The sequence below is a fragment of the Rhizobiaceae bacterium genome, assembly GCA_023953845.1.
GTDB lineage: Bacteria > Pseudomonadota > Alphaproteobacteria > Rhizobiales > Rhizobiaceae > Arvimicrobium.
Genome location: JAMLJC010000001.1, coordinates 1013988 through 1069531 on the forward strand (window position 1 = coordinate 1013988; position 55544 = coordinate 1069531).

Genomic DNA, 55544 nt, shown 5'->3' on the forward strand with positions numbered 1-55544 from the left:
AGCTCCGGGTCGCAGATGGCCCGGCGCGGAATGAGATGTGGGCTGACGAAGCCGAGCTTGCGGCCGTCGTCCAGCGTCAGTAGCGCGGCGCGGCCGACCTCCGCACCGGTCCCCGCCGTCGTCGGGATGGCGATCACCGGAGCGACGGCCGGGCCGATCCGTTCGACGCCGCCATAGATCGCCGCATATTGTTCCAGCGAGCCGCCATGTGCGGCCAGAAGCGCCACACCCTTGGCAAGGTCGATCGGCGATCCGCCGCCGAGCGCCACGATCCCGTCGCAGCCTTTTGCCTGATAGAGATCCAGCGCGGCATGCACCGCGCTTTCCGTCGGATTGGGCGGCGTCTCGAGAAAGACCGGCACATCGGTGGGGAGCGGCGCGGCCACTCTCGAAACAAGGCCCGAAGCTGCAAGTCCCGCATCGGAAATCAGCAGGGGACGGGCGATACCGAGATCGGTGAGCGCAGCCGGAAGCGACGCCAGTTCTCCCGGCCCGAAGTCGATGGTCGTCAGATAGGTTATACGCGGCATGCGCTGTCCGAGCCTGTTGAGTCGTTCTGCTGTACCCGATTGCATGACATCCGACGCCGCTCGCATCAACCGGATTCGCTTATCGCGGGGTAACCGAACGGAGCGATTTGAAATCAGATGAATACAGGCAGATTCCTGTCCGTTTGACCGCGAAAACCGTGTCGCTCATCGCCCGGTTGCGCTACTGACGCATCCTGGAGGGACCGACGCTAATGTCCGAAATCTGGATCGGCACGAGCTGGAAGATGAACAAGACGCTGGCGGAAGCCCGCGCCTTCGCCAAAGGCTTGAGATCGGCGGATTCTTCCTGCGATTCGCGCATTCAGCGCTTCGTCATCCCGCCTTTCACCGCAGTACGCGAGGTGAAGGCGATGCTGAGGGATACGCCGGTCAAGGTCGGCGCACAGAACATGCATTGGGCGGAAGACGGCGCCTGGACCGGCGAGATTTCCCCGGTGATGCTGACCGATTGCGGCCTCGACCTGGTGGAACTCGGACACTCCGAGCGGCGCACGCATTTCGGCGAGACGGATGAGACGGTGGCGCTGAAAACCGAAGCGGCGGTGCGGCACGGACTCATGCCGCTGATCTGCATCGGCGAGACGCTGGCCGAGCGCGAGGCGGGCCGGGCATCGGACGTTCTGGCGATGCAGGTGCGAACGGCCCTCTCACGCCTTGACGAGAGACAGAAGCCGGCGCCGATCCTCCTCGCCTACGAGCCCGTCTGGGCAATCGGCGCCAACGGCATTCCGGCAACCTCCGACTATGCCGATGCCCGTCAGGCCGAGATCATCGACGTCGCGCTGGATGTGCTTGGCCGCCGAATTCCCTGCCTCTATGGCGGCTCGGTCAATCCGGGCAATTGCGCTGAACTCATCGCCTGCCCACATGTGGACGGGCTGTTCATCGGGCGTGCCGCATGGACTGTCGAGGGTTATCTCGACATCCTCGCCAGATGCGCCGCAACACTCTGAAGGAGATGCCGAATGAAGATCGCGGTTGCAGGCGACAGCGCCGGCGAAGGTCTTGCGAAGATACTGGCCGACCATTTGAAGAACACGCACGAGGTCGACGAGGTCTCGCGCACCGAGGCCGGCGCCGACCCGTTCTATGCGAACCTTTCCGAGCGCGTCGCCAATGAGGTGCTGGCCGGCAAATACGACCGCGCCATTCTTGTCTGCGGCACCGGCATCGGTGTCAGCATCGCCGCCAACAAGGTGCCGGGCATCCGCGCGGCGCTGACACACGACACCTATTCAGCGGAGCGCGCGACGCTCTCCAACAATGCCCAGATCATCACCATGGGCGCGCGCGTGATCGGACCGGAGCTGGCGAAGTCGATCGCCGACGCGTTCCTCAAGGGAACGTTCGATCCGAACGGACGTTCGGCCGGAAATGTCGCGGCAATCGACGCTGTGGACGCGAAATACAACGCCCGCTGAGCGGCATCGGCCGATCGGTGATCGGGGAAACGAAAGGGTGCAGATGAAGAAGATCGGTTTCCTGTCGTTCGGCCATTGGAACCCCTCGCCGCAGTCGCAGACCCGTTCGGCGGCCGATGCGCTGCTGCAATCGATCGACCTTGCCGTAGCGGCGGAAGAGCTGGGCGCGGACGGCGCCTATTTTCGCGTGCATCATTTCGCACGTCAGCTCGGCTCGCCCTTTCCGCTTCTGGCGGCAGTAGGCGCCAGAACCAGTCGCATCGAGATCGGTACGGCGGTGATCGACATGCGCTACGAGAATCCGCTCTACATGGCAGAAGATGCGGGCGCAGCCGATCTGATCGCCGGCGGCCGGCTGCAGCTCGGCGTCAGCCGCGGCTCGCCCGAGCAGGTGATCGACGGCTGGCGCTATTTCGGCTATGAGCCGCAGGAAGGTCAGACGGACGCCGACATGGCGCGCAAGCATGCCGAGGTGTTCCTGGAAGTGCTGCGCGGCAAGGGATTCGCCCAGCCGAACCCGCGCCCGATGTTCCCGAATCCGCCCGGCCTCCTGCGTGTCGAACCCTATTCCGAAGGATTGCGCGAGCGCATCTGGTGGGGCGCGGCCACCAATGCGACGGCGGAGTGGGCGGCAAAACTCGGCATGAACCTGCAAAGCTCGACGCTGAAGTTCGACGAGGGCGGGGAGCCTTTCCATGTCCAGCAGGCGGCGCAGATCCGCGCCTTCCGCAACGTATGGAAAGAAGCCGGCCACGAACGCGAGCCGCGCGTCTCGGTCAGCCGTTCGATCTTCGCGCTGGTGGACGAACGGGACCACGCCTATTTCGGACACGACGATAGCCGGGACCATTTCGGCTATATCGAGGCCAATACGCTGGCCGTCTTCGGCCGCAGCTACGCGGCGGAGCCGGATGTGCTGGTGGAGCAGTTGAAGGAGGATGAGGCGATCGCCGAAGCCGACACGCTGCTGCTGACGGTGCCGAACCAGCTTGGCGTGGATTATAACGTCCATGTCATCGAGGCGATCCTGAAGCATGTCGCGCCGGCGCTGGGCTGGCGCTGACGAACGCTTCAACGCAACGAAGTCGCGATCGTCCCGCCATCGACAGTCAGCACGGCGGCATTGACCTTGTCCATCAATGCAAGATGCAGGAACGTCTCGGCGACGTCGACCGAGGTGACCTCAACACCGAGCAAATTGCCGGACATGTATTCCTTCTGCGTGATGCCGCGCGCGGCGGCGCGGTCGGCGATCATCTGGTCCGTCATCAGGCCCGTGCGGATGCGGCCGGCGTTGACGCCGTTGACCCGGATTCCTTCATGGCTGTGGTCGAGCGCATACTGCTTCATCAGCGCCATGACGGCCGCCTTCGGGATGCCGTAGGGTCCGAAATTCTTCCCCGGGTTCACCGACTGGTTGGAAATGTTGAACAGTATGGTGCCGCCACGCCCCTGACGGCGGAAGATTCTGAGCGCGGTCTGGCAGACGAGCTGATGGCCGAAGAAGTTGAGATCGAAGCTGCGCCGGAAATCGGCGATCGATATGTCGCCTATGGCGCCCTGCGGCGCCGAGCCGGCGTTTGAGATCAGGATGTCGAGGCCTCCCAGCGCCTTTTCGAGACTGGCGAAGGCAGCTTCGACGGAGGCCGCATCGGTGACGTCGCAGATGGCGATGTGGCATCCGACTTCGTCCCGCAGCGCGTGAAGCGCCGCCGCATCGATATCCAGCGCCGCCAGCGTTGCACCGGCACGGATGAAAGTCCGCGCGATGTCACGCCCGATGCCACTGCCCGCGCCGGTCACGGCGACGAGGCGGCCTTCGAGCGGCCTGACAAGCTGGATGTCGGGAGCGGCGGCGGCATCCATGGCGTCAGGCCGCCTTCCGGACTTCGAGATCCCTGAACAGGGCGTAGGCCTGATCGGGCTTTTCGCCTTCGTGCACCACCTTTGCGAGCGCCTTCAGCATGGCCACGGGATTGGAAGACTGGAACACGTTGCGGCCCATGTCGACGCCCGCCGCGCCCTGGTCGACGGCGCGATAGGCCATCTCCAGCGCGTCGCGCTCCGGCAGCTTCTTGCCGCCCGCAATGACGATCGGCACCGGGCAGCCGAGCACGATGCGCTCGAAACCCTCGTCCACGTAATAGGACTTGACGAACTGCGCGCCGAGTTCGGCGGCGATGCGCGTGGCGAGGCCGAAATAGCGGGCGTCGCGCACCATGTCCTTGCCGACGCCGGTCACCGCCATGGTCGGGATGCCGTAGCGCGTGCCGGTGTCGATGAGCTTCACGACGTTGGCGATGGATTTGTGCTCGTACTCCGCGCCGATATAGACCTGCGCGGCCATGGCGACGGCGCCGATACGGATCGCATCGTCTATGTCCACGGCGACGAGCTCGTTCGACAGCTCCGTCAGGATGGAATTGCCGCCGGAGCAGCGCAACACCACCGGCTTGTTCACTTCCGGCTGGATCGTGGCGCGCAGCGAGCCGCGCGTGCACATCAGCACATCGGCATGTTCGGCGAGCGGCGCGATGCTGAGATCGATGCGCTCCAGACCGGTCGTCGGCCCCTGGAAATAGCCGTGATCGAAGGCGAGCATGACGGTCCGGCCGCTCTTCGGGTTGAAGACGCGCGCCATGCGGGCCTTCATGCCCCAGTCATGGTGGGCAGCGCCCTTGATGTAGAAGCGGCTGGTGTCGGCCGGCTGGTCCTGGCCCCAGTCCTTGCCGTCCTTGATGTCATCGAGATCAGCCATCGGAATTCCTTTCCCGGCGGGTTCCGCCGTCAGTTTCGTGCGATGAAGTCGCGCATGGCGACGAGGATGATGGAGACCGATATGGCGCCCGGATCGGGATGGCCGATGCTGCGTTCGCCGAGCGAACGCGCCTTGCCGGTGGTCGCGATCATGCCCTTCGTCGCCTCGACGCCGTCCAGCGCTCCTCGCGCCGCGGCGGCTGACACATCGGCGAGCGAGCCGCCCGCGGCACGCGCTGCTCGTGCGGCCGGCGCCAGCGCGTCGATGATGGTCTTCTGGCCCTCGGTGACGCCCCCGCGCTTCAGCACGGCTTCGAGGCCGCTTTCCAGAAAGGCCGCGAAGGCGTCGCCGTCGGCCGCATCCTTGCCGGCGAAAGCCTTGCCGCCGGAGCGGAACAGCGTGCCGAAGATCGCGCCGGCCGCGCCGCCCGTCTGCGACAGGACCGCCATGCCGACGGCCTTGAACGCGTCTTCGACCGACGCCGGTGGGTTGGCGTTGAGAGCCTCCTGCGCGGCCTCGAAGCCACGCCGCATGCCCGTGCCGTGATCGCCGTCGCCGATGGCGAGGTCGGCGTCGGTCAGCACGTCCGTCTGGTCGATGATCGCCTGCGCGACCGCCTTCAACATGGCGATCGTGCCTGCCGTATCGAGCGATGCCACCATGTCCAGCCTCACATGCGGGAATAGCCGACCGATTCCGCCGGCAGGTCGAGATAGTGTTTCAGTTCGTCGTCGAGCCGCATCAGCGTGATCGAGAAGCCGGCCATTTCCTGCGTCGTCACCCATGTGCCGACGTCGGTGCGGTAGACGGAGATGCCCTCGCGCTCGCAGATCTGGCGGATGCGACGATTGACGATCAGCATTTCCATCATCGTCGTCGCGCCGAGATTGTTGATCATCAGGGCAACCTGGTCGCCGCGTTTGAACGGCAGATCGGCAAGGATCTTCTCCATCATCTGGTCGGCGACGGAATCTGCCGTCGTCAGCTTCTGCCGGTAGACGCCCGCCTCGCCATGCGCGCCCATGCCGATCTCGATCTCGTCGTCGGCCAATTCGAAAGTGAGCTTGCCGGTTTCGGGGATGGAGCCGGCGGCGACCGCCACAGCCATCGAACGGATGTTGGCGACGGCCTTGCGCGCGACGCGCTCGACCTCGTCCAGGCTGTCGAGTTCGGCGGCGGCGCCACCCGTCACCTTGATGGCGTAGACGTCGCCGGCGATGCCCCGGCGGTCATGTACGCGATCCGGCGGCGCGGCGGCAACGTCGTCGGTGATGCGCACGGTGCGCACCTCGATGCCCTCGTCCTCCACCAGCATCTCGGAGGCCATATCGAAGTTCATGTTGTCGCCGGCATAATTGCCATAGAGGAACAGTACGCCCTTGCCGCGATGAACCGCCTTTGCGGCTGCGACGATGATGTCCGGCGAGGGTGCGGCGAAGACCTGGCCGCAGGCCGCGCCGTCGCCCATGTTCTTGCCCACGAAGCCGTGGAACAATGGCTCGTGACCGCTGCCGCCGCCGATCAGGAGGCCGACCTTGGTCTCCGGCAGATCGGTGCGGACGATGGCGTTGTGACCGGGCAGCTTGGCGACGCGGCCGTCATTGGCCAGCACAAGACCCTCGATCATCTCGGCCACGACCTTCTTGGGGTCATTGAGTATCTTTTTAGCCGGTCGCGCCATGTTCAGTCCTCCTCCTTGATCCTGCCGTCCGGTACGTGGTCCAGCACCATGAACAAGACGACGCCCGCGAGCAGCACGGGGAATCCAAGCACGAACAGGTCATGGGTGAAGGGCTGGCAGAGCATCGCGAAGCCGATCAGGATCAGCCCGCTCGCGATGCGGTAGGCCCAGTTCTTGGTGTTCGCGTTCATGCGGTCCTCCCGTCCTGATGGGAGATGCGTCGCCCGCTTCCGGCGGCGAAAAGAAAGCCGGCTCCGGCAGGAATACGGAAGGAGCAGGCGTCGCCCTGTTCGAGCGACATGGAAAGGGGTACCACCTTGCGGAAGAAGCCGGCCGTAGTCTCGACCTGCACTGCGCGCTCGAAACCGCGATTGTCGACCGCATAGATGCTGCCCCGGCTACCCCCCAAGGCGTCGGCTGCCTCCACCTCGATATCCTCCGGCCACACGCCGAACAGGATCGGGCCGTCGGCGCGCGCAATAGTGCCGAAGCCGGCGAGCGGCAGGCGCTGCGCCGCGCCTTTGATGACGACGTGGCCATCCTCGATCGTGGCCTCGAGGAAAGCCATGGCCGGACTGCCGACCAGCTTTCCGACCGTAACATTCGCCGGCAGATCATAAATCTGGTCGATGGTGCCGGACTGCTGGATCTGGCCGCCGTCGATGATGCCTATCCGATCGGCGATGGCGATCGCGCCGTGATAGTCGTGCGTCGCATAGAGCATGGTCGACCGGTGCTGCCGATGGATCTGGCGCAGTTCGGCGCGGAGGCCTTCCCGCAGCTTCAGGTCGAGCGCCGAAAGCGGCTCGTCGAGCAGGAATATCTGAGGACGACGCACGAGGGCGCGGGCGATCGCCACACGCTGCCTCTCGCCGCCGGAGAGCGTGCCGACATCGCGGTCGAGCAGATGCGCGATGCGCAGAAGCTCGGCGGTGTGGCCGACGCGGCGGGCGATCTCGTCCTCCGCCTCGCGATAGGCCGGCGAGCGGAGCGCGAAGGCGATGTTGTCCCTGACGTTGAGTACCGGCAGCAGGTTGAAACCCTCGAAGACGATGGCGACATCGCGACTGGCCGGGTCGGCATCCGTCACCTCGCGGCCCGCAAGACGCACCTTGCCGGCGTCGAGCTCGATCAGGCCGGCCGAGGCGAGCAGGGTGGAGCTCTTGCCCGCGCCGGTCGGCCCGAGCAGCGCGAAGATCTCGTTGTCGTTGACCGTCAGGTCAAGGCCACGCAGGGCGCGCTTGCCGCGATATGACTTCTTCAATCCCTGTAGTTCGAGCATCGGAACCGCACTCATGCCGCGATCTCCCCGCTCACGCGGCGGCCGGTCGCCGCGTCGAAGAAGAGAAGGCCGCCGGGGTCGAAATGCACGCGACCTTCGGTGCCGGCGCGCGCCGTCCGCTTGTCCACGCCCTGATGGATGTTGTCGCCGATGCGGAACGAGAAGAAGCGTTCACGGCCGACGGAGAAGACATCGTCGATCGGCATGGAGACGCCGGCATCCTTGCCGTCGACCAGATGGACGTTGAGGGGTCGCACCCCGAGCTTCAAAGGCTTTCGCGATGCGAGCGCCCAGTCCGGCAGGTGGTGATGCGCGGCGGTCAGCGTCACGCCGCTGTCGCCGAGGCGCAGCCCGCCATCGACCGGCACGAGGTCGATCAGGTTCATGGACGGCGAGCCGATGAACTGGCCGGCAAAGACGTCGACGGGGTCGAAGAAGATGCGGTCGGGCTCGGAAATCTGCACGATGCGGCTGTTGTTCATGAGCACGATGCGGTCGGCGAGCGACATCGCCTCGCGCTGGTCGTGCGTGACGTAGATGGTGGTGACGCCGAGCTGGCGCTGCAGGTGGCCGAGTTCCCAGCGCATTTCCTCGCGGAACTGCTCGTCGATGGCCGAGAGCGGTTCGTCGAGGAGCAGCACGGCCGGGTCGCGGATGACGGCGCGGGCGAGCGCCACTTTCTGGCGCGCGCCGGGCGGCAGCGCAGCCGGGTAGCGGTCTAGATCATCGGATAGCTTGAACACGTCGGTGACCCATTCAAGCTTGCGGGCGATCTCGGCCCTGGCGACGCCGCGCGCCTTGAGCGGGAAGACGATGTTCTCGCGGATCTTCAGATGCGGGTAGAGCGACACGAACTGGAACACCATGGCGATGTTGCGCTCGCTGGCGGAAAGCTCGTTGACGCGTTTTCCGTCGAACAGCACGTCGCCGCCGGTAGCGCCCACGAGGCCGGCGATGCAGCGCAGCGTCGTCGTCTTGCCGCAGCCGGAAGGCCCGAGATAGACGACGAACTCGCCGTCCTTTACCGTCAGGCTGACGTCGTCGACGGCCTTGAAGCCAGCGAAGTCGACGGTCAGGTTCTTGAGCGAGATCTCGGCCATCAGTACTTCTCGCCCATCTTCTGCAAATGGCGGACCAGGATCATCGACAGGCCGATGATGATGACGAGCAGGATGACCGCCAGCGCCGATGCCTCGCCCGTGTAGAAATAGCTGAAGGCGGTCTTGGCGACGGCATATGACACGGTTTCAGTACTGGAGCCCGGCCCGCCGCCCGTCAGTGCGACGAAGAGGTCGTACTGCTTGAAACTGTCGATCAGGCGCAGGATCAGCGCAATGAAGAGCACGGGAGCGGACATCGGCAGGGTGATGCGGAAAAAGCGGTAGGCAGGGCTGGCGCCATCGACCTCGGCCGCTTCGTAGATGGTTTCCGGAATGCCGCGGAAGGCAGCCGTCGCGAGCAGGATGATGAAGGGCGTCCACATCCAGGTGTCGGCGGCGGCGGCCGCCCACAACGCCGCATTGGTCTGGCCCAGCCAGTCTACCTTCGGCAGGCCGATCGAGGAGAGCAGGAAATTCACGATACCCCACTCCGAATTCAGCATGTAGCGCCAGAGGAAGCCGACGACGACGGGCGACAGCATCATCGGCATCATCAGGAGCGTGAAGACGAGGTCGCGTCCGCGAAAGTTCTTCTGGAGCTGATAGCCTACGAAGATGCCGATCAGCATCTGCAGCGTCACGCAGATGAAGACGAATTTGCCGGTGAAGACGAAGCGCTCCCACAGTTCCGGATCGGTGAGCAGGAACTCGTAATTGCGCAGGCCTATCGGCTTCATCGTCGTCTGGCGCAGCGCCGAGAAGTTGAAGAACGAATAGTAGATCAGCGAGAAGATCGGATACGCCACCATGAAGAGCAGGATGGCGAGCGTCGGCGACAGGAAGCCGAAGATCATCAGCCTGCCGGAGGAGCGGCGCCTGAGTTCGGCCTGGCGGGCGGCGTGGGTTTCGGCGGTCATGGCGATCACCTGCGCCCCAGCACGCCGAAGGTCATGCCCATCAGCAGGTGCTTTCTGATCAGATAGAAGAAGATGAGGACGGGCACGATCAGTACCACGCCGGCGGCGCAGATCTGCGTCCACTCGATGCCGGTGGCGCCCGACGCGGCGGAGATCTTCACCGGCAGCGTCTTGGCCTGCGTGGTGGTGAGGATGGAGGCGAAGGCGAATTCGTTCCAGGCGAAGATGAAGCAGAAGCCGGCGGTGGCGGCGATGCCGCCTTTCACCATCGGCAGGACAAGCTTGAGGAACGCGTACATGCGCGTGTAGCCGTTGACGATGGCGATCTGCTCGACCTCCTTCGGCACGCCGTCGAAGAAGCCTTTCATGATCCAGGTGGCGAGGCCGACATTGGCGAAGATGGAGACGAGGATCAGGCCAAAGCGCGTGTCGGCGAGACCGAGCCGCGCGAACATCAAATGGTAGAAGACGAGGACGGCGACCGGCGGCAGCATGCGCGTCGACAGGACGAAGAACATGAAGTCGCCCTTGCCGATGAAATTGAAGCGCGAGCAGACATAGCCGGCGAGCGTGCCGAAGAAGACGGCGAGCGCGGTGCCGCTGAACGAGACGATGATCGAGTTGACGAGCGAATCGAACACGCCGACCGACGAGGCGCTGTCCTTCGCCGCGCCGACGCCGAAAACGCTCTGATAGCCGCTCAGGTCGGGCGTGAAGAAGAGTTTCGGCGGCATGGAGAACAGGTCCATGCGGCTTTTCAGCGAAGACAGGACCAGCCAGAAGATTGGGCCGATATTATAGATGGTGTAGACGACGAGCAGGCCGAGGATCAGCCAGCGCGTAGCCATGTCGACCGGCGATGTGCGAGACGTGTTCATTGGATGGCTGTCCCCGGTCGGACGCCATGATGGCGATCCGGCTTCGGTCCTATCGGGCATTGAACGGATGCACGGCGTCAAGCCGCGCATCCGCTTGTCGGCATATTATTGGACGGGAACGACGCTGTCCTGGCCGACCGGCGAGATTTCCTGATCCGGCACTTCCGGGGTCTTCTCGCCGCGCTTGATCTCGTAGCCGGCGCGCTCGAGCGTACGCTCGTTCTTCTCGGCGGCGTCGGAGAGAGCCTGCTGCACCGTCTTGGTGCCGGCGGCTGCAGCCGAGACTTCCTGCTGAAGCTCATCCAGCAGCACCGGATATTCTGGCAGGTGCCAGTAGTCGTTCAGGTAGGCGAGAGCCTGCGAGAACTGCTTGTTGTAGGAGTTCAGGTTCTGCCAGTCCGGGCTTTCCAGCACGGACTTAAGTCCGGTCTGGCAGACGGCGGCGTAGCGCTTCTGCTGTTCCGGCTGGAAGTACCACTCCATGAACGCGGTGAGTTCCGGCAGCTTCTTGGAGTATTTGTTGATGCCCATGCCCTGGCCGCCGACCGAGAACTGGCGGCGGAACTTGCCGTCACGGCCGACCGCGCCCGGCAGCACGGCGAAGCCGACCTTGTCGGCGAATTTGGAGACCTTCGGGTCGGCGTTGGAGCCATTGAAGTAGAACCACTGCATGGCCATGGCGACCTGACCCTGCTGGATCGCGGTGTTCACCTCGTCGAAGCCCCAGTTGGTCGAGCCGGGAGGGCCGAACTTGAACATGTCGACATAGAATTGCACGCCGTCCACCGAAGCGGGCGAGTCGAGATAGCCCTTCACCTCGAAGGTCTCGGGATTGTAGAGTTCGCCGCCGAAGGACCAAAGGAAGGAGTTCGACGCCGTCGTGGCGAAGTCGTAGTCGCGGCCGCCCATCTGCGCCCAGCCGTAAAGGCCCTGGTCGGGACGGGTGAAGAATTCGGCGACGTCCCTGGCTTCCTGATAGGTCTGCGGCACCGCGAGGTCGCGGCCGTATTTGGCCTTGAAGGCTTCCTGTTCCTTCGGGTCCTCGAAGAGGTCCTTGCGGTAGGTCAGGCCATAGGCGTCCTGATTGGCCGGCAGGCCGTAGAACTCGCCCGATCCGTCCGGATATTCGCCGTAACGCGACAGCGAAGCCGGCGGGAAAATGTCCGCCTTCAGGTAGCTCGACTTGTCGAAGATGTCGTTGATCTTCACGGCATGCGAGGCGAACTCGGCCGTGGACTGGCTGTCCCACATGGCGAAGTCGAAGGCATCGCCCTGGATGGCGAATTCGGACGCGATCTTGTCATGCCACTGCGGGCCGTAGGGGACCAGCGCCGGCACGATCTTCACAGACTTGTCCGGATAGTCCTTGGCGATGTCGACCAGCGCATCGGCGCAGGTGCCGGCATGCCAGACGAACGTAAGATTGGTTTCAGCCGAAGCGGCGGTGGCTGTCAGTGCCGATCCGAGCGCAAGCGAAGACGCCATGAGACGCAGGCGCGTTCTCGTGTTCATGAGTTCCTCCAAAAGGGTTCAAGGGCGGCGCCCGCCGTACCTCCCGGCCTTCCGCTACCCATGAAGACCATATTTTCCGTTGTTATTTTTATCAAGAAAAAAGTGAATCGTACCAAAAAATTGTTAGATACTCCACCGACATGCGGGGAATGGTGCAGTCCGATGCTATTTCTGATCGCCATATCCCATTGAAATATATGCAATTCCCGCCGGAACTTCAGGGCGGCTCCGACAGTCCGAGCGGCGATATGCGGCAGGCTTGCGCCGATAAACGATTGTCGTGATTACTTTTAACATTCTTATGGTCAATGGCGATAAAAATGTTAAGAAGAGGAATGGAGCTGATGACTGTTCAGAATTCGAAGGCCGAGCGGCGGCGCGCCGAGATCATGCGCGTTCTCATGGATGGCGGTTCGGTGCAGATAAAGGATCTCGCGGAGCGGCTCGACGTCAGCCTGATGACGATCCATCGCGATCTCAACGACCTGCAGGAGCAGGGTCTCGTTCGCCGCGTGCGTGGCTCCGTCTCGGCCGAGAAGACGATGCTGTTCGAAAGCAGCTACGTCTATCGCGCGCGACAGAAGGTGGTTGAGAAACAGGCCTTGGCCAAAGCCGCCGTGGCGCATATCGAACCGGGCAACGCGATCGTCTGGGACGACAGTTCGACGACCTATCATATGTGCGATTATATCGACGCCGTGACGCCGGTGACGGTCATCACCAACGCACTGCCGGTGATGGAACGTCTGCACAACATGGCCGAGGTCGACCTGATTGCGCTCGGGGGACGCTACCATCGCGGCTATAACGGCTTTTTCGGCATGGCCTGCGAGAAAGCCATCCGGTCGTATCATGTCGATGTCGCGGTCATGTCGACGACGACGATCCGCGGCCTCTCGCTATACACGCAGGACGAGCACGTCGTGCGCACCAAGCAGGCCATGATGGAGATCGCGCGCCGCAAGATCCTGCTCGTCGACGACAGCAAGTTTCATTTTACCGCCTTGATCCATGTCGCGGATCTCACGGACTTCGATCTGGTCCTGATGACACGCTCTGTCGACGAGGCAACCCAACAGCGCCTGCGCGAGGGCGGCGTCCGCTTCGAACTCGTCTAGCGAAGAGGTCATTTGGGTCGAACAAGCTGGCCCAAGCCGCTCGAAGCGAACCATTCGGGGACAAGGCGACACACAGGCCACCTTGTCTCTGAGATCGAACAGGCAAATGCGCCAACTACGTCGCAAATGCAGGATATGCTTTGCCAGAGCGTGAAAGGCTCGGCGTCAGTTCCGTTCAGGCAGCCTCGTCCTGCTCGGCTTCCTCGTTGTCTGCCTTCGCGCCGCGCTTCGGACCCTTGTTGAGGTTGGTCTCGATCAGGCGAACCGCTTCGGTCTCGGACATACGGTTTACCGCCGCGATCTCACGCGCCATGCGGTCGAGCGCCGCCTCATAGAGCTGGCGTTCCGAATAGGACTGCTCCGGCTGGTTGTCTGCGCGATAGAGGTCGCGCACGACTTCCGAGATCTGGATCAGGTCGCCGGAGTTGATCTTCGCATCGTACTCCTGGGCGCGGCGCGACCACATGGTGCGCTTGATCCGCGCGCGACCCTGGACGACCTTGAGCGCGCGCTCGACATAGTCGGTCTCGGAAAGCTTGCGCATGCCGATGGAAGTCGCCTTCGCCACCGGCACCTTGAGGCGCATCTTGTCCTTCTGGAAGTCGATCACGAAGAGTTCGAGCTTGTGTCCGGCCACTTCCTGCTCGTCGATTGCGACGATCTGCCCCACGCCATGGGCCGGGTATACGATGAATTCACCTGTCTTGAAGCCATTGCGGCCTGCCGACTTCTTCTGCTGGGGGTTAGTTGCCATTACGCCCATTACTCCTTCGTGTGTCGCCGGCCAGACGGCCGGACGTCTGAGACGGCCCTTGGGACCGCATGCGCGCCGGTAGGGTATCCGCAATTCGGTGCCGACGAGAGCAGACATGCGGGACGACCGCGTTGCCGGCTCAAGCTGACCTGATCCGATGAGTGAAGGACACCTTTCAGAGATGAAGCAAAGCCGCCCTAGGTTGACGCTGTGCCACCGGCATGTGGAGGAAGTCGTACCACAAAAATGCGACAGAATCAACAATTTGCTGCGAACGCGAACAAACCGCGCACTGTCAACCCACTTGACAGGCTAAAATTCCGGCAATGACGGCGGCGGCCCCTGGCGCCGCTTCAATCGCCTTCGCCGGGCTCCGGCGAGAAGAACTTATCATATTTGCCCTCGACGCCGTCGAACTCCTTGGCGTCGGCAGGCGGCTCCTTCTTAGTGGTTATGTTCGGCCATTTGTCGGCGAAGTCGGCATTGATCTTCAGCCATGCGTCGAGACCTGACTCCGTGTCCGGCTTGATCGCCTCCGCCGGGCATTCCGGTTCGCACACGCCGCAGTCGATGCATTCATCCGGATGGATGACCAGCATGTTCTCGCCTTCGTAGAAACAGTCCACCGGACAGACCTCGACGCAGTCCATGTACTTGCACTTGATGCAGTTGTCGGTGACGACGTAGGTCATGAGGTACCTGTGAACTTTCGGAGCTTGGCTGCCGCCTGGCTAAAGGTGAGGTAGCCGCTTTGACCAAGGCTTGCAAGGGCGGCAAATTCGCCCGGATTGGGCCAGAACGGAATGAGATTCCACGGTTGCGGTCTTTCTCAATCGTCCTTGCCAGACAGCCGGTCGGTGGCGCGACGCTCCTTCTTGGTGGGCCGTCCGCTGCCCGCCTCCCGCAGCGGGCTCACCGCATCCGGCAGCAGCCGGTCGACCGGCGCCGGCTCGGGCGAAAGATCATCGTAGAGCAGTCGCGCTTCCTCGTACGGGCCCCGGCGCTCGCCGCAGGCAACGACGCGCAACACGCTGATGCGACGGTCAAGACCGAGCGTCAGCACGTCACCGGGTTTGACGACGCTCGACGCCTGATCGGTCTTCCCGCCGTTGATGCGGACACGGCCCGCCTGCACCAGCTTGGCCGCGAGCGAACGCGACTTGAGGATGCGCGCGAAGAACAGCCACTTGTCGATGCGCTGCCGTCCTTCGCCCGCCATCACTTCTTGAGTTGGTCGCGCAGCGCGGCCAGTTTTGCGAAGGGCGAGTCGGGGTCAAAGCGCACCGGCCTCTCCTCGCGCGGCTTCTGCTTGAAATGCGGCTTGCCGCCCTTGTTATGCCGGTCGTCGGCGCGGCGATCGTCGGAGCGCTTCTCGGCGCGGTCGCCACGCTGGTCGGGCCGGCCGCCGCTCTCGAAGCGCTTTTCCTGATCCGGACGTCCGCCGGGTTTTCCATGACGTTGCTGGCGATCGCCCCGGTCTTCGCCGCTCTGCCCGCCCTGCCGCTGCCGGTCACGATTGAAATGCGGCTTGCCCTGGCGGGGTCCGCGATTGTCCGCGGCCTCCCCCGCGTTCGCCTGACCGGGACGACCACGCTGGCCTTGCCGGTTGCGGTCGCCGTGGCGATGGCGCGGACGGCCTTCCGCGCGCTGTGGACGCCAGAGGAGGATCGGTTTGGCCTCTTCGGCGGGGCTTTCGACAGCCGTCTCCGCTGTTTCCGGCGTCGCGGCCGGCGCTTCCGTCTCGATTTCGGCCGAAGGCAAGGACTCAACCACGGTAGCGGCGACACTCTGCCCTACCGGTCCCTGCTCCTCGCCGGACGCGTCCTGTTCGGTCGAAGCGCCCTGAGCCTCGGATTCCGCAAACGCCGCATCTGGAGCCTCAACGACTTCCGCGTCAGCTTCCGTCTCCTCAGGCGCATCGGTATGGGAATCAGCGTCGAAAGCGGCGTCCGCCAATCCTTCCGCAGGCTCAGCAAGAGCGCCTTTCTCGACGGGAGCGGAGGCATCCGCGCCACCATCAGCATCGGGCGCAGCGACAGATGTCGCCTCTCCGGCTTCCGCGGAAACAACAGGGCCGTCCGCCTTCGCGGCAGCCTCGGCTTCCCTTTTCGCCGCGGCATCGGCGGCGGCCTTGCGGGCCGCCTCGTCCATCGCTTCCACCTTCGCCTTGACGTCGGCTGCAGGCTTCGCCTCGCCGCGATAGCCGAGGCCCTTGAGTATCTCCTCCATGTCGTCGGCATTGGCGCCGAGGATCGACATCATGGCGGGCGTCACCATGAAGGCGGCGCCATCATAGGCGCCTTCGGGACGTGGGCCGGTTCCGGCACGCCAAGACAGAGCCGGCCGGATGAGATCGGCCAGCCGTTCGAGAATGTCGACGCGCACCGCCCTTCTGCCGAGGATGCGGAAGCCCGCCAGCTTGTAGAAAACCGGCTCGAAAGACTGGTTGACCACGACGGAGGTGCGGCCGGAAGCCAGCAGATGCACGATGTCGCCGAAACCGGGCTTGTCCTTGCCGTCGTTCTGCAGCGCCCAGAGAAGCGTGACGAGGCTGGCCGGCGCGGGCTTCAGCAGAGCCGGCACGAAGATATGGTAGGCGCCGAACCGGACGCCGAGCCGGCGCAACGCGCCGCGCCCTTCCTGATCCAGCGACTTCACGTCGTCGGCGATGGCGCGGCGCTCGATCAGGCCGAAATTTTCGACCAGACGGAAAGCTATGCCACGGGCGATGCCGGAGAGCTGCTCGGCCGATTTGAGGTCGGCCAGCGGCTTCAGGAACGTCTCGATCTGGAAACCGACGAAACGTTCCGCGCGCGCCACGACCTTGTCGCGGGCCGCACCCGTCAACTGCTCGTCGGCGAGCAGGATGACGCGTGGCTTGAGCGGGTCCTCGCCGGAAGTCAGCGTGCCGATCGGCGCGCCGATCCAGCGCAGGACGCCGTCGGACCCAAGCGCGATGTCGTGATTGGGCGAAATGGAAAAACGCTCGGATCGCGCCTCGAACTCGGCGGCGAGCGCCTTCTGTGCAGCCGCCTTCACCGCCTTGGCTTCCTCGCCGCCGGCACTCTGGTCGGCGGTGAAGCGGAACCCTTGCAATTCGCCGACGTGATGACCTTCCACGGTCACCGTACCGGCTGGGCTGATCTCGGCTTCAAGCATGCTATTCTCTCTCAGGCGCCTCATGAGCACGGATGTCCTGCGATCAACGAAGCGTTTCGTCAACCTGTCATGCAACGCATCCGACAGCCTGTCCTCGATCTCGCGCGTTTTTTCCTGCCAGTGTGCCGGATCAGCCAGCCAACCGGGCCGGTTCGACACGAAGGTCCAGGTACGGATCTGGGCGATACGGTGCGACAGTGTGTCGATGTCGCCGTCGGTGGAGTCTGCCCGGCGGACCTGCTCGGCCATGTAGTTCTCGTCGACATGACCGCGCCTGGCGAGGTCAAAATAGATCGACGCGATGATGTCGGCGTGCTGCGCCGGCGCGATCTTGCGATAGTCCGGCAGCGCACAGGCTTCCCAGAGCAGCGCCACGCGGTTCGGCGTGACGGCAAGCCGGCGCACCTCGTCATCCTTCGAGAGGAATTCCAGCGCCTGCGCGTCGACAGCAGGAAGGGCGCGCGTCAGTCCTTCGGCCGGCGACGGCGTTTCGATCGACCGCCGCAACGCGTCGAGGCTGTAGAAATCGAATCGCGCGGTACGCCATTGCAGCACCTTCACAGCATCGAAATCGTGCGCCTCGATCCGCTCCACAAGTTCGTCGGCGAAGGGATCGACCTGACCGGTGACGCCAAAAGTGCCGTCACGCATATGGCGTCCTGCGCGGCCGGCGATCTGGCCGAGCTCGGCCGGGTTGAGATCGCGGAACTGGTAGCCGTCGAATTTCCGGTTCTGGGCGAAGGCGACGTGATCGACATCCAGATTGAGGCCCATGCCAATGGCGTCGGTGGCGATCAGGTAGTCGACGTCGCCCGACTGGTAGAGCGCCACCTGCGCGTTGCGGGTGCGGGGCGAGAGCGCACCGAGCACGACCGCCGCCCCGCCACGCTGGCGGCGGATCAACTCGGCGATCGCATAGACCTCGTCTGCGGAAAAGGCGACGATCGCCGAGCGGTGCGGCAGACGCGTGAGCTTCTTTGAACCCGCGTATGCAAGATGCGAAAGGCGCGGTCGGGTGACGACGGAAATCCCCTTCAGCAGCTTCTGCAGAATGCCCTGCATGGTCGCCGCGCCGAGCAGCAGCGTCTCCTGCCGGCCCCTCAAATGCAGGATGCGATCGGTGAAGATATGGCCGCGCTCCAGATCGCCGGCGATCTGCACCTCGTCGATAGCGACGAAGGCGGCGTCCGTCTGGCGCGGCATTGCCTCCACCGTGCAGACGGAATAGCGCGCGCCGGACGGCACGATCTTCTCCTCGCCGGTAATCAGCGCGACTTTGTGTGCACCGACCTTCTCGCAAACGCGTGCATAGACCTCACGGGCGAGCAGCCTCAGCGGCAGGCCGATCAGCCCGCTTTCATGCGCGACCATGCGCTCGATGGCGAGATGCGTCTTGCCGGTGTTGGTGGGGCCGAGCACCGCCGTCACGTCGCGGCCCGAAAGGATCAGGGGCTCGTCCGGCTTCGTCTGGATGTTCATCGCGGGAGGGACTGCCTTATGCGGCTCGACGGAAACAGCGAAAGACGGCTTTCCGGCAGGGCGGGCCGGATGCGTCTTCCGAGAGATAGGGACAGGCGCGCAAAAACGGAAGCAAAATATCGAAAGCGAATCCGGAACGAGTCCCGAACGAATCGGCGACGAATCGCTGACTCACGCTGATTCACGATCCGTTCACGGCTACATATAGCTGGCGAAACAGGATCGAACGCAAATCCTAGATGCACAAAATCGCCGACTATGCGCGAATACCCGTTGCTGCCGCCTGCTCACCGCAGGCGTCCGCCCCTCGCGTGGAGGCGGCGCCGTTCCGGCGTCTCCTGGTCAGGCGAAGTACTGGCCGCCATTGGCCGAAATGGTCGAGCCGGTGATGAAACCGGCCTCGTCGGAAGCCAGGAACACCACACAACGCGCGATTTCGGCAGGTTCGCCCAGCCGGCCGACCGGAATCTGGGCAACGATGGATTCACGCACTTTCTCCGGGACAGCCATCACCATGTCGGTGCCGATATAGCCGGGGCAGATGACATTGACCGTGATGCCGGCGCGCGCGCCCTCCTGCGCCAGCGCCTTGGTGAAACCGATATCGCCGGCTTTCGATGCGGAGTAATTCGCCTGCCCCATCTGGCCCTTCTGGCCGTTGATCGAGGAGATGGTGATGACGCGGCCGAACTTGCGATCCCGCATGCCGGTCCAGAGCGGATGCGTCATGTTGAAGACGCCGTTGAGGTTGGTGCCGATCACCTCGTTCCACTGCTCGCGCGTCATCTTGTGGAACATGGAGTCACGGGTGATGCCGGCATTGTTGACCAGCACGTCCACCGGGCCGAGATCGGCCTCAACCTTGGCGATGCCGGCGGCGCAGGCGTCGTAGTCGGCCACCGACCACTTGTAGGTCGTGATGCCGGTGTCCGCGGTGAATTTCTGCGCCGCCTCGTCATTGCCGGCATAGTTCGCCGCGACCTTGTAGCCGGCATCCTTCAGCGCGATGGAGATCGCCGCGCCGATGCCACGCGAACCGCCAGTAACCAGTGCAACACGTGCCATGCTATTCCCTCCCGATAGTGAAGGTGAGCAGTGAACGGCATTTGCCCGGCTGGCACGCAGTTCACTGTTCACGGATAACCGCTCACCCTAGTTCATCGATTCCACGCACATGGCGACGCCCATGCCGCCGCCGATGCAGAGAGTCGCGAGGCCCTTCTTCGCGCCGCTGCGCTTCATCTCGTAGACCAGCGTGTTGAAGATGCGCGCTCCCGAAGCGCCGACCGGATGGCCGATGGCGATCGCGCCGCCATTGACGTTGACGATGTCCGGGTTCCAGCCCATGTCCTTGTTGACCGCGCAGGCCTGCGCCGCAAAAGCCTCGTTGGCCTCGACCAGATCGAGGTCCTCGACCTTCCAGCCCGCCTTCTGCAACGCCTTGCGCGAAGCAGGGATCGGACCGGTGCCCATGATCTGCGGATCGACGCCGGCGGTCGCCCAGGAGACGACGCGGACCAGCGGCGCTAGGCCGCGCTTGGCGGCTTCCGCCTCGGTCATCAGCACGACGGCGGCGGCTCCGTCATTGATGCCGGAAGCGTTGGCTGCGGTCACGGTGCCTTCCTTGTCGAAGGCCGGGCGAAGCTTCGCCATCGCCTCGATGGTGGCGCCATGGCGGATATACTCGTCCTGATCGACGATGGTGTCGCCCTTGCGGGTGGAGATCGTCACCGGCACGATCTCGTCCTTGAACTTGCCGGCCTTCTGCGCGGCTTCCGCCTTGTTCTGCGACCGCACCGCGAACTGATCCTGCTCGTCGCGCGTGAGCTGCCACTGGCGCGCGACGTTCTCGGCCGTGTTGCCCATATGATAGCCGTAAAAGGCGTCGGTCAGGCCGTCCTTGATCATGGTGTCGATCAGCTTGAGGTCGCCCATCTTGGTGCCGGCGCGCAGGTGTTGCGCATGCGGCGCCATGGACATCGATTCCTGGCCGCCGGCCACGATGATCGTGGCGTCGCCGGTCAGGATTTGCTGCATCCCGACTGCGATTGTGCGCAGGCCCGAGCCGCAGAGCTGGTTGAGACCCCATGCCGTCTTCTCGTCCGGAATACCGGCGGCGCGTGCCGCCTGCCGCGCCGGATTCTGGCCCTGACCGGCCGTGAGGATCTGGCCGAGGATCACTTCGTCCACCTCCTTGGCGTCCACACCGGCCCGCTTGAGCGCTTCCTTGATGGCAATCGCGCCGAGTTCATGCGCCGGCGTATTGGCGAAGGCGCCGTTGAAGGAACCGACCGGCGTGCGGGCGGCGCTGACTACCACGATTGAGTTGGAAGCGGACATGATCATCTCCAGAATTCGGCGCGGCCGGCGGGTTGCCGCGGCTGACAGCCTTGTTTCTTGGCCATTTCCAAAACCTAAGTCAAACCGGAAATGGTAGCAGTATGCGCCTGCGGGGGACGACTTGCCGGCCACGTGATATATGACGAGCGCTTCGACGCTTCCGCACTGCACAAAGCGCTTGGAATCAAAACTGTTTTGCGCATATCCTGTCGGATGCGTCCCTCGCCGAGCATTTGCGGCGGGCCACCAGGGAGGAAGCCGATGGCCGTCAAGGATGAACCGGTGGTGATAAAGAAATACGCCAATCGCCGGCTCTACAATACTGGTACCAGCACCTATGTGACGCTCGAAGACCTGGCCGACATGGTCAAGAAGGGCGAGGACTTCACCGTCCAGGACGCCAAGACTGGCGACGACATCACCCATCCGGTGCTTACGCAGATCATCTTCGAGCTGGAGAACAAGGAAGGCCAGAATATGCTGCCGATCCCGTTCCTGCGGCAGCTCATCGCCTTCTACGGCGACCAGATGCAGATGATCGTGCCGAGCTTCCTCGAACAGTCGATGATCGCCTTCTCCAAGGAACAGGAGCGTTTTCGCGAGCAGATGAAACAGGCCATGGGCAAGTCGCCCATGGAGATGATGAACATGGCCTCGCCGATGAAGGCGCTGGAAGAGCAGACGCGGCGCAACATCGAGATGTTCCAGAACGCCATGCGCATGTTCACGCCGTTTCCGCCGTCGGGAGGCGCGCGGGAGACGCCGGCCGATGCGCAGCCGCAGCACGAGGGCGCAGACAAGTCCGACGACCTGCGGCAACTCAAGGACCAGATCGCCGCGATGCAGCGCAAGATCGATTCCATGGGGTGAGGAGCGTTCGGCGCAGCCGAAAAATCGATCCAGTGGATCGATTTTAGCGACGAACGCCCGGAGCCATAGCAAGGGCTGGAGCGTCGAAGACCGCGCGGACTTTAATCCCGCCGCCGAATCCCGCCTACCCCTGCCGTCTCGCCATGAAGGCCAGCCTTTCGAACAGGTGCACGTCCTGCTCGTTCTTGAGCAGGGCTCCGTGCAATTTCGGCAGCATGTTCCGGGGATCGGCGCGCAAATCCTCCGGCGCGATGTCGTCAGCCACGAGCAGCCGTATCCAGTCCAGCGCCTCGGAGGTTGACGGCTTCTTCTTGAGACCCGGCACGTCGCGGATCTCGTAGAACTGCGTCAAGGCGGCCCGCACCAGATTCTGCTTGATGCCGGGATAGTGGACGTCGACGATCTTCTGCAAAGTGTCCGCGTCCGGGAACCGTATATAATGAAAGAAGCAGCGGCGCAGGAAGGCGTCCGGCAGTTCCTTCTCGTTGTTGGAGGTGATGATGACGATCGGGCGCTGCGCGGCGCGGATCGTCTCGCCGGTCTCGTAGACGAAGAATTCCATCCGATCGAGTTCCTGCAACAGGTCGTTCGGGAACTCGATGTCGGCCTTGTCGATCTCGTCGATCAGGAGCACGACCTTGCGGTCCGCGGCAAAGGCGTCCCAGAGCTTGCCGCGCTTGATGTAGTTCCGGATGTCGTTGAAGCGCTCATCGCCGAGTTGGCTGTCGCGCAGGCGGCTGACGGCATCGTATTCGTAGAGACCCTGCTGGGCCTTCGTCGTTGATTTCACGTGCCATTCTATGAGGTCGAGCCCCAGCGCCGCGGCCACCTGCCGCGCCAGTTCGGTCTTGCCGGTGCCGGGTTCGCCCTTGACCAGAAGCGGTCGCTCCAGCGCGATCGCCGCATTGACGGCGACCATCAAATCCTTGTCGGCGACATAGGCCGCCGTTCCTTCGAAGCGCATATCGTCTTTCCCGTTGCAGAAGCTGATTACGGAGCGCTCGCGGCTGGCGCAAGCCATAGCATCCGGAAAATGGAAGCGGACGGACATGCAAAATGTCCGCTGGCGAAGCGCTCCTCCAAGGATTATATTGGGTGTCGACGGTCTGGGCTTCCCGGCAGGCGTAACTTATCCCCGGGGCCTTATCGATCTCTAAGGGAGCTGTCCCTGTCCGGACCCGTGGGTTCGGGCATATGGCGCCCACCTACTTTGTAGGTTCCCGGGATCGATCTCTCCACCGGTTGTCTGGATCGTCACCTTTGCGGATCACAAGGCCCGTTCTGCGGTCACTCCCTCACGCCTTCACCAGCTTCAGCGCCTTGTCGAATACTTCCAGAACGCGCGAAAGCTCGTGACCGCGCTTCAGTACGGTGCCGCCGGCGGAGATGACCGAATACGCGCCCTGCTTGCGGGCGAGCGAGGGATTCTTGACGATCTGGAAGAGCGGCGTTTCGCTGGTGCGCCGGAACACGGAAAACACCGCGCGGTCCCGAAGCTGGTCGATGGCGTAGTCCCGCCATTCGTTCGCGGCCACCATTCGGCCGTAGAGTCTGAGGATCTGATCCAGTTCCCGTCGGTCGAACGACACCGGAAGCTCGAGCCTCTCTCGGCGGGTCTCGGGGAACGGGATCAATATTGCGGATTCGTCCCTATCCTCCGTACCCCCGCCACGATCTATCATCGGCAAAAAGTCCTTGTGACAACCCTGTGACAGGGTGAAGTGATCCGCTGGCAATTGCAAGCGCCAAGGCGTGACGTGAGTCGCGATCACGTCCAGTAACATTTGGAAACATTTCGTAGGAATTGGTGAACCGCCGCCACATTGCTGCCGCGATTTATCCTACCTCAAGCCGCAATGTCCGACGAACTTACCCTCGTTGCCTGAGACGGTTCGGTCCGGCACCGGCTCGTAAACCCCAAGCCCCCCGCCCACGGGTCTGCGTCGGATCGAACCAACCTCGGTCTCGAAAAGGGACCGGGAGCGACGATCCCAAAGTCTTGGCCGGTGTCAGCATGGCTGACGCCGGCTTTTTCGTTCGCGGGTCAGTTCTGCATCTCGCGCACGATCGCAGCGCCGAGTATGGCCCCCGGCGAACCGTCGGCATTCACCGATTGCAGCAGCACCGCGCATCCGCCGGCGCCCTTCCTGGCGATCTCGCGCATCGGCAACTCGAAACTGGTCGACTTGCCATGCCACATGCCGGCAATCTGTATGCCAGTCACGGCGTTCCAGTAGGTTACGGTCTTGCCGGTGTTTTCGCCGCGATCGATCTGGATCGGCGTCGGGGGATCGAAATAGACGATCACCACCTCGGCCTCGTTCGGCCGCTCGCTCGCCGCGTCGGCCTCGATCATCAGGCTGGAGCCCCGGCGGCTCGCCTTTACCTCGACGCTCAGCCCTTCCGGCGTGCCTTTCAGTTCGTCAAGCACCTTGTCGATGTCGATGCGGCTGGCTCCGTTGACGTGCCTGCGCCCGTTGATGACGGCCTGCGGCGTGTAGACGGACTGCGCCTTGAAGGCTTTCATATATTCGTACTGCCGGGCGGTGTTCTCGGCCGTCGCAAAAGTGTCCTTCCAGCCGAGATAGTCCCAGTAGTCGACGTGATAGGCGAGCGCCACGACATCGCCCTGCTCGACCATGTCGGAAAGCACGCGGTCGGCCGGCGGGCAAGAACTGCAGCCCTGGCTGGTGAAAAGCTCGATGACGCCGCGCGGCGCGCCCGGTTTTTCTTCCGCGCTCGCGGGGCCTACCAAGAGAACACCCGCCGCTGCGGCGAGCGCAGTCATAGCCGATCTGGAGGCTCCGGGCGCGCACAGAGCGCGCGCGATAAGGCCGCGAATATTCATGACGAAAGTCAGCTCTCCGGGTTCCTGCCCGGCATTTTTCTTCCTAGCAGCCGAAGGTTTGTCAGAGCCCGGACGCGATGAAAAGTCACGTTAGGGTGAGACAAAGTCACAATGATCGGAAATCGGCCGGCGGTTGCAGAAGCATCCGCCGGCCATATTCTGAGGGTCAGGCGGCGAGGTCGCGCAGCACGTATTGCAGGATGCCGCCGTTCTTGAAGTAATCCAGCTCGTCCAGCGTATCGATGCGGCAGAGGATGGGGATGTTCTTCACCGAACCGTCGCCCATCGTCACCTTCGCTACCATCTTCTGCCGCGGCCTGATGGTTTCCAGCCCGTCGATCTCGACGATCTCGTCGCCCTTCAGCCCGAGCGAGCGCCAGGAATCGCCCTCTTCGAAGACGAAGGGGATGATGCCCATACCGACGAGATTCGACCGATGGATACGCTCGAAGGACTGGGCGATGACCGCGCGCACGCCGAGCAGGTTGGTGCCCTTGGCCGCCCAGTCGCGCGAGGAGCCGTTGCCGTACTCCACGCCGGCGAAGATCACCAGCGGCACGCCTTCCCTCTTGTACTCCATGGCCGCGTCGTAGATCGACATCTCCTCCTTCGAGGGATAGTGGATCGTGTAGCCGCCTTCACGGCCGTTCTCGCCCAGCATGTGGTTGCGGATGCGGATGTTGGCGAAGGTGCCGCGCATCATCACCTCATGATTGCCGCGCCGCGTGCCGTACTGGTTGAAGTCGGCGACGCCGACGCCATGGTCGATCAGGTACTTGCCGGCAGGGGACGCTGCCTTGATCGAGCCGGCCGGCGAGATGTGGTCGGTCGTGATCTTGTCGCCGAAAAGGCCGAGCACGCGCGCGCCCTTGATGTCGCCGATCGAACCGAACCGCTTGGCCATACCGGCGAAATAGGGCGGATTCTGCACATAGGTCGAATTGTCGTCCCACGCATAGGTCTGGCCGGAGGGAGCCTGCACGGCCTGCCAGTGCTCGTCGCCCTTGAACACGTCGGCATACTTGCGGGCGAAAAGCTCACGGGTGACGTTTTTCGCAACGAAGTCGTGTATCTCCGCCGAGGTCGGCCAGATGTCGCGCAGATAGACCGGTTTCCCGTTGCGGTCCTCGCCGATCGGTTCCTTGGTGAGGTCCTTGGTCACCGTGCCCGCCAGCGCGTAGGCGACGACCAGCGGCGGCGACGCAAGATAGTTCGCCTGCACGTCGGGCGACACGCGGCCCTCGAAGTTGCGGTTGCCCGAAAGCACCGCCGCCGCGATCAGCGCCTTGTCGTTGATCGTCTTGGAGATCGGCGCCGGCAGCGGACCGGAATTGCCGATGCAGGTGGTGCAGCCGAAGCCCACCAGATTGAAACCGATCTTGTCGAGTTCCTTCTGGAGGCCCGCCTTTTCAAGATACTCCGCAACCACCTGACTACCGGGCGCGAGCGAGGTCTTCACCCACGGCTTCTGCTTGAGGCCCAAACGGTTGGCGTTGCGCGCGAGCAGGCCCGCGCCGATCAGCACCGACGGATTCGACGTGTTGGTGCAGGAGGTGATGGCCGCGATCGCCACGTCGCCATGGCCGATGTCGAAATCCTCGCCCTCCACGGCATAGCGCTTGCCGTAGTCCTCGATGCGGCGATACTCCTTCTCCAGCGCGGCCTCGAAGCCGGCGGCGACGTCCTCGAGAGGCACGCGGCCTTCGGGGCGCTTCGGACCCGCCATCGACGGCACCACGCTTTCGAGGTCGAGTTCGAGAAGATCGGTGAACACCGGATCGGCTGAACCGTCCTCGCGCCACATGCCCTGAGCCCTGGAATAGGCCTCGACCAGCGCGATGCGGGAATCGCTGCGCCCGGACATGGTCAGGTAGCGGATCGTCTCCGAATCGACAGGGAAGAAGCCACAGGTCGCGCCGTATTCCGGCGCCATGTTGCCGATGGTTGCGCGGTCGGCCAGCGTCATGTTGGAGAGGCCTGGACCGAAGAACTCGACGAACTTGCCGACGACGCCCTTCTTGCGCAGCATCTGCGTGACGGTGAGCACGAGGTCGGTCGCGGTGACGCCTTCCTTCAGTCTGCCGGTGAGGCGGAAGCCGATCACCTCCGGCAGCAGCATGGAGACCGGCTGACCGAGCATGGCCGCCTCGGCCTCGATGCCGCCGACGCCCCAGCCCAGCACGCCGAGACCGTTGATCATGGTGGTGTGCGAGTCGGTGCCTACGCAGGTGTCCGGATAGGCGACCGTTTCGTCGTCCTCGACATTGGTCCAGACGACCTGGCCGAGATATTCGAGATTGACCTGGTGGCAGATGCCGGTGCCGGGCGGCACGACGCGGAAATTGCGAAACGCCTGCTGGCCCCACTTGAGGAACTTGTAGCGCTCCTCGTTGCGCTCGTATTCGAGTTCCACATTGCGGGCGAAGGCCATCGGCGTACCGAATTCATCGACGATGACCGAATGGTCGATGACGAGGTCAACCGGAACCAGCGGGTTGATCTTCTCAGGATCGCCGCCCAGCGCCTTGATGCCGTCGCGCATGGCCGCAAGGTCGACGACGGCCGGGACGCCGGTAAAATCCTGCATGAGGACGCGGGCCGGGCGGTACGCGATCTCGACGCCCGCCTTGCCCTTGTCGGTCAGCCAGTCGGCGACCGCCTTGATCGCGTCCTTGGTGACGGAGCGGCCATCCTCGTTGCGCAGCAGGTTCTCAAGCAGCACCTTCATGGAGAAGGGCAGTTGCGACACTCCGGTGAGGCCGTTCTTCTCGGCCTCGATCAGGTTGAAATAGACATATTCCGCATCGCCGACCTTCAGCGTCCTGCGGCAACTGTAACTGTCGAGTGATTTTGTCACGTGCGATCCCATTCTGGTCTGTTCTGCCTAAGCGGGAACGGACTCCTGGGCATGCAATCACGCGCTAGGTGCGGGTACGGCCATTTCCGCTGTCCGCTCCCGAGCAGCCGGACAATCGGGCCCAAGCCCTTTTCCCCGGTGCTGTTCGGTGGCCACGCCGACCGCTGGCATGGTGTCCCAGCCTATAGAGAATTTCCTGGAATAGTTCTAGACGGTGGGAAGGCAATTTTGCTGCGGCGCAACGCGCAGGCGGAACAGGACAAGTATGCGGCTGGTCGCCGAAAATCTGGCGGGAGAGCGAGGTGGCGAGCTGATATTCTCGGGTATCAGCTTCACGCTTGGGGCGGGCGAGACACTGATCGTTACCGGCCCCAATGGGGCGGGCAAATCGACGCTGCTGCGGGTGATCGCCGGTTTGCTTCCGGTGGCGGCCGGAAACATAGAAATTCCGGACGGTGGCGAGGCATGGCCGGCGCCCGCCGCGGCATGCCACTATCTCGGTCATCAGAATGCGATGAAGACGGCGCTCACCGTGCGCGAGAATCTCGAATTCTGGCGGAGTTTCAACGGCGAGCCGCGATTGGGCATATCGGACGCTCTGGCGGAAGTAGGTCTGGCGAGCATCACGCACCTTCCTTTCGGCTACCTCTCGACCGGCCAGAAACGCCGCGTTTCGCTTGCCAAGCTGCTGGTCAGCCATCGTCCGATATGGCTGATGGACGAGCCCACCGCGGGCCTCGACAAGGCATCCGAAGCAAGGGTCGGCGAACTCATCGCCCGGCATTGCGGCGCCGGCGGCATCGTGCTGGCCGCGACGCATCTGCCGCTGGGCGTGGAGGATGCGAAGGAACTGAGATTGGGGGCCGCTTCCGGATGCTAGCCCTTTTCCTTCGCGACCTGCGCCTGGGTTTTCGCGCCGGTGGCGGGGCGCTGATCGGCATGTTGTTCTTTCTCGCCGTGGTCGCAACCATTCCCTTCGGCATCGGGCCGGACCTCAATCTGCTCGCGCGCATCGGGCCTGCCATCCTCTGGATCGGCGCATTGCTCGCCTCGCTGCTCGGCCTCGACCGGCTATTTCAGGCGGACCGCGAGGACGGCTCGCTGGATTTGCTGATCCTCGCTGCCGACAGGCATATGCTGCCGCTGACCGTGCTCGCCAAATGTCTCGCCCACTGGACGGCGATGGCCTTGCCGCTCGTCGTCGCCGCGCCCTTGTTCGGGCTTCTGATGAACATGGAACCGCTCGGCATCGGCGCCACCACGCTAACCCTTCTGATCGGCACGCCCGCGATCACCTTCGTCGGCGCCGCGGGTGCGGCGGTTGCCGTGGCCCTGCCGCGCGGCGGACTGCTGATCTCCGTGCTCATCCTGCCGCTGGTGGTGCCGGTGCTCATTTTCGGCGTATCTGCAAGCTATGGCGCGGTTGCCGATCCCCAGCCTTTCCTGCAGCCTTTCCTGATGCTCTCGGCGCTGACGCTGGTGCTGGCCGTCATCGGGCCTGTCGCCGCGGCCGCGGCGCTGAGATGGTCGGCGGACTGACGCGCGTCACGAAAAGCTGACGCCGCCGTATGATCTGTGTCAATTGCAGACCGCCATGCCGCGTTCTATGTAGGCGATCATGAGCGACGCCGCTTCCATACCGGCCAGAAGCTGGACAGACATCGCCAATCCGACGCGTTTCGTGGCGCTGGCGGATCGCATCATTCCATGGCTGGCGGGCCTTGCTGCGTTGGCGCTGGCGGCCGGAGTCTATATATCCTTCGCGGCGCCCGAGGATTACCAGCAGGGCATCACCGTCCGCATCATGTATATCCATGTGCCGTTCGCCTGGATTGCGATGATGTGCTATTCGATCATGGCGGTCGCGGCGCTCGGCACGCTGGTCTGGCGGCATCCGCTGGCCGACGTGTCGCTCAAGGCCGCGGCACCGATCGGCGCCGTCTTCACCGCCCTGTCGCTTCTCACCGGCTCGATCTGGGGCAAGCCCATGTGGGGCACCTGGTGGGTCTGGGACGCGCGGCTGACCTCCGTCTTCATTCTCTTCGTGATGTATCTCGGCCTGATCGCGCTGACACGGGCGCTGGACGATCCGGCGCGCTCCGCGCGGGCGGCGGCCGTCATCACGCTGGTGGGATTCGTGAACATCCCGATCATCAAATTCTCGGTGGAGTGGTGGAATACGCTGCACCAGCCGGCCTCGGTGATGCGGCTCGACGGGCCGACGATCCATTCCAGCCTGCTGTGGCCGCTGCTCGTCATGGCGCTCGGTTTCACGCTACTTTTCTTCACGCTGCATCTCGCCGCCATGCGGACGGAGATCTGGCGCCGCCGGGTCGCGGCCATGCAGCGGGTCGCGGCGCGGCGCGCGGAGCATGGCGCATGAGCGCCCACGGCCTCTATGTGATGGCCGCCTATGGCCTTTCGGCGCTTGCGCTCCTGATCACGATCGGATGGATCGTGATCGATCACAGGGGCCGCCGGCGCGATCTCGCGGAACTGGAAGCACGCGGCATCCGCCGCCGCTCGGACGCCGCGCAGCCATGAGCGCGGACACAAACGTACCCGAGGCTTCGGCGTCCCCGCGCCGCCGCGTTTTTCTGGTGCTGCTGCCGCTGCTGATCTTCGCCGGTCTCACGGCTATCTTTCTGGCGCAGCTTCTTTCCGGCCGCGATATTTCCGTCGTTCCCTCGGCTCTGATCGGTCAGGCCGCGCCCGTGACCGAACTGCCTCCGCTGGAAGGCACGAACCTGCCGGGCCTTTCCTCGGCCGATTTCGGCGGCAAGGTCACGCTGGTCAATGTCTGGGCATCCTGGTGCGCTCCATGCCGCGAGGAGCATCCGGTTCTGCTCGGCCTCTCGCAGGATGGACGTTTCGGCATCACCGGACTGAACTACAAGGACAAGCCGGAAAATGCGCGGCGCTTCCTTGGCGATCTCGGCAATCCCTACGGCGCGATCGGTGTCGATGAAACGGGCCGCGCCGCCATCGACTGGGGCGTCTATGGCGTGCCGGAAACCTATGTCGTCGGCCGCGACAGCAAAATCCTCCACCGTCATGTCGGACCGTTGAGTCCCCAGGCGGTCGCAACGGAGTTGATGCCGGTCATCGAAAAGGCGCTGGCCGCGAAATGACGGCGGATGCGCTCAGGCCAGCCGGTCGTCGGCCACCGGCTGGACGATCGCATGTTCACAGGGCGCCGTCAGCGTCCATCTGAGATGCCCCGGCACACGCTCAAGCGTCGCCTTGCCGCTCAGCGACTGCGGTGCGACACGTTGCAGCACCACGCTGCCGAATCCCGACCGTGGTGAACCCGTATCCGCCTGCGCCACGGAGGTTTCGTCCCAGACCAGTTCCATCTGCGGCTCGCGGGCGTCGTCCGCGACGATGCGCCAGTCGATATTGATCTGGCCGGCATTCTCCGACAGCGCGCCGAACTTCGACGAATTGGTGCCGAGTTCGTGGAAGGCCATTCCGAGATGCTGGACCGCGGTCGGCAAGAGGGTCAGCAGAGGTCCCGACAAGGAAATGCGGGACTCATGGCCGAAAGGTCGCAAATGCTCCTGGATGAGATCGAAAAGACTGGTGCCCGACCATTCGGACGTGACCAGCAGATCATGCGAACGGGACAGCGCCATGATGCGGTCACGGATATGATCCTCGAATTCGCGCGGGTCCTTCGATCGCTTGCTGGTCTCGCGCACCATCGACAGGATCACCGCGAACTGGTTCTTCACGCGATGGTTGACTTCGCGCATCAGCGTCTTGATGCGGCGTTCGCTCTCCTTGGCGGCCGTGATGTCGCGCGCGATCTTTGAGGCGCCGATGATCTCGCCATGCCGGTTGCGGATCGGCGAGACGGTCAGCGAAACCGGAACGAGCGTACCGTCCTTCCGCCGTCTCGTGGTCTCGTAGCTCGCGACACGCTCGCCCCGCCGGACGCGGTCTATGATGTCCGTTTCCTCGCCCTGCAAGCCTGGCGGGATGAGCAGCAGAATGGAATTGCCGATCATTTCCTCGGCGGTATAGCCGAACAGCTGTTCCGCGGCGCGGTTCCAGTCGGTGACGATGCTGTTGAGGTCTTTTGCGACGATCGCATCGAAAGAGGAGTCGATGATCGCCGCCAAACGGCCGTCCGCGTCGTATTCGGGTGCTTGCGGAACGCCGCTGACCTCGCCCTTGCGTTCCCCTTGTGACAACTCGCTTCTCCGGCGGCTTCTGTTTTGCCATGCAGCGGCACAGCGTCCGCAGCTCACCAACAGGTTAGCGTTCGTTCGGTTCCCGGTATACCGATTTGCGACCGAAAGGCCGCTGAAATCCCGCAAATTGCTCAGATAGCGCGCAAAAACCCCACGCCAACCGGATTTATGCTGTTTTCCGACGCGTCCGCGTTTTCTTCTTCACCGGCTCCGGCTCCGGCTCCGGCTTTCGCCCGAGGCCGATTTTCCGCGCCAGTTCGGAGCGTTGCGCGGCATAATTCGGCGCGACCATCGGATAATCGGACGGCAGGCCCCATTTCTCGCGATACTGCTCCGGCGTGATGCCATGACTGGTCATCAGATGGCGCTTCAGCGATTTGAATTTCAGGCCATCGTCGAGACAGACGATGTGATCCGGGAAGACCGAACGCTTCGGGTTGACGGCGGGGACGGGCTTTTCCGCTTCCGGCTGGACCGGGGTCGAAAGCCGGCTTAGCGCCGCGCTGACGTCGGAGACCACACTGGATAATTCACCCATCGGGATGCGATTGTTCTTGACGTACGCGCTTACAATTTCGGCGGTACGCTGCAAAAGCTTGTCGGTCATAGTTTCTCAATGCTCCAAATGCTTATCGCTCTACTTGCAAACCGGAAAAATGCAAGCGCACTTATGAGTCTTCGTCATTCCAGACGTTGGGCCAATTGAATTTCTATCCTGGCGGAGAGTCCCTGCGGGACACCACCGCCTCTGCGGGAGGTCGCATAAGATACGAATTCTCTTATTGCAATTCAGTCGCAATTGCAGATAAAGAATAACCTCCCGATGCCGATCGCGGCAGTTGCCGTGATTAACGATGCCCAGGAAGCGCATATGACAGACATGACCAGACGCACCGTGATTGCAGGCATGGCGACCGCCGTGGTTGTCCCGGCCGTTGGACTATTTCCTGCTGCCGCGCAGGATAAATTCAAGGCTGCGACCACCTTCACCGTCATCGCCGACATGGCCAAGAACGTCGCCGGCGACGCGGCGATCGTGGAGTCGATCACGAAGCCCGGCGCGGAAATCCACAATTACGCGCCGACGCCCGGTGACATCAAACGGGCACAGGGCGCGCAGCTTGTCTTCTGGAACGGCCTCAACCTCGAACTCTGGTTCGAGAAATTCTTCCAGAATCTGCGCGACGTCCCGGGCGTGGTGCTGACCGAAGGCATCGAGCCCATGGGGATTTCGGAAGGTCCATATTCAGGCAAGCCGAACCCGCATGCATGGATGTCGCCACAGAACGCGCTGATCTATGTCGACAACATCCGCGACGCCTTCGTCGAGCACGATCCGGCGAACGCGGAAACCTACAAGGCCAACGCGGAAGCCTACAAGGCGAAGATCACGGCGGTCATCGATCCGATCCGCGCCGAACTCGACAAGATCCCTGAAGACAAGCGCTGGCTGGTCTCCAGCGAAGGCGCCTTCAGCTACCTGGCCCGGGATTTTGGGCTGAAGGAGCTCTATCTCTGGCCGATCAACGCCGACCAGCAGGGCACGCCGCAGCAGGTGCGCAAGGTCATCGACGCGGTGCGCGAGAACGGCATCGTCGCCGTCTTCAGCGAAAGCACCATTTCCGACAAGCCGGCGCGGCAGGTGGCGCGGGAAACCGGCGCGCACTATGGCGGCGTTCTCTACGTCGATTCGCTGAGCGAGGCAGACGGCCCGGTGCCGACCTATCTGGATCTCCTGCGCGTTACCGCCGACACGATCGTCAAGGGGCTGACGGAAGGTCTTTCGAAATGATGCTGATGCCCGACGCGCCGGTGAACGCGATTTCGACCGATGCCGGCTCCGGCATTCTGGTCGAAAGGGCATCGGTGACCTACCGCAACGGCCTGACGGCTCTGCGCGATGCGAGCTTCGCCATTCCCACCGGCACCATCACCGCGCTGGTCGGCGTGAACGGATCGGGCAAGTCAACGCTTTTCAAGGCGATCATGGGCTTCGTGCGACTGGCGCGCGGCGAAATCCGCGTGCTCGGCATGCCGGTGGCGGAAGCGCTGCGCAGGAACCTCGTCGCCTATGTCCCGCAGGCCGAGGAGGTCGACTGGAACTTTCCGGTTCTGGTCGAGGATGTCGTCATGATGGGCCGCTACGGCCATATGAACATGATGCGCATCCCGCGCGCAGCCGACCGCGAGGCGGTTTCGGCAGCGCTCGAACGCGTCGGCATGAGCGAGTATCGCAAAAGACAGATCGGCGAATTGTCGGGCGGCCAGAAGAAACGCGTCTTCCTAGCCCGGGCTCTGGCGCAGGATGGCCGCGTGATCCTGCTCGACGAGCCCTTCACCGGCGTCGACGTCAAGACCGAGGACGCCATCATCGACCTTCTGCGCGCATTGCGCGACGAGGGCCGGGTGATGCTGGTCTCCACCCACAATCTCGGCAGCGTCCCTGAATTCTGCGACCGCACCGTGCTCCTGAAAAACACCGTCCTTGCTTACGGCACCACGCAGGAGACCTTCACTCAGGCCAATCTCGAAAAGGCTTTTGGCGGCGTGCTGCGCCATTTCGTGCTTGGCGGTTCAGGCCTGCATGACGATGACGATCGCCGCCGTCTCGCCGTCCTCACCGACGACGAGCGTCCGCTCGTCTTTTATGGCGAGCATGGCGACATGCAGCACAAGCGGCGGGAAGACGGCAGATGATCGAACTGCTCGCCGAGCCCTTCGGCTATCAGTACATGGTCAACGCCATGTGGGTGTCGGCGCTCGTCGGCGGCGTCTGCGCCTTCCTCTCCTGTTATCTGATGCTGAAAGGCTGGTCGCTGATCGGCGACGCGCTCTCCCATTCCATCGTGCCGGGCGTCGCCGGAGCCTATATGCTCGGCCTTCCCTTCTCGATCGGCGCATTTTTCTCAGGTGGTCTTGCCGCCGCCGTCATGCTCTTCCTCAACCAGCGCACCAAGCTGAAGGAAGACGCCATCATCGGCCTGATCTTCTCTTCCTTCTTCGGCCTCGGCCTGTTCATGGTGTCGCTGTCGCCCACTTCGGTGAACATCCAGACCATCGTGCTCGGCAACATCCTCGCCATCACGCCGGAGGATACGCTGCAGCTTGCCGTCATCGGCTTCGTCTCGTTGGCCATCCTGCTGGTCAAATGGAAGGATCTGATGGTCGTCTTCTTCGACGAGAGCCACGCCCGCTCGATCGGGCTCAATCCGACCGCGCTCAAGGTGATGTTCTTCACGCTCCTGTCCGCCTCGACGGTCGCCGCGCTCCAGACCGTCGGCGCCTTCCTCGTCATCTGCATGGTGGTGACGCCGGGAGCGACGGCCTATCTGCTCACCGACCGCTTTCCGCGCCTGCTGGTGATCGCCGTCGCCATCGGCGCGGCCACCAGCTTCGTCGGCGCCTATGCCAGCTATTTCCTTGACGGCGCGACCGGCGGCATCATCGTTGTGCTTCAGACTATGATATTCCTGATCGCTTTCTTCTTCGCGCCGAAACACGGGATGATCGCCGCGCGCCGGCGGGCTGCGGAGACGCTGGAGACACCGACATGAGCATTGTCGAGACCCTTCTCGCTCCGTTCCAGTTCGGCTTCATGATCAACGCACTGATCATCTCGGCGCTGGTCGCCATACCGACCGCCATGCTCTCCTGCTTCCTCGTGCTGAAAGGCTGGTCGCTTATGGGCGACGCCATCAGCCACGCCGTGTTCCCGGGTGTCGTCGTCGCCTATATCGTCGGCCTGCCCTATGCGGTCGGTGCCTTCGTGGCCGGAATCTTCTGCGCCGTCGCGACGGGTTTCCTCAAGGACAACAGCCGCATCAAGCAGGATACGGTGATGGGCATCGTCTTTTCGGGCATGTTCGGGCTCGGTCTGGTGCTCTACGTCAAGATCCAGTCCGACGTGCATCTCGATCATATATTGTTCGGCGACATGCTGGGCATCGGGCTCCGCGACATAGCCGAGACGGCGATCATCGCCGCGATCACGGCCGGCATATTGGGCATCAAGTGGCGGGATTTCCTGCTGCACGCCTTCGATCCGGCACAGGCGAAGGCGGTCGGGCTCAGCGTCGGCCTGCTGCACTACGGCCTGCTCTGCCTGATCTCGCTCGCAATCGTCGGCGCGCTGAAGGCGGTGGGCATCATCCTCGCCATCGCCATGCTGGTGGCACCCGGGGCGATCGCTTTCCTGCTTACGAAAAGGTTCGGGGCCATGCTGGCGCTGTCCGTCGTCATCGCCGTCGTCGCCTCGCTCCTCGGCGTCTATCTCTCCTTTTTCATCGACAGCGCGCCGGCGCCCACCATCGTGCTGCTGCTGGCGCTCCTGTTTGTCGCAGCCTTTGTCGTTACCGCGGTGCGCACCGGCAGCGTCAAAACAAGCGAAACGGGATGACCGGCCGCTATCGCGCGGCCCCGCGCTTCTTCAACCGCCGCACATAGATTTCCAGCTTGTGGCTGACGATGGAAAAGCCGTGCTTGCGGGCGATCTCTTCCTGCAGCCGCTCGATCTCCTCGGACTGGAACTCGACGACATCGCCGGTTTCCACGTCGATCAGATGATCGTGATGTTCGTGCGGCGCCGTCTCGTATCGTGCGCGCCCGTCGCCAAAGGTGTGACGCTCCAGAATGCCCTTCTCGCGCAGGAGGTTGACCGTTCGATACACTGTCGCAAGCGAAATGGTGGGCTCGATAGCGGTGACCCGGCGGTGCAGTTCGACCGCGTCGGGGTGGTCGCTCGAATCCGACAGCACCCGTATGATGACGCGGCGGGGTCCGGTCACGCGCAGACCGAACTCCTTGCATCGCGCGATGATGTTCTTTTCCTGAGGCATTCGCCAGTTCTCCGGGGCCTCGCCCACCCGTGGTCAGATCGCGGCGAGAAGGACCGCGAGCAGCAGCGTGTTGCTATCGCGGATGCGCCGCAAATGCAAAAGCGCATGTCTGGACTGGAACTTCGTGCCGGAAGCACATGCCGGACCGGACTTCGCCGGAACTTCAGTCTCGGTCCGAGAGACTCGTTTGCAGATGATCCAGCAGGTCGTCGAGCCGGCCGTTGCTCGAAAACATCTTCGGCATGGTGACGACAAGGTCCAGCCGATCCCTGACGCTTGCGACGGCCACCAGGGTGACCCCCGGAAACGGGACCGGAAGACAACTGCGAAGGCGAAATCCGTCAAAACTGTATTCGTCAGGATCTATTCGGCCGAGCGTCGATATGACGGCCGTCTGGAACGGCCACTTCGTCCGGAGCACCGCCCGCATCGTCAAGCGATCGATCAAGCGGCGTGGCAGCAGTCCTATTATCCAGGCCCCACGTCGCGGGTAGGCCTCCATACGTGCCTGCAACATGGTGTCCAGCTTGCGCCGGAAATCGGCAGCGTCTTCACCCTTGTCGAGCGCCACCCGCAACTGACCGGTGCAGTTCGTGGTCGCCAGCAAGCCGGGCAGGTGCCGGCGAAGATCGACGGGGATCGTGAACAGCGCCGGGAGCGTGCTGTGGCCGTGCATATACCTGGCCAGCGCCTCGGCGAGGCGGGCAAGAAGATTACGCCCGTTTGCCCGGAAGCCGATCCGTCGCCATTCAAAACCCCGGTCGCTGCCCTGTGGCGGTCCGGTCAGCCAGTCTGTTTCGATCTTCGGTTCGTCCGGCCTAGAACAGGTAAGTGTACGTTTGATATCGACGCCGGCAAGCCCGGTATTGCTGCCGAGCAGCGCTTCGCCGCGCAGGGCGCGGAAGATTTCCGCCATGAAATGAAGTGCGCCCCGCCCGTCCATCACCGCATGCGAGGTGCGCAGGATGACGAGTCGCCCGCGCGGCGACTCGTTGACGAGGATGATCTCGGTGCACGGTCCGTTTTCCAGTGAAATCACTGCGTCATATATGAATTCGGAGCCTGACCCCGACATGCCGTCCCAGTCGGTCCGCTCCACGAATCTCAGCCGTGGCGGCTTGCCGTCCTTGGCCCAGCGCGCACGTCCGAGCCTGTCGACCAGCCGGAGACGGCAACCCGGATTGACCGCGCTGACCCTTTCAAGCGCACCGCGCCAGAAATCCTGGTCGAAGTCCGGTCCTTCGCCTTCGAGCACGAAGACCACGAAGGCAGGAGCGAGGGCCTGTCCTGTGATGCCTATGCTTGAAAACACATATTCGGGCGCAGTCAGCGGCCGTTCTACCCCGACATAACGTTCGAGACGCGCGAGATCGATTGCCCGCTGGCGGGCAGTTGCCGGAACTATTGCGTTCAAGCTTGTCCCCCCGGACGGCCCGATCAATGACGCATTCTACACAACCATGACGCAACTTTAAGAAGAAATTCCGCTGCGTCACGGGAAGGTGACCGGACGCACGTCTGGCACGCGGTCGAAAGCGTCGACATGAGACCCCTTGGGTCGGCGCCGATGCAATGCAAGAGTATGAAGGCCGGAAGCCGACATGGTCCGGCGCTAGATTGGAAAGGACGATGAATGGCTAAGAAGATACTGCTCGCCGGCGAATCCTGGGTATCCACGGCGACGCACATCAAGGGCTTCGACCAATTTCCGACGGTTACCTACCATACCGGCGCGGACACTCTCCTTTCAGCCCTCAGGCAATCGGCTTTCGACGTCAGATTCATGCCTGCGCATGAGGCACAGCGCGAGTTTCCGCAGACGATGGAAGCGCTTTCCGCCTATGACGCCGTCGTCCTTTCCGATCTCGGCGCCAACACGCTGCTTCTGCATCCTGACACCTGGATACATTCGAAACCGACGCCCAACCGGCTGAAACTGATACGCGATTATGTTCGCGCGGGCGGCGGCCTGCTTATGTTTGGCGGCTACTACAGCTTCCAGGGCATCAATGGCGGCGCGCGCTATCGCCGAACCCCGGTGGAGGACGTGCTCCCGGTCACCTGCATGCCCATGGACGATCGCGTCGAAGTGCCTGAAGGCTTTGCGCCGGTCGTAACGGGCCAGGACCATCCGATCCTGAAAGGCCTTGGCAAGGACTGGCCGCTTCTTCTCGGCTTCAACGAAGTGACCGTGAAGGACGGTGCGGAAGTGCTGGCCACGGTCACCGCCGATTATCATTCGCTGCCGCTGCTCGTCACCGGCACCTACGGAAAGGGACGGTCGGTCGCCTGAACGTCCGATGTCGGCCCGCACTGGCTGCCGCCGGAGTTCAGCGCATGGTCCGGCTATAAATCCCTGTTCGAGCAGATGCTCGCATGGGCGACCGCGTCGGAATGAACCCGGCAGGTGCTTGACAAGCGCTGGAATTGACCTCCTATGTGCAATTGTGCGCAAACTTGTCATACAGGATTGAGCACTCTGCACGGGAGGGCAGATCGCTGGAGCAGATGCCGGAGGAGGCGGGCGAAAGCCTCGTCAGCCAGACGATCGACGCTATCACGCGGCATATCCGCGTGAACGATCTGGGGCCGGGCGACCGGCTCCCGAGCGAATCCCAGTTTTCGCGTGAAATGGGCGTGTCGCGCACCGTCGTTCGAGAGGCCTTCCGTTCGCTGGCGGCGATGCGCCTGATCGGCTTGAGCGCAGGCCGGCGCGCCGTCGTCGCCGAACTCGACTATGGCGCCATGTCGCCGGTCATCCAGCACGGCGTACATATCGAGCAGATTTCGATCCAGCAGATCTACGACGTGCGGCGCACCATCGAGATGCGGACCGCCGCCCTCGCCGCGCTCAGGCGCACCGGAGAGGAAGGCCGTATCATCCTCGATCATGCCCGCGCGATGCGCGGAGGCCTCGACGACGTACCCGCCATCATGGAGCATGATCTCGCCTTCCATCTGACGATCGCCAAGGCCGCCAAGAATCCGGTTTTCACCCTTATCGTCGGCGCATTCGACGGCGTCACGCGCCAGACGTGGCCGATCGGCTGGAAGAGCCGCCAGTCCATGGCGGAACAGATCGCCATGCTTGATCTCCATTGCGAGCTTGCCGAAGCGATCGCCGCCGGCGAGCCCGCGAGAGCGTCTGACCTCATGGCGAGGCATTTCGACGGCAGTGTCAGGGCGCTTGTCATGGCCGGCATAGCATGAGCGGCGACCTATGAAGATTACGGGCATAGAGACGATCCGGATCGAGGAGCGGCCGAACCTGCTCTGGCTCCATGTAAGGACGGATGAAGGGCTGACGGGGCTCGGCGAAACCTTCTTCATGGCCGAGACGGTCGAGGCCTATCTCCATGAATATGTGGCGCCCCGCGTCATCGGACGCGATCCGCTGCAGATCGATCTTCTCGCGCAGGACCTCACCGGCTACCTCGGCTTTCGCTCCACCGGCGTCGAGATGCGCGGCAATTCCGCTTTCGACATTGCCCTCTGGGACATTTTCGGCAAGGCGACGGACCAGCCCGTCGCGCAGCTGCTCGGCGGGTTCAGCCGCAGGAGCATCCGCACCTACAATACCTGCGCCGGTACGGAATACATCAAGAAGGCGACCGGCCAGACATCCGCGAACTACGGTCTCGACGCCGCCCGGAGCGGCTATGACGATCTAAACGGCTTCCTTTTCCGCGCCGACGAACTCGCGCAATCCCTCCTTGAGGAGGGCATAAGCGCGATGAAGATCTGGCCGTTCGACATGGCGGCCGAGAGGACGCGCGGCCAGTATATCTCGAGTGCCGATCTCAGGCAGGCGCTGGCGCCTTTCGAAAAGATCCGCGCCGCGGTGGGTGACCGCATGGACATCATGGTCGAGTTCCATTCCATGTGGCAGCTCCTGCCGGCCATGCAGATCGCCCGCGAACTGACGCCCTTCAGGACTTTCTGGCACGAAGACCCGATCCGCATGGACAGCCTGTCCAGCCTGAAGCGCTACGCGGACGTTTCCACCGCTCCCATCTGCGCCTCGGAGACGCTAGGCTCCCGCTGGGCGTTCCGCGATCTTCTGGAAACCGGCGCCGCCGGCATCGTCATGCTCGACGTCGCATGGTGCGGCGGCCTGTCGGAGGCGCGCAAGATCGCCGCGATGGCGGAAGCATGGCATCTGCCTGTCGCCCCGCATGACTGCACAGGCCCGGTCGTGCTCTGCGCCTCGACGCACCTTTCGCTCAACGCACCGAATGCGCTCGTTCAGGAGAGCGTACGTGCCTTCTATCGCACCTGGTATCGCGATCTGGTGACCGCGCTGCCGGAGGTGAAGGATGGCATGATCACTGTTCCCCCCGGCGCCGGGTTGGGAATGGAACTGAACCCGGAGATGGACCGCGCCTATACGGTCCGTCGCCGATCAAGCGAAGCGGCGTGACCCGACGGTCGACGGCGCAAAAGTGGAGGAGAGAGAATGAGAAGACAGGTTTTTGCAGCACTGATCGCAGGCACGGCGCTGGCAGCCGGTTTTGCGGGCACCGCGAGCGCACAGGAGCCGATGAACATCGCCTTCACCGTGCATTCCTCGGCGTCGAATCCGTTCTGGCAGGCGGTGAAGAAAGGCTTTGACGACGCCTGCGCCAAGATCCAGGCGAACTGCCAGATGGTGTTCACGCAGACGGAAGGCTCGATCGACCAGCAGCAGGCGAACATGCAGGCCGCGCTCGCCGCCAATCCGGACGCGCTGATCACGTCGATCGTCGACAACATCGCCTTCGACCAGCCGATCGCCGACGCGCGCAAGGCAGGCGTCATCGTCATCGCCACCAATGTCGACGACACGGAAGGCGGGGCCGGCAACGAGCGGCAGGCCTTTATCGGCCAGGGCTTCATCCCTGCCGGCTACGAGCTCGGCAAGAAGATGTCGGAATTCTTCCCCGCCGAAGGTCCGATCAAGGCCGTCGTCGGCGTCTCGGCGCCCGGCCAGAACTGGTCCGAGCAGCGCGCCGCCGGCATCATCAAGTACCTCGAGGAGTTCAAGGCGGCCAATTCCGGACGTGAGGTGAAGATCGAGCGCCTCGACACCGGTACGGACGGCGCGGTCGTTGCCGATCGCGTCGGCGCCTATCTGTCGGCCAACCCCGATACGACCGTCTATTTCGACACCGGTCTCTGGCACGCTTACGTTGCTCAGGTGCTCGTCGATCGCGGCGTGGAGCCCGGCAAGGTGCTGATGGGCGGCTTCGACATCGTGTCCGAGGTGCTGACCCAGATGGAGGCCGGCTATATCCAGGTGCAGGTCGACCAGCAGCCTTACATGCAGGGCTTCATGCCGGTCATGGAAGCCTATCTTTCCAAGAACTTCGGCCTGCTGCCGGCAGACATAGACACCGGCAAGGGCATCATCGTCAAGGAAGACGTGCCGCGTCTCAAGGAACTGGCGGCGCAGGGCGTCCGCTAACTCCCCGCAAGCGAGCGGCCGCGGCGCAATCCCGCCGCGGCCGTCCCTTTCCCCGAACCGGAGTGACCGATGAAGCGCTTGATGAAGATTTACCTGGAGAAACCGGAGCTGGCGGCAGTCGTTTTCCTCGTCATCCTGCTTATCGTCTTCCAGATCCGGTCGAATGGCGTCTTCCTCGGCGCGCAGAACCTGCGCGGCATGCTTGGTCTCCTGCCCGAAATGGGACTGGTCGCCATCGGCGTCACGCTGCTGATGATTTGCGGCGAGTTCGATCTTTCCGTCGGCTCCGTCTTCGCGTTGACGCCGATGACAATGGCCGTTCTGCTAGCCGGCGGCACGCCGTTTCTGCCGGCTTTCATCGCGGGCCTCATCGTCGCCGCGCTGGTCGGCCTCGCCAACGGGCTCGTCACGATCAAGTTCAACATACCGAGTTTCATCACGACACTGGGCATGATGTTCGTGGCGCGGTCGCTGACGGTGGTGATCTCGGGCGGCTTTCCGCCGGTCATCCCGGCGAACGCGCTGCCCCGCTGGCTCTTCACCGTCTATGTCGGTCCGGGTGAGCTTTTCCGCATGTCGTTCTTCTGGTTCCTGGCGGTGGCGATACTGGTCACCGTGCTTCTGTCGCGGACGAATTTCGGCAACTGGGTACGGGCGACCGGAGGCTTCCTTCCCGCCGCGCAATCCATGGGCATTCCCACGGCGCGCGTGAAGGTCGCCTGCTTCATGATCTGCTCGGTGCTCGCCGGTTTCGCCGGCACCATTCAGGTCATGCGGCTCGGTGCGCCGCTGCCCTCCATCGGCGAGGGGCTCGAACTTCAGGCCGTATCGGCCGCCGTCATCGGCGGCGCGTCGCTCGCCGGCGGCATCGGCACCATCCTCGGCGGCATACTCGGAGCAGCGCTTATCCGCGTCATCGACAACGGCCTCGTGCTGAGCCAGGTCGACGCCAACTGGTTCAAGATGGCGATCGGCCTTCTCACCATCTTCGCCGTGGTCGTCAACGCATGGCTGCGCAAGAAAGCGCGCGCGATGAAGGTGGAGACGTGAGATGACGAGCCCCATCATCCAGATCCGCAATCTCGAGAAATGGTATTCGGGCGTCCATGCGCTGAAGGACGTGTCTCTCGACATCTATCCCAACGAGGCGCTCGGACTGGTCGGCGACAACGGCGCCGGCAAATCCACGCTCATCAACATCCTGTCCGGTACGCAGAAGCCGGACGGCGGCGAAATCAGACTGGAGGGGCAGGAGGTCCGCTTTTCCAACCCGCGTGACGCGATGAACCGCGGCATCGAGACGATCTACCAGTACAATTCCATGGTGCCGACCATGACCATCGCCCGCAATGTCTTCATAGGCCGGGAACCCATCAAGGCGTCGGTCATGGGGATCGGCATCCTCGACCAGAAGCGCATGCGCGAGGAAAGCATCAAGGCCATCGCGGACGTCGACCTTCACCTGAGATCCCCCGACGCGCTGGTCGGCGAACTGTCGGGCGGCCAGCGGCAGGGCGTGGCGATCGCGCGCGCCATGCACTTCAAGTCCAAGGTCATGATCCTCGACGAACCGACCAATCACCTCTCGGTCAAGGAAACCAACAAGGTGATCGGCTTCGTGCGCGGGCTGAAGGCGCAGAACATCACCGGCATCTTCATCAGCCACAACATGCATCATGTCTTCGAATGCTGCGACCGGGTGGTCGCCATGGCACGCGGCGAAATCGTGCTGGACAAGCGCATCGGCGACACCTCGATCGAGGAAATCCATACGGTCCTGTAGGACCGGCCGCATTCAGGATTTTGCGCGTCGCCTTATCCCCGAGGCGACGGCGTCTCGGCATCCGGATCGATTGCGCGCGCCTCTGAAGGCAGCAGGATGGGGATGCCGTCCCGGACGGGGTAGGCGAGCTTGGCCAGCCGCGACACCAGTTCGTTCCGCGTCGCGTCCCACTGCAGCGGCCCCTTGGTCAGCGGGCACACCAGCAATTCGAGAAATCGGCGATCGATCCTGTGAGCGGTCTCTCGGTTTTCCATGGTCACGCCGCGGCCGTCTACGGCGACATTAGCCGGGTATGATCGGCTTTGTCAGCCTCCGTATCCGCTATTGCAATGTATTGCCCGAGCTTTCGTCACCGCGCGCCAGCTCCATTTCGGTGATGGCGATGAGAGTTTCCGCGCGCGTCTTGAGGTCGGGCGCTTCCAGCAGCGCCTGCTTCTCCGCCGGTCCGTAGGGCGCCATCATGGACAGCGCGTTGACCAGCGTGGCATTCTCGGCGCGGCTGACGCTCTGCCAGTCAGCCTCCATCTTGTTGGCGTCGAGATAGGCCCTCAACGCCTTGAGCAAACCGGTCCGGTTGATCTCCTCTCCGGCGTTTTCGGCAAGATCGGCTGCGAAGGGAAGAATCGAACAGAGCCGATAGGGCTTGTCCGTCGGCTGTTCGGCCATGACCCGGAAGCGCGCGACGCCGTGCAACATGATCAGATAGCGCCCGTCGCCCGTCTCCGAAATCGACGTGAGGCGGCCGAGGCAGCCGACATCGCAAAGCTCGGGTTCGTCGTCGGCGCGCCGGGAGCCGTCGAGACGCGGCTGGATCATGCCGATCAGCCGGGAATCGTTCAGAGCCTCATCGACCATCTGCAGGTAGCGCGGCTCGAAGATGTTCAGCGGCAGTCGCCCGCCCGGCAGCAGCAGCGCTCCGGTGAGCGGGAACACCGGAATCGTGCGCGGAATATCCTCGACCTGTCTGTAGAATACGTTCCCGGCCTGCACCGTGGCCTCCTCCGGTCTCCCGAAAAAGATGGGGCGCCGCGCCGAAAGCTCAAGCGTCCTGCGGCGACCGACCGCCGTTCCCGGCTTTACGAGAACAACAGCGACGACAGCCTGCGGCGCGCGGAGAGCGTCGCATCGTCGGCCATGCCCCACGCTTCGAAGAATTTCAGCAGTTGCGCGCGTGCGCCATCGTCGCGCCAGGTACGGTCGGCCCTGACGATCTCCAGCAGATTTTCCGCCGCCGCCATGCGATCGCCTCTGGCGTTCTGGATCATGGCCAGATCGAAGCGCGCATCGTGATCCCCGGGATTTGCGGCGAGCCGCTTCTCGAATTCCGCCGCGTCGCCGAGTTCGGCGGCTTCCGCCGCCAGCGCGATCCTGGAGCGGATACCGGCCAGAGCCGACGCCGCCTTCGGATCGTCCGGGGCGGTTGCGAGGATCTGTTCCGCTGCCGTCGAATCGCCGGCTTCGAACAGGAGTTCGGCCAGCCCGGCAATGGCGTCGACATTGTCGGGCGCCTGTTCCAGCACCGCCGAATAGATGTCGGCCGCCGTCTGCGCGTCGCCGGCTTCACGCGCCTCCTTTGCGGCCGCCAGCGCGTCGGCCAGTTGTCCGCCCGGCGCGCCCTTGCCCGCGACGCGCTCGATGAAGGCCGCCACCTGCGTTTCCGGCAGCGCGCCCATGAAGCCGTCGACAGGCTGCCCATCCTTGAAGGCGATGACGGCGGGGATCGACTGGATACCGAGCTGGCCGGCAATCGAAGGATGTTCGTCGATGTTCATCTTGACCAGCTTGACGCGTCCGCCGGCGGCATTGACCGCTTTCTCGATGATCGGCGTCAGCTGCTTGCAAGGCCCGCACCACGGCGCCCAGAAATCGACCAGAACCGGCTGGCGCCGCGACTCCTGGATGACATCCGTGCTGAAAGCGGCCGTCGTCGTGTCCTTGATCAGCCCTGCGGGCGCATTGGCCGGAGCGGCGTCACCGAACTGGACACTCGGCGCATACCCGCCGCCGGCGCTACGATAGGGATTGTCGTCGATGGCCATGGTCGTGTCGTTCCGCTTCGATGGTCAGCTGGCGCGGGTCGCCGCCCGCGAGCCAGCATGTGGCGATCAGCCGCCGGTTTTCAAGATGTTGGCGGTTTGCAGGATGTTGAAGGCGTGGCCGGTAGACTCGACGAAGCGCTTCACGTCTTCCGTCCGGATGGACGTCGTCGCCACGTTGGTCAGCGGATGTGCATTGATGACATCATGAACGAGAAGATTGTCGTCGATAAAGAAGGCCACTCTGTTTGCCTTGTCGTTCAGCAGCCCGAACAGCGTCACCGCGCCGGGCGTCACACCCAGCAGGTCCAGCAGCGCTTCCGGCTTGCCGAAGGAGACGCGGCTCGCCGCGCCGATCACGCCATGGATCGACTTCAAATCGACCATGGCCTCCTCGTCCGCAGTGATCAGAAAGAAATTATTCTTCTTGTCCTTGAGAAAAAGGTTCTTCGTATGCCCGCCTTCGATCTTGCCGCGCAACGCCTGCGAATCGGCGACGGTGAAAAGCGGCGGATGCGAGACGGTGGTCGTCTCGATGCCGAGGTCGCGGAGGTGGGCGAAAAGGTCGTCTGGGCTGGCGGGCATGGCGATCCGGGCGGGAAATAACGAAGTCACGCCTAATCGGAATTGCCACGCACCGCAACCTTCGTGCCTGGCCACGACAGCGAATCTGCCTTCAAAGACGTCGCAACCTTCGCCGTAACGCCTTCCAGCCGCAATCATGGCGCACGTGTATGCTGCGCCGCCTGGTCGCGGTTCGCCCCGAGTTGGCCCCAGGTTGCCACACCCGGCATTGCCGCGCGTCTGGAAGCCTTGCACCCACCCTTACGCTAGGGCAGAAAATGGCCTTGTTTTCCTATTGCAATCATCCAGCTCTTCGGCCATATAGGCGCGGCTTGCGGCGCTGGCGCCGCGCGAGCGGGTGTAGCTCAGGGGTAGAGCACAACCTTGCCAAGGTTGGGGTCGAGGGTTCGAATCCCTTCGCCCGCTCCAGTTTCTCGCAGTTAAATCAATAGCTTAGAAAGCACGGTGCGGAGCTTTTTTGCTTACATGATCTTAGTGGCTGCGTTGTGTAAGCATCTTGTAAGCAGGCGAAGGGGTATTCTCGGATACCAAGGCGCGATTTCGGCCATCATTTGCAATTGAAAGATTGGCCGCACCATAGCTATGGTCAGCGCGGTGCCTGCTTATGAAAGCCGCTACGTGGCATACTACCGCATCACAAACGACACTGACGGTCGCTTGCACGGCTCAACGGATCATTCTCACAGAGGAACGGAGGGCTTCAGGTGGAGCCCTCTCTTTCAGGAATTGTGGAGTGTCTGCTCGAAGCCCAGCGCCTGAGAGATCCGTGCGGCTGCCTCGGTAACGGCCGCGATTTGTTCAGGATATGGTGTAGGTGGCACGAATTGCACCGAACCCACAATCGCGATTGTACCGACGAGTTGCCCGCCGTGATCGAATATTGGTGCAGCGAGCGCGTTTATTCCTACAAGCATCGTCTCTGGCGAAACAGACCAACGTTGCCGTCGCACTTGCTCAACACGTCGCAGCAAGCTCTCGTAATCTGTTAGTGTGTGATCCGTCAGGCGTTCGAGTTTTACCCAACGCTGCTGTTCCAACAATCTTTCCGGACCGAAGCCGAGGCCCAGAAGACCTTGAGCTGAACTGTGAAACTGCATCAACGTGCCGGTTCGCGTGGTGATCTCGATGGCATTGCGCGTCCGCGCCATCCCAAGAATGCGCATCCCGGATTCTTCAAGTTGCGAAAGTGTTGCGGTCTGGTGCGTCCTCTGGCTTAGCATCTCAAGATGCGGCTGCGCCTCTCTCAAGAGGCTCCGATGGCTGGCATAGGCTTGACCAAGCAAATATATGCGGCTCGACGCCACATAACGGCTCGATGAATCTTGTTCAACGTACCCTGCTGCGATGAGGGTGCGCAGGCAGCGGAACAGCCTGGTCTTCGTTATACCGAGAGCCAACGCGCTTTCGGTGACGCTGCAAGGTGCACCAGCCTCGACAAGATACTCAAGAACGCGAAAAGCGAGCAGCGCCGAGCGGACCTCGTCGCCATTCAATTCTTGCTCCGATTCTGTCTTATCTGTCGTTTCCTTGACAGCCATAACGTGCGCTCCTGATTCACTCTGTTTTACTATTTGCGCCGCAGCGTAACCGCGGAACGTTACCCCGCTCAATGTCGGGACATATACGCTCGCGCGGCCCGCAGTTTACTGAGTGAGTCCTTATCCTAGCTGCGCTTGGGCATGGTGAAATTCATCACCGTCCGCCCGCCGTCGGCAACGATTGTTTGACCTGTAATGTACGAGGCCTGCTCGCTCAACAGAAATGCAACGACTTCCGCGATCTCGGCCGTCTCAGCCAAGCGCCCGATGGGAGTGCGCGACAAGACCATCTCGGCGGACGCGGGGTCGGTCATGAGAAGCGCCGCCTGTGCGGTATTGACGGTTCCCGGCGCCACGGCATTTACGCGGATTCCATATGGTGCGAGCGTCAAGGCCAGAGCCCGAGTCAGCATGTTTACGCCGGCCTTGGACATGCCGTAGGCGATCATTTTCGGCGAGGCGAACGATGCGCTCACCGACGACATGTTGACGATCGAGCCGGCACCGTTGGCGACCATTACGCGTGCTGCTGCTCGCGACACCAGGAACGGGCCGCGCAGATTAGTGCGTAGCGCTTGGTCGAACCGATCGTCCTCGATCTCGAAGATATCGCCGGCCGGGACGATCGCCGCGTTATTGACGCAAAAATCGAGCCGCCCGAATTCGGCGACCGCCTTATCCACGAGTCCTGCGGCTTCAGCCGCATCGCCGACGTCGCAGCGATGGAAAATTGCGCGCTCGATACCGCCCGCCTCGGCGCGACCTCGTTCAGCATCAATGTCGGCCAGGACGACGGAGGCGCCTTCCTGCGAGAGCTTCTTGGCGATTGCCAGCCCAATTCCCTGAGCAGCGCCGGTGACGATTGCGACTTTGTCTGCGTGACGCATCCTTATCTCCCTTAAAATTAAACGGAACATCTGTTACGCTATGCGAAACGAAAATCATACTGAAAAAGGAAATTCGGATTGTCAATTCTGAAAATATGAGATTGACAACTCATTTCAGAGTCGCTTAGTTCTATATTCCGTAACCGGTGTTTCGTAATACGAAACTCAAAAAGCTAACTATGAACAACTTTGGGAGGAGCCAATCGTGCTGATTAACAGGAAGGTCGAGCATCTCGGGGCAGTGGGCATCAGGGTCCCGTCAAATGTCTGGACCGAAACAATCCGCTTCTACGCGGACATTCTTGGGTTACAGATCGAGGACAAAAGCGAGAGCTGCATCCTCATGCGCGCCAAGCGGGACCGAAAGGCCTATACGCTCGCGCTATATCGCTCCGATCGACCCGGCCTGCAGTTCGGTTTGTGGAAAGTACCGGAAGCTGCGGACCTCGAGGAGATTGCCCGGGTTGCCGGCGAACACAGTTTGTCGGTGAAAGCAGTTTCGCGGGATACACTTCCGGGCATTACGAATGCCATCGAAGTGATCGATCAGGGCGGTCATCGCATGGTCTATACTGATCGCCTGCCGATGTCGGCGCCGCGTCCCGAGCCGTATCGCGGCATAAGCGTGCATGCGATCGATCATCTCAATATCAACTACAAGGACACGCTTGAACAGGCCCGGAGTTACTATATGGACGGGCTCGGTTTCCAGCTTAGTGACCGCGCCGATATTGGAGGCACGCCCCTAGCTTACTGGACGCGTGTGTCCGACAAACACCATGATCTTGCCATCATGGCCGGCGGTAACTTCTTTCACCATGTGGCGTTCCGCGTTGTTGGGCCGGATGATCTGAGGCGTGCTTTGGACCAATTCGCTGACCTCAACTACCCGGTGGAGGTTGGTCCAGGCGCGCATTCACCGTCAGGTATGTACTTCATCTATGTGAAGGATCCGGCCGGCAATCGTGTCGAGCTTTATCTGGATGAGGGGCGGTCCTGGGAGCATTGGGAACCGCGATTCTTCTCTGATCTGGATAAAGAGAAATATCCTTTGAAGACGCTGCTGGCCCGCTGGGGCGAGGTCCCGCCTCCTCCCTTCTATGAGACCGGTACGTAAGTTCAACTGAGCTGTACCACACGCACTTTGAGCAATTTGAAGCGCGGCCGATCAGGTCAGTGATCGGCCGTGTAGTTAGCCACTTGCATGCAAGTAAGGGGTGCAAGGGCTCTGCGCTGGCAATCTTTGCCACCATCCACACTGAAGTTTCTGCCGCGGAAGGCGTGCAGCAATGATCAAACTGTAGCGGACGGATTTATTACATTAATCAAATGTTATGACGGCGCAAAGCTTCAACTGTAACAGTGAAAATGTCGATTAGATAAAATCAAGAGAGAGATTCAATTGTTTCTCGCAGATTCTGTGATCGAACAACTTGATGGGATTCCGGCTGAATGACTGTGAATCTTCGAATAACTTGGACGGAGGAGTAACTCATGACCTATTCTTTGGCGGTGGATATTGGCGGCACGTTCACCGATATCGTGCTGCGCAATTCGGACGGCCATCTGACGGTCGACAAGACTCTCACCACGCATGACGATCTGTTGAAAGGCTTCTTCGGCGGAGTGAACGCCGTGTTGGCCAATGCCGGCATCTCGCCCGATGCGGTGGATGGTGTCGTCGTGCATGCCACCACCGTGGTCACTAATGCCCTGATTGAGCGGAAGGGGCCACCGACCGCACTAGTGGTGACCAAGGGCTTCCGGGACGTGCTCGCGATCCGCAATGAGCATCGATACGACATGTATGATCCGCAAATCGAGTTTCCCGCGCCGCTGGTGCCGGAAGGGCTGACCTTCGGCATTGCCGAACGTACGCTTTCGGATGGAACCGTGCTGGCTGCGCCGTCCGACGACGACATCGAGATGCTTGCAGCAGAAATTCGCGAGAGCGGCGCTCAGTCGGTAGCGATCTGCTTTCTCAACAGCTTTGTGAACCCGGCCAATGAGGCATTGGTGGCAGGAGAGCTGTCGCGGTTGCTCAACGATGTCTTTATCTGCACGTCCTCGGATGTTGCTCCGCAGATCCGCGAATATCCGCGTGCCTCTACTGCGGCAGTCAATGCCTATACGATGCCGATATCTCAGCCCTATCTCCGTCGGCTCAGCGACCGGCTGCGCACGGAAGGCTTTTCCAACACGCCGCTCATCATGTTGAGTTCCGGCGGTGTTGTCGGCGCGGAGACTGCCGGCCGCAATCCGGTGCGCATGATCGAGAGCGGTCCGGCTGCAGGTGCGCTCGCCGCTTGCCACTACGCCGAAGTACTCGGCATCGACCGATTAATGTCCTTCGACATGGGCGGCACAACCGCCAAGGCCTGCCTGATCGAAAACCGCACGCCCCTGGTGACCGGACTATTCGAGGTCGACCGTCGCTACCGTTTCAAGGAAGGCAGCGGCCTTCCGGTGACAGTGCCCTCAATCGACCTGATCGAAATCGGCGCCGGCGGCGGTTCGATCGCCTATGTCGATGAACTTGGCCTCCTGAAGGTCGGTCCGGAAAGCGCGGGTTCCAACCCAGGCCCTGCCTGCTACGGTCGGGGCGGCAGCGAAGCGACGGTTACCGACGCCGACCTGGTGCTGGGACTGATCGACGCCGAGAATTTCCTCGGCGGCGACATGCAGCTCGATAAACCCGCAACCGAACGTGCCATGCAAAAGCTTGCCGACGGCCTCAATACAACGCCGGTGCAAGCTGCCCGCGGCATCTATCGCGTAGTCACCGAGGCGATGGCCTCGGCGGCCCGGGCGCATGCTACGGACCGTGGTGTTGACTACCGCGGCCTGCCGCTCTTCGCTTTTGGCGGTGCCGGTCCCTTGCACGCCTGCGGCGTTGCCGAACTGTTGCAGAGTTCCTCGGTCATCGTGCCGCCGCGCTCAAGCGTGTTGTCAGCTTTTGGAACGCTGGTCACGCCGCTTCGTCTCGATCTCGTGCGTTCCAATCTCGTGCGGTTGGATTCGATTGACTGGGAGCGTACCGCCAATCTCCTCAGCGAACTCGAAAAAGAAGGCCGTATGGCGCTGATGGAAGCCGGCTGCGAACCCTCGGAAATCGAGGTTCATGTCGGTGCCGACATGCGCTATTTCGGCCAGCAGCATGAAGTAACCGTGACTTTCAACAAAGATCCGCGCCAGACCCGCGATATCGCGGCGCTCGCGGCTCTGTTCGAGGATGCCTACAAGACGCTTTACGGCATCAATCCGAACCATGTCCCCGTCGAAATCGTCTCGTGGCGCATTGTCGTCAACGGTCCCGCCATTCGCTTCCATCCTGCGGGACAACCGGCGCGCGCGCCTGGCCAACCGAAGGCGTATCGGCCGGTCCATGCCTGGCAAGACGATGAAAAGGTGCCGGTCTACGACCGCAAGGATCTCGCTGTCGGTCAATCGGTCGCAGGGCCGCTGATCATTGAGGAGCGTGAGACCACAACCGCCATTCCACCGAACTGGACGGCGACCATCGATAGTGTTGGCTGCATCATTGCGACCAAAAAAACGAAGATCAACTGAGGAGTATCGGCCATGGACGGCGTTGAACTTGAAATTCTCTGGTCGAACCTCATCGGGATCGTAACCGAACGCGCCAAGGCGCTACAGCGCATCGCTTTTTCGCCGATCGTCCGCGAAGCGGGCGACCTTGCCTGTGCGCTGTTCGACCAGCGCGGCCGTATGGTTGCGCAGGCCAATACCGGCACGCCGGGCCATATCAATTCACTGGCCTTCGCCGGCGCCCATCTGGTGAAGGAGTTTGCCGGCCGCTGCGAACCGGGGGACGTCCTGATTACCAACGATCCTTGGCTCTCAGCGGGGCATTTCTTCGACATCACCGTGCTGACGCCAATCTTCAACGGCGACAGGCTGATCGCCTATATTGGCTCCACCATCCACCATACGGATATCGGCGGCTACGGCATCGGTGCCGGCGCGCGCGATGTCCACGAGGAAGGCCTCTGGATCCCGCCGCTCAAGCTCTATGAGCGCGGTGTCGCCAATCCCGTTCTGAGCGCCATGATCCGTCGCAACGTGCGAACCCCGGATGCGGTGTTCGGCGACCTTGCGGCACAGGTATCCAGCGGCCAGGCGGCGGCCGAGCATCTAATCGCGCTCTGCGAGCGTCAGGGCGTCGAGGATATCGAACTCCTGTCGGACGAAATCATCGCCCGTTCCGAGGAAGCGACGCGAGCGGCGATCCGTAAGCTGAAGCCGGGCACCTATCACGGCGAATCCAGCTTCGATGTGCCAGGCGGTGAAATCATCACGCTCAAGACGGCCGTGACCGTCGACAGCGAGGCGGGCAGCATCATCGTCGATTTCGAAGGCTCGTCATGGCAGACCTCTACCGGCATCAACGTAGTACTCAACTACACTCATGCCTATTCAACATTCGCGATCCGCAGTTGCCTCAATCCGGAGCTGCCCAATAACTATGGCAGCCTGGCGCCGATCGAAGTGCGGGCACCGGAAGGTTCGATCATCAACTGCAAATATCCAGCACCGGTCAACGCACGCCACGTCGTCGGTATGTATGTGCCGATGCCGATCCTGAAGGCGCTTTACCAGGTAATTCCGAAGCAGGTTCTGGCTGAGGGATCGGGTGCAGTCTGGACCATCCAGATCCAGGGAAAGAATGCAGCCGGCCAGTCCTTCACGTCATCGATGTTCAATTATTCCGGCGGCATGGGTGCGCGGGCGGAGAAGCCTGGCCCGAGTGCCACTTGCTATCCGACGGGCGTCGCGGCCGTGCCGATCGAGATTCTTGAAGCGGCGATGCCGATCGTCTTCGACCAGAAGGAGCTGCGCCACGGGTCTGGCGGTGAAGGCCGGGTTCGGGGTGGTGAAGGTCAGTCGATCGGCTTCCATATGCGGACCGACCAGCCCTGGCTGCTGAATGCAGTGCCGAGCCGCCTCAACAATGGACCGGAAGGCATCGGCGGCGGACTGCCCGGCGCGTCGGGCCGGTTCCTGGTCAACGGCAAGCCGGTGAGTGAAGCGCGCAAGCTCACCATGCAGCCGGGTGATCAGGTGCTGCTCGAAACGCCGGGAGGCGGAGGTTTCGGCGCGCCTGTCTAAGGCACGTTTCAGGAAGCGCAGCAATCCAAAACCAAATTGATGATGTGGACGGCCCTCCGAACCCGTCGCGCGAGATGCTAAGATCATTCTGCGCAACTCAGAGAAGGAACCGTGTCATGACTTTCGAGAAGATCACTGTCGTCGGCCTGGATCTGGCCAAGAACGTGTTTCAAGTTCATGCTATCGATGACGTCGGCAATGTTATTGTCCGGCGGCAGCTTCGCCGAAATCAGCTCCTGCATTTCTTCGAGCAGTTGCCACCCTGCCTCGTCGGCATGGAAGCTTGTTCGACTTCACATTACTGGGCGAGGGAACTCGGTGCCTTGGGCTTCGATGTGAAGCTTATGCCTCCGGTATATGTAAAGCCGTATGTGAAGCGCGGGAAAAACGATGCAGCAGATGCCGAAGCGATTTGCGAGGCAGTCACCCGTCCAACCATGCGCTTCGTACCGGTGAAAAATTGCGAGCGTCAGGCTCTTCTTATGCAGCACAAGACCCGAGATCTTTTTGTGCGGCAGAGAACGGCTCTGATCAACGCACTCCGAGGCCATTTGGCCGAATTCGGTATCATCACGCCTCAAGGAAAGTTCGGGCTGAAAGCTGCTCTCGAAGCCTTACACGTCGCGAAAGACCATCTTCCTGAACCGTCGTGGCAACCCTTCAAGCACATTCAGATGCAGCTAGAAGAGCTGAGCAATAAGATCGCCGAGCTTGATCGCACCATAATGCAGTGGTGCCGGGACCAAGCTGCCGCTCGGAGGCTGATGACCATCCCAGGCGTCGGCTTTCTCACGGCGGCCGCAATCGCGGCTTCGGTTGGGAATGCCGAGGAATTCAAATCAGCGCGACAGTTCGCGGCTTGGCTTGGCTTAACGCCGCGACAAAATAGTAGTGGCGGAAAGGAGAGGCTAGGGCGGATCAGCAAGCAGGGCGATCGGACAATCCGACGATTGCTGGTAGTCGGCGCCACTGCCGTCATACGACGAGCGCGCATTGATGCTCCATCATTCCCGTGGATCGCGAAGCTCTTGCAGCGCAAACCGGCACGCATGGTGTCGGTAGCGATCGCCAACAAGACCGCCCGCGTCGCGTGGGCTCTTCTGAGAAGAGAGGAGACTTACCGGCACGCAGCCGTTTGAAGGAATCCGGCTCGGCAATCGTCGACCGGAGGAATGAAGGACTGAGTAATGATGGCGAACCGGTTGGACCGGGGATGGAGCAAAGCCTAGGTTCCCCCAGAGCCTTGAGCTCGACAAATTGATTGGCTCTCCATCCGCGGACTTCATCAGGGCCAGTGGCTACAATGCCACGATAAAAGGCCGGACACATGACTGAACCTGACCGATCCCATCGATACAGAGTCTTGCATTCCACGGGCCGTCCACACATGGGAGGAAAGTCATGTTTCGAGCAGGGAAACGAATGGTGACCGGTATCATCTTGATACTTGCCATGGCGGGCGCTGCTGAAGCTGAGGACCTTTACAAAATCGGCATTTCGGCTGGCCTGACGGGTTATGCTGCAACTGTCGATCGGGCATGGGTCGACGGCGTGCAAACCGCCGTCGACGTCCTCAACGCCAAGGG

At 62.5% G+C, this 55544-nt stretch carries 55 protein-coding genes, 1 tRNA gene, 1 other RNA gene and 1 pseudogene (2 of these 58 cut by a window edge); 27 read left to right on the forward strand and 31 right to left on the reverse strand.

Translation table 11 applies throughout. The features are described from left to right. A protein-coding gene (locus M9955_05070; protein ID MCO5081016.1) for an iron-containing alcohol dehydrogenase crosses the window boundary here: on the reverse strand, positions 1-530 show its beginning. It extends 598 nt beyond the left edge of the window; 530 of the gene's 1128 nt are visible here — the first part of the coding sequence; it begins with the start codon at positions 528-530; the stop codon falls past the left edge of the window. A gap of 212 nt (positions 531-742) precedes the next feature. Here M9955_05070 and M9955_05075 point away from each other — a divergent pair, with 212 nt between their 5' ends. From M9955_05075 to M9955_05085, 3 genes are read left to right on the forward strand one after another with little or no spacing between them, the layout of a single operon-like run. Beyond that, positions 743-1504, forward strand: coding sequence for a triose-phosphate isomerase (locus M9955_05075; GenBank protein ID MCO5081017.1), 762 nt, complete (start codon positions 743-745; stop codon positions 1502-1504). Positions 1505-1516: 12 nt separating this feature from the next. After that, positions 1517-1972 carry an RpiB/LacA/LacB family sugar-phosphate isomerase gene (locus tag M9955_05080; protein MCO5081018.1) on the forward strand — a complete coding sequence of 152 codons (456 nt, stop codon included), beginning with the start codon at positions 1517-1519 and terminating at the stop codon, positions 1970-1972. A 43-nt stretch (positions 1973-2015) separates the two neighbouring features. Beyond that, positions 2016-3035 (forward strand): LLM class flavin-dependent oxidoreductase, encoded by a 1020-nt coding sequence (locus M9955_05085; protein ID MCO5081019.1) that lies wholly within the window; start codon positions 2016-2018, stop codon positions 3033-3035. Positions 3036-3043: 8 nt separating this feature from the next. Here M9955_05085 and M9955_05090 read toward each other — a convergent pair whose 3' ends face one another. The 10 genes from M9955_05090 to M9955_05135 form a co-directional block, all read right to left on the reverse strand. Beyond that, positions 3044-3838 carry an SDR family oxidoreductase gene (locus tag M9955_05090; protein MCO5081020.1) on the reverse strand — a complete coding sequence of 265 codons (795 nt, stop codon included), beginning with the start codon at positions 3836-3838 and terminating at the stop codon, positions 3044-3046. Between the two features lie 4 nt (positions 3839-3842). Beyond that, positions 3843-4730 carry a 3-hydroxy-5-phosphonooxypentane-2,4-dione thiolase gene (lsrF, locus tag M9955_05095; protein MCO5081021.1) on the reverse strand — a complete coding sequence of 296 codons (888 nt, stop codon included), beginning with the start codon at positions 4728-4730 and terminating at the stop codon, positions 3843-3845. 29 nt (positions 4731-4759) lie between these two features. Further along, positions 4760-5392 carry a dihydroxyacetone kinase subunit DhaL gene (gene dhaL, locus M9955_05100; protein ID MCO5081022.1) on the reverse strand — a complete coding sequence of 211 codons (633 nt, stop codon included), beginning with the start codon at positions 5390-5392 and terminating at the stop codon, positions 4760-4762. 8 nt (positions 5393-5400) lie between these two features. Continuing rightward, entirely contained in the window at positions 5401-6411 is a 1011-nt protein-coding gene (locus M9955_05105; protein MCO5081023.1) for a dihydroxyacetone kinase subunit DhaK, read from the reverse strand. Positions 6412-6413: 2 nt separating this feature from the next. Then, positions 6414-6602 (reverse strand): hypothetical protein, encoded by a 189-nt coding sequence (locus M9955_05110; protein MCO5081024.1) that lies wholly within the window; start codon positions 6600-6602, stop codon positions 6414-6416. Then, a complete protein-coding gene (locus M9955_05115) occupies positions 6599-7708 on the reverse strand; it encodes an ABC transporter ATP-binding protein (protein MCO5081025.1) in 1110 nt (369 codons plus the stop codon). The genes M9955_05110 and M9955_05115 overlap by 4 nt, the downstream gene beginning before the upstream one ends. Next, the gene (locus M9955_05120) at positions 7705-8793 is read right to left on the reverse strand and encodes an ABC transporter ATP-binding protein (GenBank protein MCO5081026.1); all 1089 of its coding nucleotides are present in this window, start codon (positions 8791-8793) and stop codon (positions 7705-7707) included. Before M9955_05120 ends, M9955_05115 begins: the two co-directional genes overlap by 4 nt. Next, positions 8793-9710, reverse strand: coding sequence for a sugar ABC transporter permease (locus tag M9955_05125; protein MCO5081027.1), 918 nt, complete (start codon positions 9708-9710; stop codon positions 8793-8795). Before M9955_05125 ends, M9955_05120 begins: the two co-directional genes overlap by 1 nt. A 5-nt stretch (positions 9711-9715) precedes the next feature. Beyond that, the gene (locus M9955_05130; GenBank protein ID MCO5081028.1) at positions 9716-10588 is read right to left on the reverse strand and encodes a carbohydrate ABC transporter permease; all 873 of its coding nucleotides are present in this window, start codon (positions 10586-10588) and stop codon (positions 9716-9718) included. A gap of 105 nt (positions 10589-10693) precedes the next feature. After that, positions 10694-12100 carry an extracellular solute-binding protein gene (locus tag M9955_05135; GenBank protein MCO5081029.1) on the reverse strand — a complete coding sequence of 469 codons (1407 nt, stop codon included), beginning with the start codon at positions 12098-12100 and terminating at the stop codon, positions 10694-10696. A gap of 344 nt (positions 12101-12444) precedes the next feature. Here M9955_05135 and M9955_05140 point away from each other — a divergent pair, with 344 nt between their 5' ends. Continuing rightward, positions 12445-13218 carry a DeoR/GlpR family DNA-binding transcription regulator gene (locus M9955_05140; GenBank protein ID MCO5081030.1) on the forward strand — a complete coding sequence of 258 codons (774 nt, stop codon included), beginning with the start codon at positions 12445-12447 and terminating at the stop codon, positions 13216-13218. 175 nt (positions 13219-13393) lie between these two features. Here the strand turns inward: M9955_05140 and M9955_05145 are convergent, their stop codons facing one another. From M9955_05145 to M9955_05170, 6 genes are all read right to left on the reverse strand, one after another. Continuing rightward, positions 13394-13972, reverse strand: a complete 579-nt coding sequence (locus tag M9955_05145) for a CarD family transcriptional regulator (GenBank protein MCO5081031.1) — start codon at positions 13970-13972, stop codon at positions 13394-13396. A gap of 353 nt (positions 13973-14325) precedes the next feature. Then, positions 14326-14664 carry a ferredoxin family protein gene (locus tag M9955_05150; GenBank protein MCO5081032.1) on the reverse strand — a complete coding sequence of 113 codons (339 nt, stop codon included), beginning with the start codon at positions 14662-14664 and terminating at the stop codon, positions 14326-14328. Positions 14665-14801: 137 nt separating this feature from the next. Then, positions 14802-15191 (reverse strand): RNA-binding S4 domain-containing protein, encoded by a 390-nt coding sequence (locus M9955_05155; GenBank protein MCO5081033.1) that lies wholly within the window; start codon positions 15189-15191, stop codon positions 14802-14804. Then, positions 15191-18610, reverse strand: a complete 3420-nt coding sequence (locus tag M9955_05160) for a helicase (GenBank protein ID MCO5081034.1) — start codon at positions 18608-18610, stop codon at positions 15191-15193. Before M9955_05160 ends, M9955_05155 begins: the two co-directional genes overlap by 1 nt. 342 nt (positions 18611-18952) lie before the next feature. Then, complete coding sequence (locus M9955_05165) at positions 18953-19675, reverse strand: beta-ketoacyl-ACP reductase (GenBank protein ID MCO5081035.1); 723 nt, start codon at positions 19673-19675, stop codon at positions 18953-18955. Between the two features lie 87 nt (positions 19676-19762). Next, positions 19763-20950 carry an acetyl-CoA C-acetyltransferase gene (locus M9955_05170; protein ID MCO5081036.1) on the reverse strand — a complete coding sequence of 396 codons (1188 nt, stop codon included), beginning with the start codon at positions 20948-20950 and terminating at the stop codon, positions 19763-19765. 261 nt (positions 20951-21211) lie between these two features. On the opposite strand from M9955_05170, the gene phaR reads away from it, so the two are divergent. Continuing rightward, a complete protein-coding gene (gene phaR / locus M9955_05175; GenBank protein MCO5081037.1) occupies positions 21212-21820 on the forward strand; it encodes a polyhydroxyalkanoate synthesis repressor PhaR in 609 nt (202 codons plus the stop codon). Between the two features lie 124 nt (positions 21821-21944). Here phaR and M9955_05180 read toward each other — a convergent pair whose 3' ends face one another. Continuing rightward, positions 21945-22784, reverse strand: a complete 840-nt coding sequence (locus tag M9955_05180) for a MoxR family ATPase (GenBank protein MCO5081038.1) — start codon at positions 22782-22784, stop codon at positions 21945-21947. 136 nt (positions 22785-22920) lie between these two features. On the opposite strand from M9955_05180, the gene ssrS reads away from it, so the two are divergent. Continuing rightward, positions 22921-23077, forward strand: a non-coding RNA gene (ssrS, locus tag M9955_05185) — 6S RNA. Positions 23078-23115: 38 nt separating this feature from the next. On the opposite strand, the gene M9955_05190 is transcribed toward ssrS, so the two are convergent. The 3 genes from M9955_05190 to acnA form a co-directional block, all read right to left on the reverse strand. Next, positions 23116-23502, reverse strand: a complete 387-nt coding sequence (locus M9955_05190) for a DUF2794 domain-containing protein (GenBank protein ID MCO5081039.1) — start codon at positions 23500-23502, stop codon at positions 23116-23118. A 362-nt stretch (positions 23503-23864) separates the two neighbouring features. After that, on the reverse strand, positions 23865-24608 hold the full coding sequence (locus M9955_05195) for a thioredoxin family protein (protein ID MCO5081040.1): 744 nt from the start codon (positions 24606-24608) through the stop codon (positions 23865-23867). 226 nt (positions 24609-24834) lie between these two features. Continuing rightward, complete coding sequence (gene acnA, locus M9955_05200; GenBank protein MCO5081041.1) at positions 24835-27537, reverse strand: aconitate hydratase AcnA; 2703 nt, start codon at positions 27535-27537, stop codon at positions 24835-24837. A 253-nt stretch (positions 27538-27790) separates the two neighbouring features. On the opposite strand from acnA, the gene ccmA reads away from it, so the two are divergent. The 5 genes from ccmA to M9955_05225 all read left to right on the forward strand — a co-directional run bounded on the left by ccmA (position 27791) and on the right by M9955_05225 (position 30656). Further along, a complete protein-coding gene (ccmA, locus tag M9955_05205; protein MCO5081042.1) occupies positions 27791-28405 on the forward strand; it encodes a heme ABC exporter ATP-binding protein CcmA in 615 nt (204 codons plus the stop codon). Further along, positions 28399-29064, forward strand: coding sequence for a heme exporter protein CcmB (ccmB, locus tag M9955_05210; GenBank protein MCO5081043.1), 666 nt, complete (start codon positions 28399-28401; stop codon positions 29062-29064). Before ccmA ends, ccmB begins: the two co-directional genes overlap by 7 nt. 79 nt (positions 29065-29143) lie before the next feature. Beyond that, entirely contained in the window at positions 29144-29908 is a 765-nt protein-coding gene (locus M9955_05215) for a heme ABC transporter permease (protein ID MCO5081044.1), read from the forward strand. Next, positions 29905-30069 (forward strand): heme exporter protein CcmD, encoded by a 165-nt coding sequence (gene ccmD / locus M9955_05220; protein MCO5081045.1) that lies wholly within the window; start codon positions 29905-29907, stop codon positions 30067-30069. Before M9955_05215 ends, ccmD begins: the two co-directional genes overlap by 4 nt. Further along, on the forward strand, positions 30066-30656 hold the full coding sequence (locus M9955_05225; protein MCO5081046.1) for a DsbE family thiol:disulfide interchange protein: 591 nt from the start codon (positions 30066-30068) through the stop codon (positions 30654-30656). The genes ccmD and M9955_05225 overlap by 4 nt, the downstream gene beginning before the upstream one ends. 12 nt (positions 30657-30668) lie before the next feature. Here M9955_05225 and M9955_05230 read toward each other — a convergent pair whose 3' ends face one another. Continuing rightward, positions 30669-31721, reverse strand: coding sequence for a PAS domain S-box protein (locus tag M9955_05230; protein MCO5081047.1), 1053 nt, complete (start codon positions 31719-31721; stop codon positions 30669-30671). Positions 31722-31887: 166 nt separating this feature from the next. After that, positions 31888-32328, reverse strand: coding sequence for a MucR family transcriptional regulator (locus M9955_05235; GenBank protein ID MCO5081048.1), 441 nt, complete (start codon positions 32326-32328; stop codon positions 31888-31890). A 300-nt stretch (positions 32329-32628) separates the two neighbouring features. Here M9955_05235 and M9955_05240 point away from each other — a divergent pair, with 300 nt between their 5' ends. Genes M9955_05240 through M9955_05255 form a run of 4 tightly spaced genes read left to right on the forward strand, consistent with a single transcriptional unit; the run spans position 32629 to position 36117 of the window. Continuing rightward, the gene (locus M9955_05240; protein ID MCO5081049.1) at positions 32629-33513 is read left to right on the forward strand and encodes a metal ABC transporter substrate-binding protein; all 885 of its coding nucleotides are present in this window, start codon (positions 32629-32631) and stop codon (positions 33511-33513) included. 5 nt (positions 33514-33518) lie between these two features. Continuing rightward, positions 33519-34418 carry a manganese/iron ABC transporter ATP-binding protein gene (locus M9955_05245; protein MCO5081050.1) on the forward strand — a complete coding sequence of 300 codons (900 nt, stop codon included), beginning with the start codon at positions 33519-33521 and terminating at the stop codon, positions 34416-34418. Beyond that, on the forward strand, positions 34415-35275 hold the full coding sequence (sitC, locus tag M9955_05250) for an iron/manganese ABC transporter permease subunit SitC (GenBank protein MCO5081051.1): 861 nt from the start codon (positions 34415-34417) through the stop codon (positions 35273-35275). The genes M9955_05245 and sitC overlap by 4 nt, the downstream gene beginning before the upstream one ends. After that, complete coding sequence (locus M9955_05255; protein MCO5081052.1) at positions 35272-36117, forward strand: metal ABC transporter permease; 846 nt, start codon at positions 35272-35274, stop codon at positions 36115-36117. Before sitC ends, M9955_05255 begins: the two co-directional genes overlap by 4 nt. Positions 36118-36124: 7 nt before the next feature. On the opposite strand, the gene M9955_05260 is transcribed toward M9955_05255, so the two are convergent. Continuing rightward, positions 36125-36556 (reverse strand): transcriptional repressor, encoded by a 432-nt coding sequence (locus M9955_05260; protein ID MCO5081053.1) that lies wholly within the window; start codon positions 36554-36556, stop codon positions 36125-36127. Between the two features lie 163 nt (positions 36557-36719). Next, positions 36720-37655, reverse strand: a complete 936-nt coding sequence (locus M9955_05265) for a hypothetical protein (GenBank protein ID MCO5081054.1) — start codon at positions 37653-37655, stop codon at positions 36720-36722. Positions 37656-38189: 534 nt separating this feature from the next. Between M9955_05265 and M9955_05270 the strand changes: the two are divergent. From M9955_05270 to M9955_05295, 6 genes and pseudogenes are all read left to right on the forward strand, one after another. Continuing rightward, positions 38190-38954, forward strand: a pseudogene (locus M9955_05270) (glutamine amidotransferase). Positions 38955-39064: 110 nt separating this feature from the next. Next, positions 39065-39766, forward strand: a complete 702-nt coding sequence (locus M9955_05275; GenBank protein ID MCO5081055.1) for a FadR family transcriptional regulator — start codon at positions 39065-39067, stop codon at positions 39764-39766. 10 nt (positions 39767-39776) lie between these two features. Then, complete coding sequence (locus M9955_05280) at positions 39777-40976, forward strand: mandelate racemase/muconate lactonizing enzyme family protein (protein ID MCO5081056.1); 1200 nt, start codon at positions 39777-39779, stop codon at positions 40974-40976. Positions 40977-41012: 36 nt separating this feature from the next. Next, complete coding sequence (locus tag M9955_05285) at positions 41013-41999, forward strand: sugar ABC transporter substrate-binding protein (protein MCO5081057.1); 987 nt, start codon at positions 41013-41015, stop codon at positions 41997-41999. Between the two features lie 69 nt (positions 42000-42068). Then, complete coding sequence (locus M9955_05290) at positions 42069-43049, forward strand: ABC transporter permease (GenBank protein ID MCO5081058.1); 981 nt, start codon at positions 42069-42071, stop codon at positions 43047-43049. A gap of 1 nt (position 43050) precedes the next feature. Then, positions 43051-43782: an ATP-binding cassette domain-containing protein gene (locus M9955_05295; GenBank protein ID MCO5081059.1), complete on the forward strand. Its 732-nt coding sequence runs from the start codon at positions 43051-43053 to the stop codon at positions 43780-43782. A gap of 32 nt (positions 43783-43814) precedes the next feature. On the opposite strand, the gene M9955_05300 is transcribed toward M9955_05295, so the two are convergent. The 4 genes from M9955_05300 to M9955_05315 form a co-directional block, all read right to left on the reverse strand. Further along, positions 43815-44036, reverse strand: a complete 222-nt coding sequence (locus tag M9955_05300; protein MCO5081060.1) for a Trm112 family protein — start codon at positions 44034-44036, stop codon at positions 43815-43817. 67 nt (positions 44037-44103) lie between these two features. Then, positions 44104-44772 carry an LON peptidase substrate-binding domain-containing protein gene (locus tag M9955_05305; GenBank protein ID MCO5081061.1) on the reverse strand — a complete coding sequence of 223 codons (669 nt, stop codon included), beginning with the start codon at positions 44770-44772 and terminating at the stop codon, positions 44104-44106. 86 nt (positions 44773-44858) lie between these two features. Further along, positions 44859-45821: a thioredoxin gene (gene trxA, locus M9955_05310; GenBank protein ID MCO5081062.1), complete on the reverse strand. Its 963-nt coding sequence runs from the start codon at positions 45819-45821 to the stop codon at positions 44859-44861. A gap of 66 nt (positions 45822-45887) precedes the next feature. After that, positions 45888-46403, reverse strand: coding sequence for a prolyl-tRNA synthetase associated domain-containing protein (locus M9955_05315; GenBank protein MCO5081063.1), 516 nt, complete (start codon positions 46401-46403; stop codon positions 45888-45890). A 333-nt stretch (positions 46404-46736) separates the two neighbouring features. Here M9955_05315 and M9955_05320 point away from each other — a divergent pair. Beyond that, positions 46737-46811: transfer RNA gene (locus M9955_05320), tRNA-Gly, on the forward strand. Positions 46812-47122: 311 nt separating this feature from the next. On the opposite strand, the gene M9955_05325 is transcribed toward M9955_05320, so the two are convergent. Both M9955_05325 and M9955_05330 read right to left on the reverse strand, forming a co-directional pair. Beyond that, positions 47123-47941 carry an IclR family transcriptional regulator gene (locus tag M9955_05325; GenBank protein MCO5081064.1) on the reverse strand — a complete coding sequence of 273 codons (819 nt, stop codon included), beginning with the start codon at positions 47939-47941 and terminating at the stop codon, positions 47123-47125. A 125-nt stretch (positions 47942-48066) separates the two neighbouring features. Continuing rightward, the gene (locus M9955_05330) at positions 48067-48828 is read right to left on the reverse strand and encodes an SDR family oxidoreductase (GenBank protein ID MCO5081065.1); all 762 of its coding nucleotides are present in this window, start codon (positions 48826-48828) and stop codon (positions 48067-48069) included. Positions 48829-49033: 205 nt separating this feature from the next. On the opposite strand from M9955_05330, the gene M9955_05335 reads away from it, so the two are divergent. The 5 genes from M9955_05335 to M9955_05355 form a co-directional block, all read left to right on the forward strand. Next, complete coding sequence (locus M9955_05335) at positions 49034-49945, forward strand: VOC family protein (GenBank protein MCO5081066.1); 912 nt, start codon at positions 49034-49036, stop codon at positions 49943-49945. A 377-nt stretch (positions 49946-50322) separates the two neighbouring features. Beyond that, positions 50323-52398, forward strand: a complete 2076-nt coding sequence (locus M9955_05340; GenBank protein MCO5081067.1) for a hydantoinase/oxoprolinase family protein — start codon at positions 50323-50325, stop codon at positions 52396-52398. A 12-nt stretch (positions 52399-52410) separates the two neighbouring features. Next, positions 52411-53958, forward strand: coding sequence for a hydantoinase B/oxoprolinase family protein (locus M9955_05345; protein MCO5081068.1), 1548 nt, complete (start codon positions 52411-52413; stop codon positions 53956-53958). Between the two features lie 116 nt (positions 53959-54074). Next, positions 54075-55097, forward strand: a complete 1023-nt coding sequence (locus M9955_05350) for an IS110 family transposase (protein MCO5081069.1) — start codon at positions 54075-54077, stop codon at positions 55095-55097. Between the two features lie 283 nt (positions 55098-55380). Beyond that, positions 55381-55544 carry the start of an ABC transporter substrate-binding protein gene (locus tag M9955_05355; protein MCO5081070.1) on the forward strand. The gene runs 955 nt beyond the window's last position, so 164 of the gene's 1119 nt are visible here — the first part of the coding sequence; it begins with the start codon at positions 55381-55383; its stop codon lies beyond the right edge, outside the window.

What these genes read in the sequence shown, in the direction of transcription:
- ccmD (MCO5081045.1), top strand. Translation starts at nt 29,905, where the DNA reads ATGAGCGCCCACGGCCTCTATGTGATGGCCGCCTATGGCCTTTCGGCG.
- M9955_05240 (MCO5081049.1), top strand. Translation starts at nt 32,629, where the DNA reads ATGGCGACCGCCGTGGTTGTCCCGGCCGTTGGACTATTTCCTGCTGCC.
- M9955_05115 (MCO5081025.1), bottom strand. Translation starts at nt 7,708, where the DNA reads ATGAGTGCGGTTCCGATGCTCGAACTACAGGGATTGAAGAAGTCATAT.
- M9955_05110 (MCO5081024.1), bottom strand. Translation starts at nt 6,602, where the DNA reads ATGAACGCGAACACCAAGAACTGGGCCTACCGCATCGCGAGCGGGCTG.
- M9955_05295 (MCO5081059.1), top strand. Translation starts at nt 43,051, where the DNA reads ATGACGAGCCCCATCATCCAGATCCGCAATCTCGAGAAATGGTATTCG.
- M9955_05080 (MCO5081018.1), top strand. Translation starts at nt 1,517, where the DNA reads ATGAAGATCGCGGTTGCAGGCGACAGCGCCGGCGAAGGTCTTGCGAAG.
- M9955_05125 (MCO5081027.1), bottom strand. Translation starts at nt 9,710, where the DNA reads ATGACCGCCGAAACCCACGCCGCCCGCCAGGCCGAACTCAGGCGCCGC.
- M9955_05275 (MCO5081055.1), top strand. Translation starts at nt 39,065, where the DNA reads ATGCCGGAGGAGGCGGGCGAAAGCCTCGTCAGCCAGACGATCGACGCT.
- M9955_05130 (MCO5081028.1), bottom strand. Translation starts at nt 10,588, where the DNA reads ATGAACACGTCTCGCACATCGCCGGTCGACATGGCTACGCGCTGGCTG.
- M9955_05340 (MCO5081067.1), top strand. Translation starts at nt 50,323, where the DNA reads ATGACCTATTCTTTGGCGGTGGATATTGGCGGCACGTTCACCGATATC.
- M9955_05105 (MCO5081023.1), bottom strand. Translation starts at nt 6,411, where the DNA reads ATGGCGCGACCGGCTAAAAAGATACTCAATGACCCCAAGAAGGTCGTG.
- M9955_05195 (MCO5081040.1), bottom strand. Translation starts at nt 24,608, where the DNA reads ATGACTGCGCTCGCCGCAGCGGCGGGTGTTCTCTTGGTAGGCCCCGCG.
- M9955_05260 (MCO5081053.1), bottom strand. Translation starts at nt 36,556, where the DNA reads ATGCCTCAGGAAAAGAACATCATCGCGCGATGCAAGGAGTTCGGTCTG.
- sitC (MCO5081051.1), top strand. Translation starts at nt 34,415, where the DNA reads ATGATCGAACTGCTCGCCGAGCCCTTCGGCTATCAGTACATGGTCAAC.
- ccmB (MCO5081043.1), top strand. Translation starts at nt 28,399, where the DNA reads ATGCTAGCCCTTTTCCTTCGCGACCTGCGCCTGGGTTTTCGCGCCGGT.
- M9955_05155 (MCO5081033.1), bottom strand. Translation starts at nt 15,191, where the DNA reads ATGGCGGGCGAAGGACGGCAGCGCATCGACAAGTGGCTGTTCTTCGCG.
- dhaL (MCO5081022.1), bottom strand. Translation starts at nt 5,392, where the DNA reads ATGGTGGCATCGCTCGATACGGCAGGCACGATCGCCATGTTGAAGGCG.
- lsrF (MCO5081021.1), bottom strand. Translation starts at nt 4,730, where the DNA reads ATGGCTGATCTCGATGACATCAAGGACGGCAAGGACTGGGGCCAGGAC.
- M9955_05180 (MCO5081038.1), bottom strand. Translation starts at nt 22,784, where the DNA reads ATGCGCTTCGAAGGAACGGCGGCCTATGTCGCCGACAAGGATTTGATG.
- M9955_05350 (MCO5081069.1), top strand. Translation starts at nt 54,075, where the DNA reads ATGACTTTCGAGAAGATCACTGTCGTCGGCCTGGATCTGGCCAAGAAC.
- M9955_05330 (MCO5081065.1), bottom strand. Translation starts at nt 48,828, where the DNA reads ATGCGTCACGCAGACAAAGTCGCAATCGTCACCGGCGCTGCTCAGGGA.
- M9955_05120 (MCO5081026.1), bottom strand. Translation starts at nt 8,793, where the DNA reads ATGGCCGAGATCTCGCTCAAGAACCTGACCGTCGACTTCGCTGGCTTC.
- M9955_05150 (MCO5081032.1), bottom strand. Translation starts at nt 14,664, where the DNA reads ATGACCTACGTCGTCACCGACAACTGCATCAAGTGCAAGTACATGGAC.
- M9955_05315 (MCO5081063.1), bottom strand. Translation starts at nt 46,403, where the DNA reads ATGCCCGCCAGCCCAGACGACCTTTTCGCCCACCTCCGCGACCTCGGC.
- M9955_05170 (MCO5081036.1), bottom strand. Translation starts at nt 20,950, where the DNA reads ATGTCCGCTTCCAACTCAATCGTGGTAGTCAGCGCCGCCCGCACGCCG.
- M9955_05165 (MCO5081035.1), bottom strand. Translation starts at nt 19,675, where the DNA reads ATGGCACGTGTTGCACTGGTTACTGGCGGTTCGCGTGGCATCGGCGCG.
- trxA (MCO5081062.1), bottom strand. Translation starts at nt 45,821, where the DNA reads ATGGCCATCGACGACAATCCCTATCGTAGCGCCGGCGGCGGGTATGCG.
- M9955_05140 (MCO5081030.1), top strand. Translation starts at nt 12,445, where the DNA reads ATGACTGTTCAGAATTCGAAGGCCGAGCGGCGGCGCGCCGAGATCATG.
- M9955_05075 (MCO5081017.1), top strand. Translation starts at nt 743, where the DNA reads ATGTCCGAAATCTGGATCGGCACGAGCTGGAAGATGAACAAGACGCTG.
- M9955_05325 (MCO5081064.1), bottom strand. Translation starts at nt 47,941, where the DNA reads ATGGCTGTCAAGGAAACGACAGATAAGACAGAATCGGAGCAAGAATTG.
- M9955_05245 (MCO5081050.1), top strand. Translation starts at nt 33,519, where the DNA reads ATGCCCGACGCGCCGGTGAACGCGATTTCGACCGATGCCGGCTCCGGC.
- M9955_05215 (MCO5081044.1), top strand. Translation starts at nt 29,144, where the DNA reads ATGAGCGACGCCGCTTCCATACCGGCCAGAAGCTGGACAGACATCGCC.
- M9955_05345 (MCO5081068.1), top strand. Translation starts at nt 52,411, where the DNA reads ATGGACGGCGTTGAACTTGAAATTCTCTGGTCGAACCTCATCGGGATC.
- M9955_05235 (MCO5081048.1), bottom strand. Translation starts at nt 32,328, where the DNA reads ATGACCGACAAGCTTTTGCAGCGTACCGCCGAAATTGTAAGCGCGTAC.
- M9955_05145 (MCO5081031.1), bottom strand. Translation starts at nt 13,972, where the DNA reads ATGGCAACTAACCCCCAGCAGAAGAAGTCGGCAGGCCGCAATGGCTTC.
- M9955_05285 (MCO5081057.1), top strand. Translation starts at nt 41,013, where the DNA reads ATGAGAAGACAGGTTTTTGCAGCACTGATCGCAGGCACGGCGCTGGCA.
- M9955_05160 (MCO5081034.1), bottom strand. Translation starts at nt 18,610, where the DNA reads ATGAACATCCAGACGAAGCCGGACGAGCCCCTGATCCTTTCGGGCCGC.
- phaR (MCO5081037.1), top strand. Translation starts at nt 21,212, where the DNA reads ATGGCCGTCAAGGATGAACCGGTGGTGATAAAGAAATACGCCAATCGC.
- M9955_05090 (MCO5081020.1), bottom strand. Translation starts at nt 3,838, where the DNA reads ATGGATGCCGCCGCCGCTCCCGACATCCAGCTTGTCAGGCCGCTCGAA.
- M9955_05225 (MCO5081046.1), top strand. Translation starts at nt 30,066, where the DNA reads ATGAGCGCGGACACAAACGTACCCGAGGCTTCGGCGTCCCCGCGCCGC.
- M9955_05190 (MCO5081039.1), bottom strand. Translation starts at nt 23,502, where the DNA reads ATGATAGATCGTGGCGGGGGTACGGAGGATAGGGACGAATCCGCAATA.
- ccmA (MCO5081042.1), top strand. Translation starts at nt 27,791, where the DNA reads ATGCGGCTGGTCGCCGAAAATCTGGCGGGAGAGCGAGGTGGCGAGCTG.
- M9955_05085 (MCO5081019.1), top strand. Translation starts at nt 2,016, where the DNA reads ATGAAGAAGATCGGTTTCCTGTCGTTCGGCCATTGGAACCCCTCGCCG.
- M9955_05280 (MCO5081056.1), top strand. Translation starts at nt 39,777, where the DNA reads ATGAAGATTACGGGCATAGAGACGATCCGGATCGAGGAGCGGCCGAAC.
- M9955_05300 (MCO5081060.1), bottom strand. Translation starts at nt 44,036, where the DNA reads ATGGAAAACCGAGAGACCGCTCACAGGATCGATCGCCGATTTCTCGAA.
- acnA (MCO5081041.1), bottom strand. Translation starts at nt 27,537, where the DNA reads ATGGGATCGCACGTGACAAAATCACTCGACAGTTACAGTTGCCGCAGG.
- M9955_05290 (MCO5081058.1), top strand. Translation starts at nt 42,069, where the DNA reads ATGAAGCGCTTGATGAAGATTTACCTGGAGAAACCGGAGCTGGCGGCA.
- M9955_05135 (MCO5081029.1), bottom strand. Translation starts at nt 12,100, where the DNA reads ATGAACACGAGAACGCGCCTGCGTCTCATGGCGTCTTCGCTTGCGCTC.
- M9955_05255 (MCO5081052.1), top strand. Translation starts at nt 35,272, where the DNA reads ATGAGCATTGTCGAGACCCTTCTCGCTCCGTTCCAGTTCGGCTTCATG.